The organism is Xenorhabdus griffiniae (genome assembly GCF_015163655.1).
GTDB lineage: Bacteria > Pseudomonadota > Gammaproteobacteria > Enterobacterales > Enterobacteriaceae > Xenorhabdus > Xenorhabdus griffiniae.
This window is the reverse complement of record NZ_JADEUF010000016.1, coordinates 1-47,444: the sequence shown is the minus strand read 5'-3', so window position 1 is coordinate 47,444 and position 47,444 is coordinate 1. Positions and strand designations below refer to the sequence as shown.

Here is a 47,444-nt window from a genome sequence, read left to right as displayed (position 1 = left end):
TTTTAGTATAGATACTAATCTAACTTCAAGATGCGTGTGATATCGTGTTGTAAATTGCAACTTGAAGTTTAATGCGTATAGTGATTTATACACGATTTTTTTTACAAAGCTGGCTGGATTTAGAGATGAATTAACACTTTTTTACCGTAATTAGTGAATATCAACCATAACGGGAAGTTATTATGGCAAATATGATTTATTTAACATTGCAGGGAAACAAACAGGGGCTGATCTCGCAAGGTTGTTCTTTTGCTGAGTCTATTGGTAATAAGTATCAGGCGGGTCATGAGAATGAAATTTTTGTATTAAAGCTACATCATTCAATAAATAGGGAACAAAATGTTAACCATAGTCCAATTGTATTTGTAAAACCGCAAGATAAATCATCACCACTATTAATGATGGCAATTTCAAATAATGAAACGCTAAACCTGAAATTCGATTTTTATCGTACAGCACAATCAGGGGCGCAGGAATTATATTATTCCATTGAATGCCGTGGTGCGACAATTATTGAGTTGTCGCCGAATTACCCGCATAGTCTCAACCATGCGGAAGCACAACCAGAAGAGATTGTCTCTATTAAATATAAAGATATTATTTGTCACCACCATATGGCGGGAACGTCAGGATATAGTGTTTGGGACGACAGGGTATATTAATAATTAAAAAAAAACGCCGATGCAATGATCGGCGTTTATGTAAACTTAATTAAACCAAAAATAGCGTTGCCAGTCCCAAAAAGATAAAGAAACCGCCTGTATCAGTAATGGCAGTAATCATGACACTGGAGCCGATGGCGGGATCTCTTCCCAATTTCATCATAATAAACGGAATCAAGACGCCCATCAGTGCGGCCATCAGTAGATTCAATATCATCGCCATTGTCATGACTCCCCCCATAGCAAGGTCACCATAGAGCAGATAAGTGATGACGCCCATGATCCCTCCCCAGATAATGCCGTTGATAAAGGCAACACCAAGTTCCCTTAATAGCAGATAAGAAAAACTCCCCGTCTGGATTTGATGCAGCGCGAGTGCACGGACTATCATGGTGATGGTCTGGTTACCGGTATTGCCGCCAATGCCTGCGACGATAGGCATTAAGGTTGCAAGAGCAACAAGCTGGGAAATCGTATGCTCAAAGAGCCCAATAACGCGTGATGCCACAAATGCGGTGCACAAATTGATGGCAAGCCATGTCCAGCGGGTTTTGACGGCCTGACCAACCGGTGCAAAAACATCTTCTTCGCGGCTTAAGCCCCCCATGCGGCGAATATTGGTATCCGTTTCTTCACTCAAGGTATCAACAATATCTTCAACAGTCAGACGTCCCATTAAACGTCCGTTATTGTCGACCACAGCGGCAGAAATCAGGTCATAACGTTCAAATGCACTGGCGGCATCTTCACCTTTTTGCTCCGGTGAGAAAGTCACGGTATCTGTATTCATAACTTCTGAAACTAATTTATCCGGTACGTTGGTCAGCAAAGTGGTGAGAGGCAACTCTCCCTGTAGGCGATTTTTGCGGTCAATAACAAAGATCTTATCTGTTGTTTCAGGAATGGTGTCTCGGGAACGTAAAAAGCGCTGAACGGTGCCAAGCGTAACGTTGCTTCGCACTGTCACGAACTCGAAATCCATCATCTGGCCGATACTGTCTTTGTGATACTGCAATACTTCTCGGATACGATTGCGTTGGCCCGGCTCTAAATAGGTCAACAAACGTCGAGTGGTATCACGGGGAAGATGTTCTGCGATATAGGCTTGTTCATCTACGTGCAGTTTACCGATAGCACGTAACAGTTCAACGTCGGTCATATCCTTGATCAGGTTATCCCAAACAGGAATAGAGGCTTCTACCAAAACCTCACCGCGCTGGCTATTGTCGATCAAGCGCCATAACGCGAGACGTTCATCATAAGGTAAGGCTTCCAGAATGTCGGCAATATCGGCGGTATGCAGTTTGGTCAGCAGCGCACTGACTTCTTCTATTTTCTCCAATAACTGTTCGTCACTGATTGCTGAATGTTCATCAGCCTGATCTAATAATGTATCAACAAATAGCTTATCGTGGTTAAACAGAGAAAGCAGGCGTTGACGAATATGTGCCAGTTTTTGGGAGTACTGGCTGGCAATAGTTGAATTATCAGGTGTAAAGGTCGGTTGGGACATAGTAAACCTTTAAGGCAGAAAATAGGGCTAACAATCGGCGATTGCAGTAATATCGCCATAAATTTGACAGCTATTGGGTATTATATTCTGTTTTCGAATCACTTAGGGGCATCACCAATTGCTGCTGGGTTTGCTGATGATGCGCCAATGCTGCCATAAATGAATAGATAAAGCGTCCAAAGAAAATAAAGAAGCTGATAAACAGTACCAATTTTATAATTTGAACAGTTTTCTTTTTCATAACGCGATATCGTTAAGTCGATTCCTCTTCAATGTGTAAGTGCCAGCCAGCTACGTCATTCCAGTAGCTTTGCTCTTGCTCCAAATCGAGCAACACAAGCGCATTTTGTTTTAGATAGTTTTTGGGTAAGTAGAGCATCCAATGGCTATGATCCGTTTTCAGCCTAAGTGTCTCCGGTGTCGTGGTAGCCTGGCGTTGGTTATTCAATAAGGTTGCCAAGCGCAATATCTTAAGCATAGGAAGATACTGTTTTTTCTTAAACAGATAGAAGCGAGGGTGTTCATGTACTTTAACCGCTTTACGGTGGTAGCGTACCAGTGTTGCCAGCAACAGTTGCTGCTCTTGAGTAAACCCGGGTAGATCGGTATTTTGCAGGATATAAGCTGAATGCCGTTGCAATCCACTCAGATTGATGCTTAAACCGACTTCATGCAGCATGGCCGCCCACAGTAGAATAGATTCCAGTTGAGGATGGACGCGTTTGGGATTTTGTTCTGACCATTGGTCATAAAGATTTTTGGCGGTGCTCCAAACGCGGGTTGCTTGTTCTCGATCGATATTATAGTGTTCGGCAAGGCTTTTGGCCGTGCGTTGACGAATATCTTGATGGCGGAAACGATCTTCCATTTCATACAGGACACCTTCCCGCAATGCGCCATGAGACAAGCGTAATTCCTGAATATGCAAAGCATCAAAAATACCGCACAAGATTGACAACCCAGGAACAAACGTTTGTTTACGGTCATTGGATAATCCCGGCAATTCCAGTGCATTGAAATTTTTGTATTTCAGGACACGTTTCACCAGCATGTTTAGACGCTCTGGGGTAATCAGGCCATCTTTCTCACCCAGTTCGACCAACAGTTCATGTATTGCCTTGATCGTCCCTGACGCACCTAAAGCAAAATCCCAGCCTTTTGTCCGAAATTGCCAGACGAGGTTTTCCAATTTTTGCGCTGCCTGGAGTTGTGCTTTGCGAAAATTATGCTCATTAATGATACCGTTGGGAAAGAACTGGCGGGAAAAACTGACACACCCCATACGACGACTTTCAATCAACAGGGGTTCAAAATCTTCACCAATGACCAATTCCGTCGAACCGCCACCAATATCAATCACCAGTTTCCTACCTTTTTCCGGCTGTGTATGCTCAACGCCCATGAAAATCAGGCGAGCTTCTTCGTGACCAGAAATAATTTCAATGGGATAGGGGATCACTTCTTTTGCTTGTTGCAGAAATTCTTGTACGTTGGTTGCTTCACGTAAACTATGTGTCCCCACCAAACAGACATTACCTGCGGGAAAACCTTGCAACCGTTCAGCAAACAGAGCCAGACATTTCAGGCCACGGTTGATGGCTTCTTCGCTTAACTCATTTTTACTGTTTAAACCATCGGCAAGATAAACCCGTTTCTTTAAACGCCCGATAACCTGCAATGCACCGTTTACAATACGGGCGATGACCATGTGAAAGCTATTGGAACCCAAATCAATCGTGGCAATTTCTTGCGGTTTGGGCATTGGGGTATCGTGTTTCAATGGCATAGATCAGGCTCTTGGTTCCGGTTGTTCAAGGTTTTTCAAATAATCATAAACAGCAAGCTGAGCGCGGATTTTACGCTTATTTCCTCGCGGAACATAGCGATTGCTCAGTTCCTTATCAATATATCGTGCTTTGACGGTATCACTGAATTGCAGTTCAAGGATATCCATAACTTGTTGTTTTAGCCTGGGATCGAGCAGACAAACTGCCACCTCAATGCGATAGTCAATGTTACGTGTCATCCAATCGGCTGAAGAAAGGAAAATTTTTTCGTTGCCTTTGTTGGTGAAAACATAAACACGATCATGTTCCAGAAAACGATCCACAATGCTGGTGACTTGAATGTTTTCACTAAATCCAGGTTGATTAGGAACCAAAGAGCACATGCCCCGAACCAGAATGCGGATCTTGACGCCCGCTTCAGAGGCATCATACAGACGGTTCACTAACTCCTTATCCACCAGGTTATTGATTTTCAGCGTGATGCCTGCCAGTTCACCGGCCTGTGCATTTTCGATTTCTTGGCTAATCAATTGATTAAGCATCGCCCGCGAATTTTGGGGCGATACCATTAAATTATCAAATGTGACGGGGCGATAAGGGTTTTCAATAAAGTTAAACACGCGGCGAACTTCATTGGTGACTTCAGGTTTGGCGGTCAGCAGAGAATAATCGGTATAGAGCCGCGCTGTTTTTTCGTTGAAATTTCCCGTACCAATATGGGCATAACGGATAATTTCTTCCCCTTCCAGACGCGAAATGATGAAGAGTTTTGCGTGAATTTTCAGGCCAGGTGCGGAGAAAATAACATGTACACCGGCTTCAGTGAGACGTTTTGCCCAGTGAATGTTAGCTGCTTCGTCAAAACGTGCCTGTAATTCTACTACGACAGTGACTTTCTTGCCGTTGTAGGCGGCGTGGATCATGGCATCAATAATGCGTGAGTCTTTTGCAACACGGTAGATATTAATCTTAATCGAAAGCACACTGGGATCGAAAGAAGCCTGACGTAGCAATTCCAGCACATGTTCGAATGTGTGATAAGGGTAATAAAGCAGAACATCTCTTTCACGGATCGCGTCGAACCCGTTGCGGAAATGGTCGAACCAGGTATGGCGCAGCCGCGGCACAGGCTTATTTTGCAGATTCCGATTGCCTTCATTGGGAAATTTGATGAAATCTTTAAAGTTATGATAACGGCCACCGGCAATCACTGAGTCATCATTGGATAATCCCAGCTTGCTCCGCAGTAGTTCCACCATTTCATCAGGCATATCACGCTGATAAACAAACCGTACAGGTTCCGCCGTTAATCGCTGTTTCAACGTGGAAGACATGAGTTCCAGCAAGCTGGATTCCATCTCTGTTGCCAGATCATATTCGGAATCACGGGTCATTTTCATCGAATAGACGTTTAAGGTATCGTAATCGAAGAACCCTTTGAAAATTTCATCCAGTGTGTAACGCAAAATATTATCAAGTAATATCATTGATTTGCGTTTTTTTGGCATCTCTGGAGGCAGGTTGACGAAACGCGGAACTTTGTCTGATGGAATTTCCAACAAAGCATATTGTGTTTCTTGCCCGTGGATAATTTCAACAGCCAGATAGGTGTAATCATCTTTGAGAAACTCAACTAAATTCGTTTCTGGATTGATGACGATTGGCGTGATATGTGGCCGCAAATGTTGGCGAAAATATTGCCGTAACCAGATCTGTTGATTCGGGGATATCTGGCGTTCATTGATCAAGAAAATCTGGTTACGTGCCATTTCCAGCAGCAAATCGTTATAGAGAGCATCGAATTCTTGATCGATTTTGGCAACCTTAGTCTGGATCTTTTTCAACAATTGGCGGGCAGCAGTGGCTGAACCTCGCTCTTCACTGATAAGAATACGCCGCTTTACATCAGCAAAGCGCACTTTATAAAACTCATCTAAGTTGTTGGAGTAGATCCCTAAAAACCTCATTCTTTCAATCAGCGGGTTACTTTTATCAGCCGCTTCCTGAAGTACACGTTCGTTGAAAGAGAGCCAACTGAGTTCTTTCTCGTTATAAAGACGATCGTGGGACATTACTACTCCTTTCTACTCCATTGGGTTTTCCCATTTAGTTTAATGGTTGGCGTTTAACGAGTCGATGTGCTGATTTGGGCTTCATGGGTTTTCCTGGCGAAATAGTGGTGCTGGAAAGTACACATCCTGATAGCGGTATGATAAGAGCCGTTGACGAAAAATTCATCGATTAATTCCCCTTCAGTATAGAATCCCAATTTACTGTATATATGAATTGCTTTCACATTCTCTTTATCAACAATCAGATACAGCTTGTAAAGATTTAAGACAGCAAAAGCGTATTCCATCACAAGTTTAACGGCTACTGCCGCGTAACCTTGTCCTTGATAAGCGGGAGCGATGATAATCTGGAATTCTGCGCGCCGGTGGACATAATCAATCTCGACCAGTTCCACCAAACCGACTTTGGAGTTCAGGCTTTCGATAATAAAACGGCGCTCGCTTTGGTCATGAATATGCTTGTCATAGAGGTCGCATAATTCGACAAAGGCCTCATAAGGCTCTTCAAACCAGTAGCGCATAACACTGGCGTTATTATCGATTTGATGAACAAAAGGAAGATCTTCCCGTTCAAGAGGACGTAAATTTACCGATGGATTTTCCGAACCACTGGACATTGGATACCTCAGTGTTTTGTAGTGAAATCGATAGGGTTTAACTTCAAGATGCGTGTGATTTATCTCCACGAAGCGGAGGAGAAATCACGTTTCATAGCGTGTGGTAAATTGCAACTTGAAGTTTAATGCGTATAAATATATTTGATATTGAATAATGTTCGAATAAATAATAATTGCAAGATAAATCAATCTAAAATAGCAACTTACAGCAAAGTGTTATTGGAATATAGCAGTTAAAAAAGATTATAACAAAATCTGTTAACACAGAGCTGTAAGTTGAAGTCAGCAGGTTAACTTATTCTGATGCGTAACCTTCTGGCGGCAGAGCCTTGCCATCCATCATTGCGTTATTACCTTCCATAATCAAACGTTGATCCAAAAACCAGCTGATAACCAAAGGATAAATATAGTGTTCCTGGGTTTGTACACGCCCGATAACGTCTTCTTCTTTATCTCCCGTAAAAATTGGCACCTTGGCCTGTAAAATAATCGGGCCACCATCTAATTCTTCAGTAACAAAATGGACGGAAGTGCCATGTTCTTTATCACCATTTTCAATGGCTTTTCGATGGGTATGCAGGCCCGGGTATTTAGGCAAGAGGGACGGGTGAATATTGAGCAGTCGCCCATAATAGTGTTGGACAAATTCGGGCGATAAGATCCTCATGTAACCCGCTAAGACCACTAAATCGGGTTCATATTGGTCAATGGCTTTGAATAGGGCGATATCATAACTTGTACGATCTGCATAAGCTTTTGGATTGATAAAATGGGCAGGAATATCTGCTTTTTCAGCACGTTGCAGGCCATAGGCATCGGCATTATTACTGAAAACCGCAGCAATATATCCATTAATTCGGTGTTGCTGGCAGGCGTCTATGATGGATTGAAGGTTGCTGCCATTGCCGGAGATTAAAACGACAATTTTTTTCATAACGGGTTTTCACTGAAGAAATTCATTGATTAATCTGTGCTTCATTTTTCAAGCTACAGCTTTATGGGCTGTAGCTTGAAAGCAATCAGACAAAATGTTTATTTTGTAATAACGACAGGTTGCTCATCGGCATTTAGTTCAGAAATTGTACCGATTTGCCATGCATTTTCACCTGAGGCGGTCAGATACGCAATGGCTTGTTCTGCCTGAGATTGAGGAAGAGCAATTATCATACCGACTCCACAGTTAAATGTGCGGTACATTTCATGCTCGCTGACATTGCCGGCTTGCTGTAACCAGGTAAAAATCGCCGGCCATTGCCAACTGTTAGCATTGATTCTGGCCTGCATGTTTTCTGGCAGAACACGCGGAATATTTTCCCAGAAGCCGCCACCAGTCAGATGTGCAATCGCATGAACATCAACTTTCTCAATCAGCTCCAGAATGGATTTGACGTAAATTTGGGTTGGGGCAAGTAAGTGATCGGCGAGTGGTTTTCCCTCAAGCTCGGTAGTCTCAGGATCTGCCTGACTGACCTCAAGAATTTTACGAATTAAAGAATAACCATTGGAATGTGGTCCGCTGGATGCAAGTGCAATCAGGGCATCACCGGTCTGAACCTGACTGCCGTCAATAATTTCCGATTTTTCAACAACTCCGACGCAAAAACCCGCGACATCATAATCTTCACCGTGATACATGCCGGGCATTTCTGCCGTTTCACCACCAACCAATGCACAGCCTGCTTGTTTGCAGCCTTCTGCTATACCGGTGATAACACTGGCGGCGGTGTCGACATCCAGTTTGCCGGTAGCATAGTAATCAAGGAAGAAAAGAGGTTCGGCGCCTTGTACAACCAGATCATTGACACACATAGCAACCAAATCAATGCCGATAGTGTCATGGCGCTTTAAGTCCATGGCCAGACGCAGTTTGGTTCCAACGCCATCTGTACCGGAAACCAGTACCGGTTCACGATATTTCTGTGGCAGGGCACATAAAGCACCGAAACCACCTAATCCTCCCATCACTTCGGGGCGACGGGTCTGTTTTACGACACCTTTGATACGATTGACTAAGGCATTACCGGCATCAATATCGACACCAGCATCTTTATAGCTAAGAGAGGTTTTGTTGGTCACTGCGTAGCTCCCAGGCGGTTGCATTTTTATAAATAAAACAGAACGGCGATAATTCTAACAGCCTAAGCAAACGTTTGCGATAGCTTTATATTGGTTTCCTGCTAGATCAGGATCGAAGAAAATAACTCGTTAGTGATAAAAATTGATAGATTGGTGATGGTTTGATGCTGAAAAGGAGTTATAATCCCGCGATTTTTTTATCTACCGGCTATTAGGAGAAACCCATGAAGATCGTTGAGGTTAAACACCCGTTAGTTAAACATAAACTTGGCCTGATGCGAGATCATGATATAAGCACCAAACGCTTCCGTGAACTGGCTTCAGAGGTGGGGAATCTTCTGACATATGAAGCAACTGCTGATTTGGAAGTCGAGAAAGTCACCATTGACGGATGGTGTGGTCCGGTAGAGATAGATCAGATTAAAGGGAAAAAGATTACAGTAGTACCGATCCTGCGTGCGGGCTTAGGCATGATGGATGGTGTACTGGAAAATATTCCTAGTGCACGAATCAGTGTTGTTGGCGTCTATCGTGATGAAGAAACACTTGAGCCAGTGCCTTATTTTCAGAAATTAGTCTCCGATATTAATGAACGCATGGCATTGGTTGTCGATCCCATGTTGGCAACCGGCGGCTCTATGATCGCGACCATTGACTTATTGAAAAAAGCGGGATGCCCTGTCATTAAGGTATTAGTTTTGGTTGCTGCGCCGGAAGGGATTGCTGCACTGGAGAAAGCTCACCCTGATGTTGAACTGTACACCGCTTCGATTGATAACTATCTCAATGAGCATGGGTATATCGTCCCTGGTTTAGGGGATGCCGGTGATAAAATATTTGGCACCAAATAACATTGATAGCCGGCTGAAAAGCCGGTTTTTTTTGGTTTCTAGCAAGATGATATAAGAGGATATCAATAATGACTCGTCGAACTATTGGAGTAGAAGAAAGACCTCCTTTGGCACAAACTATTCCTTTAAGTTTGCAACATCTATTTGCCATGTTTGGTGCAACCGTTTTGGTTCCCATTTTATTTAAAGTTAATCCGGCGACAATTTTGTTGTTCAATGGCATTGGTACATTACTGTATTTGGTCATTTGTAAAGGAAAGATCCCCGCTTATTTAGGCTCCAGCTTTGCTTTTATTTCGCCTGTATTGTTGTTACTGCCTTTGGGATATGAATTGGCATTAGGCGGATTTATTGTCTGTGGTTTGTTGTTTTGTTTGGTGGCCTTGCTTGTAAAAGTTGCAGGAAGGGGATGGATTAATGTGATGTTTCCTCCGGCAGCGATGGGCGCGATTGTTGCAGTGATCGGCCTAGAACTGGCAGGTGTTGCTGCTGATATGGCGGGGTTGCGTCCAGCGGCAGGTACTGAAATTAATATGACTAACCTGACCATATCCATGGTTACGCTGGGGGTGACTATCTTGGGATCGGTGATATTCCGTGGCTTTATGGCGATTATTCCGATTCTGATTGGTGTCTTGGCTGGATATGTGCTGTCATTTTTTATGGGAGTTGTAGATTTAACCCCAGTACGCGAAGCGCCGTGGTTTGCATTGCCGACGTTCTATACTCCGCGTTTTGAATGGTTTGCCATTATAACAATTTTACCTGCGGCGCTGGTGGTGATTGCAGAGCATGTTGGGCACTTAGTGGTAACAGCAAATATCGTGCAGAAAGATTTGTTAAAAAATCCAGGGCTGCATCGTTCAATGTTCGCCAATGGTTTTTCAACGATGATTTCGGGTTTCTTTGGTGCAACACCTAACACGACTTATGGCGAAAATATTGGTGTTATGGCGCTTACGCGTGTGTACAGCACATGGGTGATTGGTGGCGCTGCGGTAATGGCAATATTGCTTTCCTGCGTTGGTAAATTGGCGGCAGCGATCCAAATGATCCCAATTCCAGTGATGGGCGGTGTTTCCCTGTTACTGTATGGTGTGATTGGTGCATCAGGTATTCGAGTTTTGATTGATTCGAAAGTGGATTACAGTAAGGCACAGAACTTGATTCTGACTTCCATTATTCTGATTATTGGTGTCAGTGGAGCAAAAATTCAGATTGGTGCAGCAGAATTGAAAGGAATGGCGCTTGCAACTGTTGCGGGGATTGGCTTAAGCCTGTTTTTTAAACTTATCAGCTTTATCCGGCCAGAAGAACCGTATATTAACGCTTCTGTGGAATCAATCAGAAATGATAAAAAGAGTGAAGTGGCAGAATAAAAGACATTAATGAAATTTATTGGAAAGGGTTTTTTCTAAGGCCCTTTCTATGTTAAAAATTATTTTCCCTATCATTTTTACCAATCCAACTTTAATAAGATGCGTGTGATTTCTCCTCACGAAGTGAGGAGAAATCAAGTTTCATATCGTGTTGTAAATTGCAACTTAAAGTTTAAATACGTATATACCAATTGCCTTTCAAGATGCGTCTTATATCTCCCCGCGAAGCGGGGAGATATAAACAATCACATTGATTTACAAGCCGTAACTTGAAGTTGGATTGGTATATAATGATAATTTTTTCCTTTACAAATAATCTCTGTCATTAAACTTTATTGAAAATAAGTTGAGAGGGATAAGTTAACATCTTTAGCAATACAGCAATTTTTATTATTGGCAATATTGGGTTATTAATATACGCATTAAACTTCAAATCGCAATTTACAACACTCTATAAAACCTGATTTCTTCCCGCAAAGCGGGAAGAAATCACACGCATTTTGAAGTTAGATTGGTATAGTATGGAATTGTCAAATATAAGAATTTTTATTCTCGGTTATTTCTGGCTTGCGAAAGAAATGGTTTTGTTACTGGTCGTAAACTATCCATTTTATGGGGAAATATGCTTTGATGATAATCTCCTGTTTTAAACCAAGCATTCGTTTCATTTATAGCGGCTTTTTGTGGTAGACTTAGCACTGTTCGTTATCCATTCTGTTTGAGGTGCTTCTGAATACACCGTCGCAGCTTTCACTACCATTATATTTGCCCGATGATGAAACTTTTGCCAGTTTCTTTGCAGGTGAGAATACCTCCTTATTAGCTGCAATAAAATTGGCTATAAGTCAGTCACACGGCAGTTATATCTATTTCTGGTCCCGCGATGGCGGGGGTAAGAGCCATTTGCTTCACGCAGCCTGTGCCGAATTGTCCCAACAGGGAGAAGCTGTAGGGTATGTACCACTGGATAAGCGCGCCTATTTTGTCCCTGAAGTGCTTGATGGTATGGAACATTTATCATTAGTATGCATCGATAATATTGAATGTATTGCTGGTGATCAGGAATGGGAGATGGCGATTTTCAATCTTTACAACCGCATTGTAGAAATTGGCCGAACCTGTCTTTTAATCACAGGTGATCGTCCTCCACGGCAAATTAACCTGACACTGCCGGATTTGGCATCTCGTTTGGATTGGGGGCAAATTTACAAATTACAGCCTCTGTCGGATGATGAGAAAATTCAGGCATTGCAACTGCGGGCAAAATTACGGGGTTTTGAATTACCTGAGGATGTGGGGCGTTTTGTGTTAAAGCGGCTTGACAGGGAAATGCAAACATTGTTCAGGACCTTGGATGAGCTTGATCGGGCTTCCATTGTGGCACAACGCAAACTAACGATCCCGTTTGTTAAGGATATCCTTGAGCTTTGAGTGAATAAAACAGTAAGAAAATGAGATTAGAATAAAAAAGTGATAGAAAATATATACCTATCTAACGTCAAGATGCGTATATTCCTATCACTTTTTTATTAAGACATTGTTACAGCAGAATTTCTTTAACCTGCTCAGGAGGACGTCCCAAACGGGCTTTATCACCGACAACAACAATTGGGCGTTCTATCAATTTAGGATTTTCAGCCATCGCCTGGAGCAATGCATCTTGGGATAATGTGGCATCGTCCAGATTCAATGCCTTGTAGAGATCTTCTTTAGTACGCATTAATTGACGGGCATCTTTGAAACCGAGCTGTTGTAATAGTACAGCCAACTGTTTTGCTGTAGGTGGAGTATCAAGGTAGTGAATGATTTCCGGTGTAATACCGAGTTCTTCAATTAGCTTAAGGGCTTCACGGCTCTTTGAGCAGCGGGGATTGTGGTAAAAAGTCACTTTTCGTGAGTCAAGATTTTGCATGTAAAAATCCCTCATTATTTATATTGGTCATAACTTTGTTGCAGTTGGCGTAATTGATCAATACGGGCATCATATCGCTCTTGTTCATAACTACCCAATTTAGCCAACGCACTGGCTTTGCTAAGTTGCTCTATTGCGGAGGAAAAATTACCTTGCAATGCCATGATTTCCGCATAGGCGGCTAGTTCATCATTGTGTTTCCCTTGCGCTCCGGCAGTTTTTCTTAATAGTATCCAGCCATTAAGATCGTCAGGATGATTGAAAGTATAACGAAACAAAAGTTGTGATGCCTGAGAATACTTTTTATCCATAAAATAGGCATTTGCGAGGTTAATCTGTAATATTGGATTATTTTTCAGTCTTTTGAGTGCATCCTGCAAGCGAGCGATGGCGTTGGCAGACTGTTTTTGCCCGATATCAATATCAGTCATTGTATCAATAAACCAAATGTTATCCGGTTGCTTATCTAGCAATGGAGAGAGTATTGCTTTGGCTTCGGTATACTTCTTATCACCAGAAAGCAAAATAGCGCGTCCATAGGCAGCAGCCAGCTGTTCTTTGGCGGTACCCTGGCTATATTTCTTTAGCCATTGATCAATGTAGGGACGTTGATCAGTTGAATACATGGTGAGAATACGGACACGGGCGAACAGAAAATCCTGAGACTCTGAAACGGCTTTAGTGGAATATTGATTGGCCCGATTACGGGCGTCAGCCAGACGGCTGGCAGGTAATGGGTGAGTATATAGCATTTCCGGTAGCTTGGAGCTATAGCGCGATTGATCAACCAGCACTTGCATAAAATCAGGCATACCGTGTGGATCAAATCCCGCACGACTGAGCGTTTGCATTCCAATTCGATCAGCTTCTTGCTCATTGGATTGGGTAAAACTGATCATGCCTTGTTGGACGCCTGCCAGTGTGCCGCTGAGTGCGGCCATGCCAGCTTGTGGATTGGCTATCATAAGCAAAATAGAGCCTAGTGTACTGGTCCATGCCAGCGGGCTGGTACGTTTTTGTTCTTCTATCCATCGTGCTAAATGTCGTTGGGTAACATGGGAAATCTCATGAGCCATGACAGAGGCTAGTTCACTTTCATTATTGCTATAGCGAAACAGACCCGAATGAAGAACAACATTACCACCGAAAAATGCAAGGGCATTAATATTGGGGTTGTCTACCAGATAGAAATGAAAAGGCGTTTTGACTGAATCGGCATGGGTGACTAATTTTTGGCCTAACTGATTAATGTATTGAGTTAGCAGTGGATCATAAATCAGAGGAGCTTGGGCTCTTATCGAGCGCATATATAAATCACCCATAGCCATTTCCTGATTGATGCTAAGAGTTGCTCCCGCTGTAGTGCCGATATCAGGGAGTGAATCTTCAGCGGGTGCAGAGAATACAGGAGGACCCCCTAATAACAGTAGGCTGATAAAGATAGTTATCAAAGATTTTCTGGGTGTTTTTCTCATAAAGCGATTCTCATAAAATAGTGTGCTCCATTTTAGCTATCAATTTCATGAATACTTTTATGATAAAAGAGTACCTTAAAACGATTAATCATAATAAATTTTAGTGAAAAATGCTCATTAAGTATTATCGCAAAGGAGTTGTAATTATGTTGGATATGATCATGCAATGGTATCGTCGTCGTTTCGCAGATCCGCAAGTTGTTGCATTATCAATTATTTTATTAGTTGGTTTTGGGATCATCTACTTTTTTAATGGCATTCTGGCGCCTGCCCTGGCAGCTATTGTATTGGCTTATTTGTTGGAGTGGCCTACGACACAATTAGGCAAATTGGGATGTAGCCGGACATTTTCTGTTGCTATTGTATTAACCCTATTTATGGGAATCAGTGCGTTGATGATCTTGATTGTAGCCCCAACCGTCTGGCAGCAAGGTTTAAACTTATTTTCTGATCTTCCCAATATGATTAATCGATTTAATGAGTACGCGCTTACTTTTCCTTCCCGTTATCCGGCGCTGGTTGATGCCGGCATTATCGATATGGTTGCTGCTAATCTGCGTAGCAAACTCTCTTTGGCGGGTGAGTCCGTTTTTAAGTTTTCGGTTGCCTCGTTGATTGGATTATTGACTCTGGCGATTTATCTGATCCTTGTTCCTTTGATGGTGTTCTTTCTATTGAAAGATAAAGACAAAATAGTGGCCGCATTGCGGCGTGTATTGCCACGTAATCGTAGTTTGGCGGGGAAAGTATGGCGTGAAATGAACCAGCAGATTACCAATTATATCCGTGGTAAAGTGACCGAAATGGTTATACTGACTATCTGCACATATGCTGTATTTGCCTTCTTTGGATTACACTATTCGCTGTTGCTTGCGGTCTTGGTCGGTTTATCTGTACTCGCTCCTTATATCGGTACCGTACTTGTTACCCTTCCAGTTATTGTTGTGGCGCTGTTTCAATGGGGGATTGGGGCTGATTTCTGGGGGTTGTTTGTCGCGTATCTGGTGGTGCAGGGGTTAGATGGTAACCTGCTTGTGCCAATCTTATTTTCGGAAGCTGTCAATCTTCATCCACTTGTTATCATCCTTTCTGTCATTATTTTTGGTGGATTATGGGGGTTTTGGGGTGTTTTCTTTGCTATTCCACTTGCTACATTAATCAAAGCAGTGATTCATGCCTGGCCGGAAGAAAAAGAATGATAACAACCAATATTGTCAATAACAACACCCTATGAAACCTGATATCTCCCCGCTTCGCGGGGAGATATCACACGCATCTTGAAGTTAGATTGGTATATACCGATAATTAATGTTGGTTTAGGTAATCCAGTACAACTTGATGATGATCACTGGTTTTGAATTTATTAAAAACGTGTTCAATCTCACCTTGTGGGTTAATTAAAAAACTGATGCGGTGAATCCCGTCATAGATTTTTCCCATAAACTGCTTTTCTCCCCAAACACCAAACTGTTCGGCAACTTGGTGGTCAATATCAGAAAGCAGCGTGAAATTCAGCATCTCTTTTTCTACAAAGCGGGATAGCTTTTCAGGTGCATCTGTGCTGATACCCAAGACTTCAACATTGGCGTTTTTTAGCTCATCCATAACATCACGTAAGCCGCAGGCTTGGGTTGTGCAGCCTGGTGTCATTGCTTTGGGATAAAAATAAACTAAAACACGTTGACCTTTGAAGTCAGATAACTTAATGGGTTCGCCATCTTGGTCAGGAAGGCTGAATTGTGGGGCCTTGTCTCCGGCTTTCAATGGACTCATCACTTATTCTCCGTTTAATCGTTTTGATTTAAATGATCCTGTACAATAATACTGCCTTGTGCATTTAATTCTGTACATAGGTGATGAAAGTTTTCTTTAAATATCGTGCCATTATCATCAATTGGGTTGTGCCCAGTGATTTGGATTTGCAGACGAGCAGGGTGATTTCCTTCGGCGGGGCGAGTTTTTGATACCAGTTCCGCGATATTAAGATCTTGGGCTGTGAATAAACTGGTAAAACGCTCAACAATTCCCGGTGAATCAACTACGTCTACCTTAACGGTGATGGTAGAAGGAAATGTTTTCTGGACACCGCATCGGGTACGTTTCATCACTATGAGTAATTCAAGTTCTGCGCCTTTTTGTGGCAAAGTAGATTCGATCAGAGTCACGGCGTTCCAGCTACCAGATAGCAACATGATAAAAGTAAATTCTTCACCAAACATAGCTAAACGGCTGTCTTCAATATTGCAGCCGCATGTGCTGACGAGGCGAGTAATGGTATTGACGATGCCGGGACGATCGGTACCTAGGGCTGTGATCACTAAAAAATGCTGTTCTGATGTTGGCAAAGCGATTTTCCTTTAATTTTAGTTGGTGTTTGCTGTGTATGTTGTGTTTTAACATAAAAAATGATCAGGAGAAGGTCAATCGCCTTTGTTAAGGAAGCAAAATTATAATTTATGTTTAATCGGCTACACTTGATATTAACAAAATTCATTGAAATCGCGTGGTTAAAGAGTTTTCTTCTGTATAGCAAGAAAGTACCATGAACCTCTCATTTGCAGTTTTAAGTCTAATTAAGGGGAAATGGCAATGGTAAGTCATCATTCTGGTTTTACAGGCAGTATAGTTGCATTGATCACTCCGATGGACTCAGCTGGTCAGATTGATAAGGCCAGTTTGAAAAAATTGGTTGATTATCATATCGCCAGTGGCACATCTGCTATTGTGTCTGTTGGGACAACGGGGGAGTGTGCAACACTTAACCACGACGAGCACGTTGATGTTGTACTGACAACACTGGAAATAGCTGATGGGCGTATTCCGGTGATTGCAGGAACAGGAGCAAATGCGACAGCAGAAGCTATCTCTCTGACCAACCGTTTCGAAAATACGGGGGTTGTGGGTTGCCTGTCAGTCACACCTTATTATAATAGACCCTCACAGGAAGGTTTGTATTTGCACTATCAGGCAATCGCTGAGAATACTGACTTACCACAAATTCTGTATAATGTGCCATCTCGTACCGGATGTGATTTATTGCCACCGACTGTTGCCCGTTTAGCGAAACTGAAAAATATTGTTGCGCTTAAGGAAGCGACAGGGAACTTAAGTCGTGTTAGTCAGATCCAAGAATTGGTTAGTGATGAAGATTTCATTCTTCTGAGTGGTGATGATGCAAGTTTTGTCGATTTCATGCAGCTTGGTGGTAAAGGCGTTATTTCTGTCACGGCAAATGTTGCGGCAGCAGAAATGGCGCAAGTGTGTGAATTGGCTGAGCAAGGTGAATTTTTGCAAGCTCGTGAACTGAACAGCCGACTGATGGAATTGCATCATCAATTATTTGTTGAACCTAGCCCGACACCAGTTAAGTGGGCTTGCCGTCAATTGGGGTTGATTGCCGATGATACATTGCGTTTGCCAATGGTTCCGCTAACGCAGGAAGGGCAAATTCCAGTTGGTAGGGCCTTGAAAATAGCTGGATTACTGTAAAATTTTAGGGAATTTTAATGGCAACATTATTGCAAAAATCGAAGATCATGAAGATTGCTGGACTGTCATTGGTCGTTTTTTTAGCTGCCTGCTCCAGCGATCAGCGCTATAAACGTCAGGTAAGCGGGGATCAATCCTATCTTGATGCACCTCCACTGAAATTATTGAACGTCCCTGCGGGCATGACATTACCACTGCAAAATGGGGAGTATAATCTTCCGACAACGACGATAACGGAGGCTGTGGGTAAAGATTTGGATATCCGTCCTCCGTTGCAAGCTCTTGCATTGTTGACGGGTTCCCGCGTTGAAAATAGTGCTAACAGCAGTAAATTGTTGCTTGAAAATACTCCTGAATACAGTAACTTATGGTCTCAGATAAACAATCTGTTGGCAGAAAAAGGGTATAAGATCAGCCAGAAAGATGATGCTGCACAAACGTTGACGACAGATTGGATTACATGGCAAAGGGCGGATGAAAATGTTCCTTATCAGGGGCGTTACCGTATTTCAGTGACCAAACAGGATTACCAAATAGCATTATCTGTTGCGAACGAAGGTTTGAAACAGGGAGAAAAGGAAATTACCGATCCGATACAAATCCAGCGTTATAACATCGTGATGCTCAATAAATTGGCGAGTGACTTAAGCCAACAGCAAGAAGCAGCGAGCCTGAGCAGCACTAAAAATTCAGGCCCACTATCGGTACAAAGTGGCAGTGATAATACCGGATTACCGCAAATTATCGTGCGGGCACCATACAACATCGTCTGGAACAGATTGCCATACGTGTTGGAAAGCATCGGTATGCAAGTCACGGATCGTACTCGTTCTACCGGAGCGATAGCGGTGACTTATGAAGAACGTAGTTCTTCTGACTGGAAAGCGCTGGGAGTTGAAGCACCTTCCATCCACGGAGGAAATTATAAGTTACAGGTGGGTGATTTGGATAACCGAAGCAGCCTGCAATTTATCAGCGACAAAGGTAAACCGCTGACTCAATCTGAAAATGATCAAATGGTGGCTGCGCTGGAAGCTGCGTTTAGCCAATCCAAGGATAAGTAATATCTATAAAAGGGGCTTAGGCCCCTTTTATATTTTGGATGCGTTTTTTGTTTAATTAGTTACGTTTAAAGACGTTATATTTCTGGAGTGTAAAATGCAGAAAAAAGCTGAGTTGTATCGTGGAAAGGCAAAAACAGTGTATGCCACTGACAATCCTGACTTACTTGTGCTGGAATTCCGTAATGATACATCAGCATTGGATGGTGAACGCATTGAACAGTTCGATCGCAAGGGAATGGTGAATAATAAATTCAATCATTTCATCATGAGTAAACTGGAAGAAGCGGGCATTCCGACGCAAATGGAACAACTGTTGTCAGATAATGAATCCTTGGTGAAAAAACTGGATATGGTGCCTGTTGAATGTGTTATTCGTAACCGTGCCGCAGGCTCCCTTGTGAAGCGTTTGGGAGTGGAAGAGGGAATGGTGCTTAATCCGCCACTGTTTGACCTGTTTCTGAAAGATGATGCCAAACACGATCCCATGGTTAATGAGTCCTACTGTGAGACATTCGGTTGGGTGAGCAAAGCGCACTTAGCTGAGATGAAACGTCTGAGCTACAAGGCCAATGAAGTATTGAGTAAACTGTTTGATGATGCGGGCTTGATTCTGGTGGATTTTAAGTTGGAATTTGGTTTGTTCAAGGGCAAGGTCATCTTGGGGGATGAGTTTTCACCGGATGGTAGCCGTTTATGGGACAAACAGACGATGGATAAAATGGATAAAGATCGTTTTCGCCAAAGTCTCGGTGGCTTGATCGAAGCGTATGAGGAAGTTGCACGCCGTATTGGTGTTATTTTGGACTAGTGACGCAAACGATTACTTAAAAAATATAATATAAAATAGGCAGGATGCTCCAATAATCAAAAGGGCATCCTGTCACGGTCTTGCAGGTTGGATAAACTTTAAAGTAGGGATTTGGTTATTTGCTTCCAGCCTTTTTGGTGCATACAGCCGTAATAAAATTCGCTTCTGGAACCCTCGTTGACATCCGTCACATAGCTTTCGATCATGGGAACATTGTGACTGTAGTAACCGTTTTTTCCACATTGCTCTTTATTGAAACAAGGTTGCTGCACCATTTTCAGTGTTGATCTTTGGGCGACTTCATTTTTGATAGGAAATTGTTGTAATGCTGATAATCTGCATTCAACTTTTGCTTCACTGAAAGGAACAGGATTACTACTTGCAGGGACCCATTGAGTGGTGCAACCCGCTAAAGAGAGACAGATTATCATGGAAGAGGTTAATTTTTTCATATTCATATCGCTTATACGCACGCATATGAGCTGCAAGGCACTGCTTACAACCTTTCTGCATTTCCCTTGGTAAAAGGTGTTGGTGTTTAAAAGGTTAACTATCAAGAAACAGAGGTTGTATCTTGGTTTATTTGGCTAATTATTTATCAATGTGATTGTTTAAAGCAAGGATGTTAACAAACTACCCATTGTTGTGCTATTACCCAATTTTGGGATAGCCCTTTATGAATATTTTTGATTAAGTGCAAAAATTTTAAGTTATCATCTTTTTCATGCCAGAATTTATATTGCCTGGCCTAAAAACAATCAAACATTGTTCTATCGGAGTTTACAGGAAATAAAAACTCATGAGTCATATCGATCCTACTTTACTTATTTTGCTCGTGCTTGCCGGGCTTGGCATCATCAGCCATAACATGACAGTGACACTTGCCATGTTATTTCTATTGGTAATTCGTATTACGCCGTTGAATCCGTTTTTCCCTTGGGTGGAAAAGTACGGCTTGACGATAGGTATCCTGATTCTGACTGTAGGAGTCATGGCACCTATCGCAAGCGGGAAAATCTCCGCACAGGAAATTTTTAGCTCTTTCTTAAATTGGAAATCACTGCTGGCTATTGTTGTGGGTGTCCTGGTGTCATGGCTGGGAAGCCGTGGTGTGGCTCTGATGTCTGGTCAGCCTTCTACCGTGGCTGGGTTATTGGTCGGCACTGTATTGGGCGTGGCCCTATTTAAGGGAGTTCCGGTAGGCCCTCTGATTGCCGCTGGCATTTTATCACTTATGATTGGTAGATCATGACCATGCAGGTAGCCATTTTAACCACCAGATATCACTTTATGGATAGTTCGTATTATGTATAGCGTATGGGCCATGTTACAGGCACAGATGCAACAACAGGGACAGCGCCGTTTAGTTGTTTTGAGTGGTGATCCGCAATGGAGTGAATGGATTGTCAATCAGCTAACGAAACAGTTTCAAGGGGACTGGTTAACGGTTTCAGCCCATGTGTCGGGTGCTATTGAACCAACAAAAGCTGTCAGCTTACTTGGTCGAGAATTCTTGCATGGTGTTTTTGATGCGACTCAAGGCGTTAATGCTGAAGCATTGGCGATACTGGCTGGCACACTAAAAGCGGGAAGCTGGTTGGTCATGCGCGTACCAGCCTGGTCACAATGGCCCGAACAGCCTGATGAAGATAGTTTGCGCTGGAATGAATCGGCAGATGTTATTTCAACACCTCATTTTATTCGTCATATTCAGCAGCAAATCCTCGCCTTTCCTGAAGTATTATTATGGCGTCAGGAAATACCTTTGCAGCTATCTCAGATATCACCATTGCCTGCAACCGGAGCGTGGCAGATGCCTGATGGCAAGCCTACGGTAAGCCAGCAATCTATTCTTGACGAATTGTTACAGGCCACACGAGGCATTTGGGTGATTACCGCACCACGGGGACGGGGAAAATCGGCTCTGGCAGGAATGTTAGTGCGATATTGGCAGGGGAAATGCTGGTTATGTGCCCCTGCCAAAATAACCACAGAAGTTATTCGACGTTACTCCGCTATCACAGATTCTGGTGAACAGAAATCGTTGGAGCAAGAAACGCCTTTTTGGTCAGTTGACAATTTGTTGAAATATTGCCGAGCGAAAAAAGGCCAACCGGAAAATAAAAGCGATGCTGATTGGTTATTGATTGACGAAGCAGCCGCGATCCCAACGCCACAATTAGCCGAATTAGTTCGCCATTTTCCACGGGTATTGTTGACTTCAACCGTTCAGGGTTATGAGGGAACAGGACGTGGTTTTTTATTAAAACTTTGTGCTGAATTGCCTGACTGCCATATTCGTGAATTGAAAACCCCTATGCGCTGGGCTGAAAATGATCCATTGGAAGCGTGGCTGGATAGTGCGCTGTTATTCGATGATAAATCGTTCGTTTATGACACACGATTAAACGCAGAAGAATTACATTTTCACGCGATCTGTCAGCCTGAATGGCTACAACACTCCACATTACTGCGCCAATTTTATGGCTTATTAACCAGCGCACATTACCGAACCTCTCCCCTTGATCTGCGGCGATTAATGGATGGTAACGGAATGACATTTTTGGCAGCCCTTTCTGGTGCGCCAAAACATGATCAACGATTGATTGGTGCTTTGTGGATGGTGAACGAAGGCGGTTTGTCACAAACATTGGCACATGAAATCTGGGCAGGACGTCGGCGGCCAAGAGGTAATTTAGTGGCTCAATCCCTGGCGGCACATGGCGGTTTTCCGCAGGCAGCAACTTTACGATCACAGCGAATCAGCCGTATTGCTGTGCAGGCTCAATATCGCCGTCGTGGTATCGCACAACATTTGATAATTCAACAATGTCAGGAAGCCAGTAAACAAAAGCTGGATTTCCTCTCTATCAGTTTTGGTTATACCGCTGATTTGTGGGCTCTTTGGCAAAAGTGTGGTTTTCGCCTGGTGAGAATGGGAACTTACCGAGAAGCAAGCAGTGGTTGTTATACCGCAATGGCTGTTTTGCCTTTGAGTGAGCAGGGAGAACGATTTACCCAACTCGCACAACAGCGATTAGCCAGAGATGCCAAAGGGTTGGAATCGTTACTCGGCTTTGCCTTGCCGGTTGAGCATGATAGTGACGAACAACTCAATGACAGTGATTGGCAGGAGTTGGCTGGATTTGCATTTGCTCATCGTCCTTTGTCAGCGTCTTATTTTGCATTACAGAGATTGCTGTTGAAGAACAGCTTGAGCTTGCCTGCACTGAGAAAGCATCTTCAACAGCGGCTAAGTATCGAACAATGTGTTAGCGACTTATCGTTAAATGGCCGTAAGGCCTTATTAAAACAGTGGCGTGAAGAGGCTGCTGATGCATTGGCAAGCATCGATAAAATACTTGCCAAGCACTGGAAAGATTGGGTTATTTCTTACGATCCCGCTGCGGCCAATCATCCTCATCATCCCATTGAGCATTAAGATCTCGGTGCGGGGGCAATTCGGGTTTGTTATCTAAGAAAGATTTCTTATCGACGCGGCTTAGTGCTTTTACTGCATTAACAATAATGCCGACGAGTACTAACAGAACAATCCACCAATAATCTATCAACCATTGCATGGTATTTTCCTCAGAGTGTTTAGAACCTCTTCCATGAGGCTCAGGAGCCTAATGGATTATTTCTATACCTTAAGTTGCAGCTTGCAAATCAATGTGATTGTTTATATCTCCCCGCATAGCGGGGAGATATAAAGCGCATCTTGAAGTTAGATTGATATATCTGCTAATTATTTTCATAACCAGCCATTTTACTGTCCTGTTATTTTCCTGATTTATCGTTTTCTTAATCTATTATCCTGATGTATTTTTCAAATATATAGGACAGATTGGTTTTTAACCAGTTTATGCCGGCAATATCACGTTCTTCCCAGGCACTCAATAGAACGTATTCGTCGAATAAATTTTCGGCTTCATGGGATGATGGCCAGTAGCTGATATGCCACGGTTCATAAGCTACACCAGCATCGTGGCGTGTAAAAGGACGGTAGAAATCATATTGGGACATGTTTTCTGTCAGCCAATGGGTTAATGGCTCAAAGTATCCGCCATTTTCATACTCCCACGGTTCTAGCTGCAATTTTTTACTTTCTGGTAGCAGAAAGGGATCATAAATATCCAGCTCCGTACCCCAATGATGGCGGCTTGCTCCTGGCAAGGCTGACCAACGAAGAATGGCTTTACAACGTTCCCCTTCATCCATTTTCGAGATATCAAGGGGTTGGCTATTTTCATCTAATACTGGCCGCTGACCGCGGAATTTTTCATTCCAGATAGTTTGTTGGCGGGTGAAATCGCGGAACGAACTGGCAGGTTGCAGCTTAAAACCTGCTTTGGCAGCGGCTTTTTGCATGGCAAGAAACGCTTTGGTGGCATTAAACTGCAAACGGTGATTGCCGGTCAGCGTAACTAGGTGCTCCGTGGACAGGCCGGTCAAAGCTTCAGGTGTCATCATTGGATTAATTGCTCCATGATACGTTGATAAATCAGGCTCAATGTTTGTAAATCAGTTACTTTGACACATTCATTGGTTTTATGGATGGTGGCATTAATTGGTCCCAATTCCACAACCTGAGCTCCCATTCTGGCAATAAAACGCCCATCTGATGTACCGCCACTGGTTGATAGCTCGGGTTTATAACCACAATAGTGCTCAATGGATCCCACTACAGTATCAACAAGCTCCCCTTTGCAGGTCAGGAAAGGCTGTCCTGATAACCACCAATCAATCTCATATGTTAGATGATGCTTTTTCAGCATATCTTCAACCTGTTGGCGGATCTCGCTATCTGTCAGTTCAGTGCTGAAACGGAAATTAAATTGCACCCATAGTTTACCAGGAATAATGTTATTACTGCCGGTTCCTGCCTGAATATTGGCGATTTGCATACTTGTGGCAGGGAAAAATGCATTGCCGTTGTCCCACTGAGTATTGACGAGTTCTTGCAGAAAAGGCATTGAACGATGGATAGGATTATCTGCTAACTGTGGATAAGCAACATGCCCTTGGGTGCCAAAGATAGTTAAGCTGGCAGTGAGTGATCCCCGTCGTCCATTTTTGATCATATCTCCAAGGTATTTCTGGCTGGATGGTTCACCCACCAGGCAATAATCCAAACGTTCATGGCGGGACATTAACGCTTCAACCACCTTAACTGTACCATTGGTGGCTTTGGCCTCTTCGTCGGAGGTGATCAGAAAAGCCAGACGACCTTTATGCGCAGGATTTTCTGCGACAAAACGTTCAGCGGCAACCACCATTGCCGCCAGGGAGCCTTTCATATCTGCGGCGCCACGGCCATACAGCATTCCATCACGGATAGAAGGTTCGAAGGGCGGGGTTTGCCATTGTGAGATATCGCCAGCAGGGACAACATCGGTGTGTCCAGCAAGAGCAAAAGTCACTCCGGTGCCACGATAAGCCCAAAAGTTTTGGGTATCGCCAAAAGGCATTCGTTCTATTGTGAAACCGATGTCTTGCAGGCGCTGGATAAGCAGTTCCTGACAACCTTGATCATCTGGGCTGACAGACGAACGCTTGATTAACTGCTGAGCAAGGTCAATTACCGGACAAGTCATGATGCTCTCCTCATCTAGTCATGCGAGAAAAATTGTTGATATTGTTCTGCTTTGAAACCGAGTAAGTACTTTTCTGTTCCTGAAACCAATAGAGGGCGTTTTATGATTGAAGGGTGCTCCAGCATGAGTGCCTTGGCAGCATCAGCATTGTTAATCGTGGCTTTTTGCTCATCGGGCAATTTACGCCATGTTGTGCCACGGGTATTCAGGAGCGATTCCCAGCCAACTTGCTCAATAAATGATTGAAGTAATTCAGGGGATAGACCATCAACCCGATAATCATGGAATTGATAAGGTATTTTTTGATCGTCTAACCAACGACGCGCTTTTTTTATGGTATCGCAGTTTTTGATACCGTAGAGAATGGCTATTTTGTGAGAAAGGGTATCTGAATGAAAAGGGGTATTTGACATGGTGAGAGCCTTGATTTTGTCTTGTTCAACATATCCGACATAATGCGGGAAATTGGCTATTTTATCCAGATAACGCGTTTTTGCGCATACTTTCTGCCGGCTTTTTCCTGACATTGACGTTACGGGTGTTTAAATTATCGACAAAAGCGGGTTGCCTGTATTTCAAACAATAAATTTATAGATAATATCCTTATTTATTATATGCAAAATTAATTTGTTCCTAATTAATTTATAATTCTTGATAACTCACAATTTCCCCATCGGTAAAAATGAGGGAAATTGTGTTTCGTATTGGGGCGTTAAGCAACAAGCCAATGTTAAATGAACTCTGTTTTTCTGTGTTTTAGATAGATGATAGTGGCTTCGAGACGGGAACGTGATTTAAGTTTTTTCAATAAGTTACGGGTGTGAACTTTCACCGTTTCTTCTGAAATAAAAAGGAAATCAGCAATTTCTTTATTTGTCATCCCTTCTGCAATTTCTTTTAAAACATCTAATTCACGTTTGGTTAATTTTGATAACGGATCAACATAAAGATGGCGAGTGGATAAATATTGATGGACTTTTTCACTGAACACAGCATGACCATCAATGGCTTTTTTTATGTTGTTCAATAGAGAGGTAAGCTCGATATCTTTTAATAAATAACCATTCGCACCGGCATCAACGGCGTCGTAAATATCACTTCTGTGATCTGAATCGGAAAGTACCAAGATATAGGAATCAAGCCCTTTGCGGCGGAGAGATTTAATCGTATCAATCCCTGAAAGACCATTGATTTTCAAATCTATCAGAATAATGTCAGGCTTTATTTGGCAAGCGATATTAATTGCGTCTTCGCCATTGCCAGTTTCGGCAGTCACAATGAGTTCTCGTTCTAATTCAATCAACCCTTTTAAGCCGTGACGAATGATAGGATGATCATCAACTATCATGACTGAATGATTATGCATATTCTTTCTCCCATATAGAAATGCAGATTTATGTTTAATAAAACATAAAAGACAGATTTCTGCTTTATGTTAAATTGCTGTGTGATTTTTATGGAGTATATTGAATCATCATTAATGAGATTCTGGAAATATATCCTGATATAAAAATAGAAATGGCGCAAACAGGTTTAACCACTCAGATGAAATTTACTTTCATAAGAAAATGTGTTTCCTTAATTGCTAATAATTTTCCAAATAAATTTGGATGAATATTTTATAGATTAAGTTTTGTTTTTGTAAACTTATTTTAAATATTAATTTAAAAATTCATCTTTAATTAATTTATCAGGTTGCTAATTTGGGATGAAATACCTCTATGTGGGTATCATTAAGATAATATTTATACGCATTAAACTTCAAGTAGCAATTTACAACATGCTATGAAACCTGATTTCTCCTCGCGAAGTGAGGAAAAATCACACGCATCTTGAAGTTAGATTGGTATATAAATATTGATTAACGTAAAGTCATTATTTGTTTGTTTTTTGCGCCTTAATTTTAAGGATTATGAACAAAATGCTGCTGACATCATGATTTAACCTCCCGTAACTATTATACTGGAACGGTTTTCACTAAGACATGACGCGTAAAGGATCTGATGATGGATGAAAAATTAAAACAAAGCGCTCTTGATTTTCATGAGTTTCCACAACCGGGAAAAATTACGGTTACACCAACCAAGCCACTGGCAACACAACGTGATTTGGCATTGGCATACTCACCGGGTGTTGCTGCACCTTGCCTTGAAATAGCAGAAGATCCTTTGGCGGCTTATAAATATACTGCACGTGGCAATCTTGTTGCGGTTATCTCTAACGGCAGCGCTGTTTTAGGGTTGGGGAATATCGGTGCATTAGCCGGTAAACCTGTTATGGAAGGGAAGGGCGTTTTATTTAAGAAATTCTCTGGTATTGATGTTTTTGACATCGAAGTGGATGAATCCAATCCTGATAAATTGATTGATATCATCGCAGCGCTGGAACCCACTTTTGGTGGAATCAACCTCGAAGATATTAAAGCACCGGAGTGTTTCTATATTGAGCAGAAACTCCGTGAGCGCATGAAAATTCCGGTGTTCCACGATGATCAACATGGTACAGCCATTATCTGTACCGCCGCCGTGCTGAATGGATTGCGGGTAGTTAATAAAGATATTGGCAAAGTGCGCATGGTGGTATCGGGGGCTGGCGCCGCCTCAATTGCCTGTATGAACCTGCTGGTAGCATTAGGTTTGAAACGTGAAAATATTGTCGTCTGTGACTCAAAAGGGGTTATTTATCGTGGCCGCGAAGAGAACATGGAGAAGACCAAGGCGGATTATGCTATTGAGGATAATGGCAGCCGCACATTGGCAGATGTGATCCCTGATGCTGATATTTTCCTGGGGTGTTCCGGGCCAGGCGTATTGACACAAGACATGGTGAAAACCATGGCAAAAGATCCGCTTATTATGGCATTAGCCAATCCAGAGCCAGAAATTTTGCCGCCATTGGCAAAAGCAGTACGCCCTGATGCAATTATTTGTACTGGCCGTTCTGATTTCCCTAATCAGGTGAATAACGTTCTTTGCTTCCCGTTCATTTTCCGTGGCGCATTGGATGTTGGGGCCACCACCATCAATGAAGAGATGAAACTTGCCTGTGTGCATGCCATTGCTGATCTTGCACTGGCGGAACAAAGTCAGGAAGTTGCTTCCGCTTATGGCGATCAAGACCTGTTCTTTGGCCCCGATTACATCATTCCAAAACCATTTGATCCTCGCTTGATTGTAAAAATTGCACCAGCGGTAGCGAAAGCGGCGATGGAATCAGGTGTGGCAACCCGACCTATTACCGATTTCGGGGCATATATTGAGAAACTCAATGAGTTTGTCTATAAGACTAACTTATTTATGAAACCAATCTTTTCCCAAGCCAAAAAAGAGAAAAAACGAATTGTATTGGCAGAAGGGGAAGATGTTCGCGTACTGCATGCAACCCAAGAGCTTGTCTCCCTTGGTCTGGCATTCCCTGTCCTGATTGGTCGACCTGGCGTTATTGAAATGCGGATTAAAAAGCAGGGGCTGCATATTGAAGTGGGTAAAGATTTTGAAGTGGTGAATAATGAAAATGATCCACGTTTCAAAGAATATTGGCAAGAATATTATCATATGATGAAACGCCGTGGTGTTTCGCAAGAGCAAGCACGTCGGGCAGTGATTGGTAATCCAACCCTGATAGGTGCAATCATGGTACACCGTGGTGAAGCAGATGGCCTGATTTGTGGCACTGTTGGTAGCTACAGTGAGCATTATCAGGTTGTGAAAGATGTCTTTGGTTTCCGCCAGGGAGTGCATACCGCAGGTGCCATGAACGCTTTGATGTTACCGATGGGAAATACGTTCATTGCCGATACTTATGTTAATGAAGATCCAAGCCCAGAAGAGTTGGCAGAAATCACGCTGATGGCGGCTGACACGGTTCGTCGTTTTGGTATTGAACCTAAAGTCGCTTTATTATCACGCTCAAGTTTTGGCTCTTCTGATTGTGATTCTGCACAAAAAATGCGTAAGACACTGGCATTGGTTCAGCAAATAGCACCATCGCTTGAAATTGATGGTGAAATGCACGGTGATGCAGCGCTGGTGGAAAGTATCCGCCGCGATATCATGCCGGACAGCCCGTTGAAAGGCTCAGCAAACCTGTTAATTATGCCGAATATGGAAGCGGCTCGTATCAGTTATAACTTGCTGCGTGTCACCAGTTCAGAGGGGGTAACAGTTGGCCCTGTTTTGATGGGAGTTGCGAAGCCTGTTCATATCCTGACGCCGATTGCGTCTGTTCGTCGTATCGTGAATATGGTGGCGTTGGCGGCGGTTGAAGCACAAACAGATCCACTCTAAAAATAACTCCCTATTCTAACCGTGAATTTGGGATAAATCGGTGAACTACCCTGTCAGGCTTATGTCTGACAGGGTTTTTAATTTGTAAATAATTCTCATTATCTATAATATGCGGGCAATTTTTCTTTTAATGACTAATAGTTATGCAAACATCTACCCGTATAAAATCGACTTTTTTAACGGCTTCTCTCCTGCTTGGTGGTTGTTTTCTTGCTGGTTGTACTGCCACTCTAAACAACGCGCAAAATAGCTCTCAGACAACGCAACAAACTCTCTCTGACGAGTTGATGCAAGCGGGGGCGGTGCTTGATATGAAAACAGGCAAAGCAATCACGCCAGATCAATTGCTGGAGCAATTGGCAAGTTACCCTCGTGTCATTGTTGGTGAAAAACATGACAATCCTTACCATCACCAAATCGAGTTATGGTTAGTTCAACAACTTGGGCAAAAGCGTCCTCAGGGTTCTGTATTACTGGAAATGATTAACCCAAACCAGCAAGAAAAAGTGAATAAGGTGAAAAGCTGGTTGCAGGGTAATCCGATCGTCAGGGAAGAGCGGGTTCAGAATTTATTGGCATGGCAACAGGGCTGGCCGTGGAAATGGTATGGTGATTTAGTTATGGAACTGATGAGAGCACCTTATCCTCTGTTGGCCGCAAATTTGGATCGCAGCGAAATTGAACAAGCGTATAAAAATCATAATGCAGAAGATAAAAATTCCTTGGTTTCTGATGAAGTTAAAAAGCTGATTGAGGCCACAATTAAAAATTCCCACGGCGGAAATATAGAGCCACAACTTCTTTCTGGTATGACCAAGATTCAGCAAATGCGGGATCAACGGATGGCAGAACAATTGATGAAGGCTCCATCACCTGCCTTACTGGTTGCCGGAGGATATCATGCGGTAAAAGCCATGGGGGTGCCTCAGCATGTCAAAAAAATAGCGCCAAATGAAAAAATAGCTGTCTTTGTCATCGCGGAAGAAGGGGTTTCCTTAGACAGTGAATATGCTGATTTTGTCTGGTTTACCCCCAAAGTCAGTGAAAATATAACCAAATAAGAGTAAGTATCACAAGGAAGTGACTCATTAACAAATAAAAATAGTTTTCATTTATATATTGAATTGATTATCATTCATTTCCATTTATTATTGACATAATGTGCTATAAGAGATGTTGACGTACACCACGTATCAAAATGCTCACTCTGGTCATGTGGCGAAATCCTTTCTCGCTGCGATCACACTTCATGCCTTGTTCGTAGGATGGCTGGTCTACAAACCAAAGGATGTGGATCTTGAGGAGCTTCTTCCTCCGCCGGCGGTGATGGTGGAACTGTCAACGCAGACAGAAGCGCTACAAAGAACTCAAAAACAACCCATTGGCATTGAGCAGCAGCTCTCTGTTGCCAGTAAGCAGCAGGAGAGCAAAGTTGACGAAATTAACATGCCAAAATTGGATGTAAATGAAAATGCCCTGTTGTTGGTGGATAAGCAGAAGAAAAAGAAGAAAGAACAAGATGCACCGAAGAAAACTCAGCCTGTTAAGCGAGTGAAAGCAAAAGAGCAAGAAAGTGAAAAATCCCAAAGTAGTGCCGCGCCAACAACCAGTAATGCGACGGCCGATAATGTGACTGCACGTACTGCTGCATCCTATGAAAGCAATTCTGATGCTATTGCCGATGCCAAAGCCGTTTGGCAGGCAGAGGTCGCCGGACACTTAAACCGCTATAAAAAATATCCAGAAGATGCCCAGAGAAGAAGACGAACAGGGCGGCCGATGGTGAAGTTTACGGTTAACCCATTGGGTGTTGTGATTAATAGTGAACTTACTCGACGTTCAGGAACTAACTCACTGGACAGGGAAGCAAGGATGGTGTTGGAAAGGGCACAGCCTTTACCTAAGCCACCTGAAGTCGTTTTAACTAATGGCAGTGTTACGGTTGAACTGCCGATAGATTTTTATTTATCTCAATAAAAATACAGGGTTAATGGCATGTCACAACATAAGGCGGCGTTTTCACCAGATATGAAAAGGTCGAATAAGAAAAAGAGAGTTTGCAGTAATACGATGTGCAGTAGAGGCGTGCGCGGTAAAAGAGTCATGCTTGGTTTGTTATTCAGTGGTAGTTTGTTGAGCTATAGTTTTGCTACTACTGCAATGGAGGAAAATATGATGCCGCCTATGGCCGCAAAACAGCCGCACAAAATGGAACGCCATGGGGATGTGCGTGTTGATAACTATTATTGGCTACGTGATGACAACCGTCAGGATAAAAACGTCATTGAGTACTTAACGGCTGAGAATCAATATGCCGAAGAGAGGCTGAAATCAGGCCAGGAATTGCGCGAAATCCTCTATAAAGAAATGGCTGATAGAATGAGCAAAGAGGATCAGTCCGTTCCTTATACCTATAATGGGTATATTTATCGTACTGTTTATGAGGCAGGAAAAGATTTTCCAATCTATCAGCGCAAGCCAGTCGATAATTCAACTGATTGGCAGGTCATGGTTGATGGTAATGAGCGGGCAAAAGGCCATAAGTTTTATCAACTTGGTGGCTTTGCAGTTTCATTGGATAATAAGCGTATCGCGGTGGCAGAAGATACCCAAGGGCGCCGTAACTACAAAATTTCATTTAAAAATTTCAGTGATACCGATTGGCAGAATCACGTCATAGAAAATACTTCTGGCAATATTGTGTGGGCAAATGATGGCGAGACGCTGTTTTATGTGCGCAGAGATCCACAAACATTGCTGCCTTATCAGTTATTCCGTCACCAATATGGCACTGACAGCCAACAAGATAAAAAGATCTATCAAGAGGAAGATGAACGCTTCTATCTGTCGATTGCGGAAAGCACTTCACTTGATTATATTTTGATTTCGAGTACCAGTTACACGAGTTCAGAATATCGACTGATTGATGCTAACCACCCACAATCAGAGCCGCAGGTTTTTTCTGCTCGTCAAGCTGAACGTGAATATGATCTAGACCATTTTCGTGGGCAGTTCTATATCCGCTCTAATCACGAAAACCCATTGTTTGGCTTGTATCGGACAGATAGCATTAATTCCCCTTGGGAAACCGTGATTGCCCCACAGGAAAATACCGATCTGGAAAATTTTGCCCTGTTCAACGATTGGTTGGTTGTGCAGGAACGCACTAAAGGATTGTCGTCGATTCGCCAGATTGACTGGAAAACCCATCAGGAAAAACGGGTTCAATTCGATGATCCGGCCTATATGGCATCATTGGGTTATAACCCAGAACCCGATACCCCTGTTTTACGCTATAGCTATTCATCGATGACAACACCAAGTTCAGTATTCCAATGGAATATGCAAACGGATGAGCGTGAATTGTTGAAGCAGCAGACAGTAAAAGGATTCAACAAAGAAAACTATCAAAGCCAGCGTATCTGGGTGAAAGCTCGTGATGGCGTGGAAGTTCCTGTTTCTCTGGTATACCGCAAATCTTTGTTTAAAAAAGGTGAGAATCCGATCCTGATTTATGGTTATGGTTCTTACGGTATCAGCATGGATCCTTATTTTAGTTCTGCCTTGCTGAGTTTGCTGGATCGAGGCTTTGTCTATGCCTTGGTGCATGTCCGCGGCGGTGGTGATTTGGGCAAAAATTGGTACTTGCAGGGGAAACTCAAAAATAAGCTAAACAGTTTTCACGATTTTATAGATGCGACCAAGACCTTGATTGCTGATGGATATGGTAATAGCAAGCGCGTTTATGCTGAAGGTGGCAGCGCGGGGGGGTTATTAATGGGGACGGTCATTAATCAGGCGCCAGAATTATACCGTGGTGTGATTGCAAAAGTGCCTTTTGTGGATGTTTTGACAACCATGCTTGATCCCTCTATTCCATTAACAACGGGTGAATATGAAGAGTGGGGTAATCCAAATAATAAAGAAGATTATTTCCGTATGAAATTCTATAGCCCTTATGACAATATTCAACATCAACGCTATCCTCATTTATTAGTGACGACAGGTTTGCATGATTCCCAAGTGCAATATTGGGAGCCGGCAAAATGGGTAGCGAAATTAAGGGAAATGAAACAGGGCGACAGTCTGTTATTGTTAGAGACTAATATGGATACGGGGCATGGTGGAAAACCAGGACGTTTTAATCGTCTGAATGATATTGCCTTTTATTATAGTTTCTTATTAATGTTAGATAACGCTAAAACTTATTTTCCAGAATTAAACGATTAATAAAAAATAATTTCAAGTTGCAATCCGCAAAACGAAGTGATGCCTTATATTTCCCCCCTCTGTGCGGGGAAATATAACACGCATTTTGAAGTTGGATTGGCATAGCTAATTATTACTCAGGATGCTGATAATTTTATCAGCGTCTTGGGTGTTTTATTACACAAATTTGTGAAGCAATGTGAGCGGTAATAAATATTCTTCAATATTAGGATAATATATTAATGAAAACTGTGGCAAAAATAGCGGGAGCCAGCGCAATGCTGATTGGGCTTCAGGGTATCGCTTATGCTGAAAATGGCAATGATGATAAAAAAGAGAAGGTCATACGATTCAGTAGCCTGAAAGTTTCAGGCTCTCAGGATAATCATAATTCTCCTCAGATTGAGGCCATGGAAAAACCCGGGGCTTATAGCTCTGTGGGGGAAGATAATAAACTAGAATCCGTAGATAGCATATTGCGTAGCTTGCCAGGCACTTATACTCAGATGGATGCAAGCCAAGGGCAAGGGGTTGTGAGTGTTAATATCCGTGGCTTAAGTGGCTTTGGCCGCGTTAATATGATGGTGGATGGTGTTAGTCAGACCTTTTATGGTTCTTCCCCCAGTGAATTTGCACATGGTGCACAGCCGTATAGCCAGTTTGGTGCCTTGATTGATCCCAATTTTATTGTTCGGGTTGATATTTCACGAGGGCAAGCGGATGACGCTGACTCTATTAATGCCTTAGTTGGAAGTGCTAACTTCCGTACTATCGGTGTTGATGATGTCATATTCGAAGGTAATAACTTGGGCGTTCGTACTAAATGGTCATATGGTAATAATGGTATCGGTCGAAGTGGTATGATGGCTTTTGCAGGAAAAACACAGGCGTTCAGCCCAGAAGGTTCTTTAGGCGCACTATTTGCTGTTAGTGGGCATAATATTGAAGCTCATTATCGAAATGCGGATGGTATCAGCAGTGAAGAGTTTGGTACCAACAAAACATTTAAACAAAAACCAAATTCTCAATTGATAAAACTCAATATTAAACCGAATGATTTTCATGATCTGGAATTAAGCGGTCGTCTTTACCATAATAAATTTAACAAGCGTCATATTGATAATAATGATTATTATTTGAAATATCACTATACGCCATTTACTGAATTGGTTGATACCAAAGTTATGCTGAGTACCAGCAATGGTAAACAAAGTCTTCAAGGCCATTCAGTGGGGGTATTGGGTAAGAGTGAAGCAAAAAGTCAATCCGATTCTATTAATATCAGAAATACCAGCCGATTCAATTATGGCGGCACTGATTTTGCATTCACGCTGGGTAGCAAATGGATGAGAACTGAATATCGTAAAAAAATAGATACAAGTTCGGATGACAAAAAAAGTGATAGTGAAATACGGATAAACAATGGGTTTGCTCCAAGTGGTAAGCAAGATATTACCAGCATTTATAGTAGGTTGAAAATTGAACGTGGTATTTATACTGCTGATCTGGGGTTAAATTATCTGGATTATAGTGTCAAAGGATTCAAGCCAGCTTGTGAAGAACGCGTAGAGTGTTTCCCACAAGGGGAAGCGCAATTAAACCTGAAAGAGCGTGGATTTAATCCAAATATCTTATTATCGGCAGAAATTATTCCTGAGTTTCAACCGTTTGTAAGCTATACCCGTTCAATGCGAGCCCCTAATGCTCAGGAAATTTTTCATTCCAATGACGGTGGTACTTCTATTAATCCATTCCTGAAGGGGGAGAAAGCGGAGACCTATCAAATTGGATTTAATAGCTACCGTCCGAATTTAATTGTAGATGGAGATACATTTCGTTTAAAAGCAACATTATTCCATACCAAAATAAAAAATTACATTAGTAGTGATCAGTATATGCTTTGTACTGGAAAGAAATTGTGTAAGCTTGATGGAAAATTGACCGCCGAAGAAGAGGATTCACTTAACCCGAATGTTAGCGCTTATATCTATACCAATAGCCTGAAACCAGTAACTATGAAAGGATATGAGATCTCTGCTAACTATGATGCGGGTATGTTCTATAGTTCATTGGCATATAGTCAACAGAAAACACAGCAACCGACATCATTAGCGACTCATTATATGGGAGCAAGCCCTGAATCCCAATTACCAGAACGCTATTTGACATTGGATACAGGTATTCGTTTACTGGATGAAAAACTTCGGATAGGAACTATTATAAAATATACAGGGCAATCTTATCATCAGAGCCCTGAAGATGAACGGGATGATGATAATAAAATCGTAATGGAAAAATCAGATAAAATTCCAACAATAATTGATCTGTATAGCGATTATCAGATTAATAAAAATTTATTGCTTAAATTTTCTGTGCAGAATTTAACTAATCGAAACTACTCTGACGCATTGAACCGTATGAATACGTCACCGATGATGGCGGACCAAGATACTAAAACCCAAACCGCTCGTGGCAGAACCTACGTCATGGGAGCCGAAATTCGTTTCTAATTTCGCTAGCGGAAAATAGCTATCTAAATAGCCATATAACGATAGCGGTGAAGAACCACCGCTATCTATACACATGCATCTTGACGTTAGATTGGTATATAAATCTATTTTAATTTCTTTCTCTTATTGGCTTTTGTAACCTGCGTTACCTGGCTATCAATCCAGCCATCCTGCAACCGTGTTTTCAGCATATCACCTGCTTTGACTTGCTTAACCTGTCTTAGTAACTTTCCATCAGGAGCTTCGCTAATACTATAACCACGACTTAACGTTGCCAGTGGGCTAACAGCCTCCATGCGCGAACAGGAAATGGCAAACTTTTCCCGATAACGCCCTAACTGTCGTTCGATGGACTGTTTTAAACGAAAATCAAATTGTTGGATGGATTGGCTGTAGCGCTGAATTTCCCGCTCAGGATGGATTTGTAACAATCGTTGATTCAGCTTCTCATATGAAACTGATCGCTGTTTCAGGCAACGTAAAAAACGATCAATCAACTTTTGCCGTAACTCAGCTAAATGATTCTGTTGACGTGCCAGTTGCAAATCAGGACGTTGCTGCAGGAGGCGATGCTGCAATACATTAACTCTCTGTTGTTTTTGAGCAAAGAAATAATCCATTGCCATTTCCAGACGTTGTTGCAGGGATTGTATTTGTCGCAATAACTCTATTTGATTGCGGCTAACTAACTCTGCTGCCGCAGAAGGTGTCGGTGCGCGTAAATCAGCGACAAAATCCGCAATAGTGACATCGGTTTCATGACCGACAGCACTAACAATGGGAATATGGCTTTGGAATATTGCCCGTGCTACTTGTTCATCATTGAAACACCACAAGTCTTCCAAGGATCCGCCGCCGCGGCCGACAATCAAAACATCACACTCTTGTCGTGCATTTGCCAGTTCGATTGCCCGAATAATCTGTAATGGTGCTTCGGCTCCCTGAACAGCTGTAGGATAAATGACGATTGGCAAGGAAGGATCACGGCGTTTCAGGATATGCAGAATATCATGCAGTGCTGCGCCACTACTGGAAGTGATGACACCAAGTCGTTTGGCCGGAGAGGGCAATGATTTTTTATGAATTTGATCGAACAAGCCTTCGGTGGAAAGCTTTTGTTTTAACATCTCAAACTGTTGTTGCAGCAAACCATCTCCGGCAGGCTGGATACTTTCTACAATCAGTTGATAGTCACCCCTTGGCTCATACAATGTGATTTGTGCCCGCACCAATACCTGCTGACCATTTTGTGGACGAAAGGTTGCCCTCAAATTGTGGCTGCGAAACATGGCCGCACGAACCTGTGCTCGCTCATCTTTTAATGTGAAGTACCAATGCCCTGACGATGGCTGAGAAAAATTGGATATTTCGGCGGATAACCAAATTCTGCCCATTTCCAGCTCAAGCAACTGACGAACAGTCTGGTTTAAACGGCTAACGGAAAAAATTCCGGTATTGATTGGTAGTGACATGTGAGCTAGATCAAATTTTAAAACAATGACTTAATCGACTGATATTAATCCCATCATATTACTAATCAAGAATTTTTTTCAAAAAATGCTGGAGGCAACCGATTTCGGCCTGTATAATGCCGCGGCAATATTTTATCCCTCTTATTGCTCCATAGCCTGGTGAGATATTGCCCATGTTACGAATTAAAAAAGAAGCATTAACGTTTGACGATGTATTGTTGGTTCCTGCCCACTCAACAGTCTTGCCTAACACAGCAGATTTGTCCACTCAATTAACTTCCGCTATTCGCCTGAACATACCTATGCTTTCCGCAGCCATGGATACTGTGACGGAATCTTCACTGGCAATCGCACTGGCACAAGAAGGGGGCATTGGCTTCATTCATAAAAATATGTCAATTGAACGCCAAGCTGAAGAAGTCAGCCGCGTGAAGAAACATGAAAGCGGTGTGGTGACTGATCCTGTCACTGTCACGCCACAGACGACTCTGCGCGAAGTCCATGAACTGGCCAAACGTAATGGTTTTGCGGGTTACCCAGTGGTAACAGGAAAAAACGAACTGGTAGGTATCATTACGGGTCGTGATGTGCGCTTTGTGACTGATCTGGAACAACCTGTGACTGCGGTGATGACGCCTAAAGAACGTTTGGTGACGGTAAAAGAAGGTGAAGCCCGTGAAGTGGTTTTGCAAAAAATGCACGAACAACGTGTTGAAAAAGCGCTGGTTGTTGATGATAACTTCCACTTGCTTGGCTTGATTACCGTGAAAGATTTCCAGAAAGCAGAGCGTAAGCCAAACGCATGTAAAGACGAACAAGGTCGCTTACGTGTTGGCGCTGCGGTAGGCGCAGGTTCTGGCAACGAAGAACGTATTGACGCATTGGTTGCTGCGGGAGTAGATGTTCTGCTTATTGACTCTTCCCATGGCCATTCTGAAGGTGTATTGCAGCGTATTCGTGAAACTCGCGCTAAGTATCCTGATCTGCCCATCATCGGCGGTAACGTAGCGACAGGTGAAGGCGCCAAGGCACTGGTAGACGCAGGTGTGAACGCCGTTAAAGTAGGTATCGGTCCTGGTTCCATTTGTACAACCCGTATCGTTACTGGTGTTGGCGTTCCTCAAATCACGGCTATTGCAGATGCAGTTGAAGCACTCAATGGCACAGGCATTCCTGTTATTGCAGACGGTGGTATCCGTTTCTCTGGTGACATTGCTAAAGCAATTGCGGCGGGTGCATCGTGTGTGATGGTTGGCTCCATGCTGGCAGGAACAGAAGAATCTCCAGGTGAAATCGAACTTTACCAAGGCCGTTCGTTCAAATCTTATCGCGGCATGGGTTCTTTGGGCGCGATGTCCAAAGGTTCTTCAGATCGTTACTTCCAATCTGATAATGCGGCTGACAAACTGGTTCCTGAAGGCATCGAGGGTCGCGTAGCTTACAAGGGCCTGCTGAAAACCATCGTTCACCAGCAAATGGGCGGTTTACGTTCCTGTATGGGGCTGACGGGTTGTGCAACCATTGATGAACTGAGAACTAAAGCCGAATTCGTTCGTATCAGTGGTGCAGGTATTCAGGAAAGCCACGTTCATGACGTGACGATCACCAAAGAATCACCAAACTATCGTTTAGGTCTGTAATTTTATTCAGAGTGGCCCATCATTGGGCCACTGACTTTTTTATTTTTTAATCGCCACTTGTTTTTGGAATTCACCTCAAATGACAACTAATATCCATCAGCATCGCATTCTGATCCTTGATTTTGGCTCGCAGTATACCCAGCTTATTGCTCGCCGCATTCGTGAAATCGGTGTTTATTGTGAACTTTGGACATGGAATGTCACTGAAGAACAAATTCGTGCATTTAATCCGAATGGTATTATTCTTTCTGGTGGACCAGAAAGTACGACTGAGCATAATAGCCCACGTGCGCCGGAGTATGTTTTCAATGCAGGTGTACCTGTGTTGGGTATTTGCTACGGTATGCAAACCATGTCTATGCAATTGGGCGGTCAAGTTTCCAACTCTGATGAGCGTGAATTTGGTTATGCGCAGGTTGAAATCAAGAATAATTGTGAACTATTCCGCGATATTCAAGATGCCCTGAGTGAAGCAGGCAAACCGCTGCTGGATGTATGGATGAGCCATGGTGATAAAGTAACGGCAATCCCTGCTGACTTTACAACCATTGCCAGCACAGATACTTGCCCGTTTGCTATCATGGCTAACGATGAAAAACGTTTTTATGGCGTACAGTTCCATCCTGAAGTCACCCATACTCACCAAGGCCTGAATATCCTGCAACGTTTTGTGCTGGATATTTGTCAATGTGAAGCTTTGTGGACGCCTGCTTCTATCATCGATGATATCGTAGAACGTCTGCGTACACAGATTGGTGATGACCATGTTATTTTGGCTCTGTCTGGCGGCGTGGATTCTTCTGTGACTGCACTGCTGTTGAACCGTGCGATTGGTCAGCGCCTGACTTGCGTTTTCGTCGATAATGGCTTGCTGCGTTTGAACGAAGCGGATCAAGTGATGGAGATGTTTGCAGGTAAATTTGACCTGAACATCGTCCATGTTAAAGCAGAAGACCGCTTCCTGTCTGCATTGGCAGGCATTGATGAGCCGGAAGCTAAACGCAAAACCATCGGTCACGTATTTATTGATGTGTTTGATGAAGAAGCATCGAAACAAACTCAGGTGAAATGGTTGGCACAGGGCACGATTTATCCAGATGTTATCGAGTCAGCCGCATCTGCTACTGGCAACGCCCATGTGATTAAATCTCACCACAATGTTGGTGGCCTGCCAGAAGATATGAAGCTGGGGCTGGTTGAACCGCTGAAAGAGTTGTTTAAAGACGAAGTACGTCGTATCGGTCTGGAATTGGGCTTGCCATATGACATGCTGTATCGTCATCCATTCCCAGGTCCAGGCCTTGGTGTTCGCGTATTGGGTGAAGTGAAGAAAGAATATTGTGACTTGCTGCGCCGTGCTGATGCTATCTTTATCGAAGAACTGCATAAAGCGGATCTGTACCATAAAGTCAGCCAGGCATTTACCGTATTCCTGCCAGTTCGTTCTGTTGGTGTTATGGGAGATGGCCGTAAATACGACTGGGTTGTATCCTTGCGTGCGGTAGAAACCATTGACTTTATGACCGCTCATTGGGCGCATCTGCCATATGACTTCTTGGGACGTGTTTCGAACAGAATCATCAATGAAATTGATGGTATTTCGCGGGTAGTTTATGACATCAGTGGTAAACCACCAGCGACAATTGAGTGGGAATGATTTAGAACCTCCCCAAATCATCATGATTTTCTAATTAAGGCCCTGATTTCAGGGCTTTTTTGTCTTTATATCTCACCAAATCACACCATATCAGTATGCAACTTTTGACGGTAAACCATGCATCCAGTAAAAATCATTTTGCCGTAGATGAAATAATGCACAATGCAATACAAATTTGAGTAAAGAGTGTGATTTCTTTCACGCTTTATGCTCGAACAGGATAAAACTAGGAAATATTCCTAGTCCAACTAAGACCATAGCTCAAGCCAATCTTCCTTTAGTTTTCTAAACTGACCAGATAATAACTATATCTGCAAAATTATATTTACGAAAACTATAACTACGAAAACTTTTGCTTTCTTGCGATTTGCCTTTTTTATCTTCACCTGCTTCAAAAAGGCGCTTTTTCTCGTAGTTATCTAAGGATTTCAAATGCTTAAGATTCTAGAACAAATTCGTAAGCCAACACTGGATCTACCAGTGGAAGTACGCCGCAAAATGTGGTTCAAACCCTTTATGCAGTCGTATTTGGTGGTTTTTATTGGCTATATGGCTATGTATTTGGTACGTAAAAACTTTAACATAGCCCAAAACGATATGATCTCAACTTATGGTCTGTCGATGACGCAGCTTGGGTTGATAGGATTAGGTTTTTCTATTACTTATGGTATTGGTAAAACCGCTGTTGCTTATTATGCCGATGGCAAAAATACCAAACAATTCCTGCCATTTATGCTGATCCTGTCTGGCATTGCCATGTTAGGGTTTAGCATGAGTATGGGAAATTCCGGCGTCAGTATTTTCCTGATGGTGGCATTTTATGCGTTGAGTGGCTTTTTCCAAAGTATAGGTGGGCCGGCCAGCTATTCCACCATTACAAAATGGACTCCCCGCAACAAGCGTGGAACCTATCTGGGTTTGTGGAATATGTCACATAATGTCGGGGGGGCTGCTGCGGCTGGGGTGGCACTCTTTGGGGCCAATTATTTCTTTGATGGTCATGTGATAGGGATGTTTATTTTCCCTTCAATTATTGCCCTGATTATTGGTTTCATTGGATTGCGTTATGGTAGCGACTCTCCAGAAAGTTACGGCTTGGGTAAGGTAGAAGAGTTATTTGATGAACCTGTCAGTGAAGAAGATATCGCGGCAGAAGAAAACCAGATGACTAAACGTGAGATCTTTGTTGAATATGTATTAAAAAACAAAGTCATTTGGCTACTCTGTTTTGCCAATATCTTCCTTTACATCGTGCGTATTGGTATCGACCAATGGTCAACTGTGTATGCGTATCAGGAACTGGGACAATCAAAAGAAACCGCCATCACGGGTTTTACCATGTTCGAAATAGGTGCGCTGGTAGGGACATTAATGTGGGGGTATTTGTCAGACTTGGCAAATGGTCGTCGTGCTCTGGTTGCCTGTGTCTCGTTAGGGTTGATTATTGTTTGCCTTGAATTCTATCAACATGCAACCAGTGAATATATGTATCTGGGTTCCCTGTTTGTGCTTGGTTTCCTGGTATTTGGTCCACAGTTGTTGATTGGTGTGGCGGCTGTTGGATTTGTACCGAAAAAAGCAATCAGTGTGGCTGATGGTGTTAAAGGAACATTTGCTTATTTAATCGGTGACAGCTTTGCCAAGCTTGGCTTGGGAATGATTGCTGATGGTGTGCCTGTCTTTGGTTTAACAGGTTGGAAAGGGACATTTGTTGCCCTGGATACTTCAGCATTCGTATGTCTTACTTTGCTTGCTTTCGTGGCTATTGCGGAAGAGAAAAAGATCCGAAAAGCGAAGAAAGCACATTAAGCCAGATTAAAAGTTTACTGATGCTACTGTATATCCGCAGTAGCATCTTTTCATCATTTTTTGCCCTAATATTCCCTAATTTTTTATCTATACTCGATAAACTTCAAGTTGCAATCCGCAAGACGAGGCGAGTCCTTATATTTCCCCGCTGCGCGGGGAAATATAACACGCATCTTGAAGTTGGATTGGTATATTACGTACTATTGCGAAGCCATATCAATAAGAGTAGCTTAATTCGATAATAAGTGATGATGATTAAAGTAGCATTAGTGGATGATCATGTTGTTGTACGCTCAGGATTCGCGCAGTTGCTGAATTTAGAGCCTGATATTGAAGTCGTGGGAGAGTTCAGTTCATGTGCTGAAGCCAGACAAGGCTTACCGGGATCGGGTGCAACGGTTTGTATTCTTGATATTTCAATGAAAGATGAAAGCGGGCTTTCACTACTGAAAGATCTTCCCTCAGGTATTACCTGTATTATGCTGAGTGTTCATGATTCTGCCACAATGGTGGAAAATGCCTTGAAGGCAGGTGCGCGCGGTTATCTCAGTAAACGTTGCAGCCCGGATGAACTGATTCAAGCGGTGCGGACGACCGCCAATAATGGTTGTTATCTTACACCGGATATTGTACTTAATTTAACATCATCAAAGAGCAATCCGTCTTCATTGGAATACCTGACCAGACGAGAACGACAAGTTGGAGAGATGTTGGCGAGTGGTATGGATGTTAAAGCCATCGCGGCTGAATTAGGATTAAGCCATAAAACCGTACATGTCCATCGAGCCAATGCGATGAGTAAATTAGGGGTAACGAATAACGTTGGTTTGGCAAATTATTTTGCTACTAGTGATCTTTAATGCGTCAATATCTGATTAATTCATTTTGCGGCTGGTTACTGTTTTCTTGTTGGTGGTTCTGCTTATGGGTTATCGCCTACTATTTTGTCAATGACTCTGAACTGGCGATCCTGTTTTTTCCTTTTGCTTTGCGCCTCGGTATTGTTCTCCATACCCCCAAGCGCTATTGGACGACTATTTACAGTGCAGAATGGGGGCTTACCATTTGTTTGACGCTCCTCATGGGGCAACTACAATGGTTGACGGTGTTAACAGCTAGCGTGGCCAGTTTTCCTCTTGTTTGGTTTGCCAGTCGCTATTATTGTGGCAACCAATGGCAGCGATTTGTAGTCATGGCTGGTATCATTCTGACAACATCTATGATTAATGTGGCGGCGATCAGTAATCATAATTCTGCTTTGAGTATTGCATTTTTGGTGAGTTTAACCGGTGGTGTCATGTTAGTTCCTTTATGCTATTTAATATGGCACTACTTGTTCCAAAATATTTGGTTGCCGCTGACTGCTAATCTTGTATCACATCGTATTCAGTTTCACCTGAAGCACATTATTCTTTATAGTTCGTTGTTTATACTGAATATTTTTCTTCAGGTTGGTCTGCCGAATGAGTTGCGTTATTTTGCCCCGTTTTGTCTGGCCATTCCCATTATCTTGCTGGCTTTTCGTTACGGCTGGCAAGGGGCGGTGGTTGGCACTTTGCTAAACAGTATTGCCTTGATTGCCGCGCGCAATGGTGTCTCGAATAATGGTGTTTCGAATATAGAGATCACGGATCTCTTGTTATCGCTATTGGCTCAAACGCTAACGGGGATCATGCTGGGAATGGCGGTGCAGCGTCAGCGTGATCTTAATGCACAATTAAAGCGTCAACTTCATTGCAATCACAGCTTGTCCCGTCAATTGGTGAAAGCAGAAGAGTCGGTAAGGCGAGAAATTGCACGTGAACTGCATGATGAAATTGGTCAGAATATTACCGCTATTCGTACTCAGGCCAATATTATCCAGCGAGTAGAAGTTGCACCGATTAGCGCTAATTGTGCGAAAACGATCGAATCGTTATCCCTCAACGTTTATGATACAACTAAAGGGTTACTTAGTCGGCTGCGGCCTAAAATTCTTGATGACCTCGGTTTGAAAGAGGCTATTGAACAATTATTGCGGGATATGGAATTTGCATCCCATGGCATATTGGTAGATGTTTATTGGGAAACGGATTCAGCTATGGCAATTGCGCAACTAAGTGACACCACCCAAATTACGTTATACCGCCTTTGTCAGGAAGCGCTGAATAATGCCATGAAATATTCTCAAGCGGATCGTATTGAATTACATTTTTCCATCAACGGGATGATCCATGTATTAATCAGAGATAATGGTATTGGCTGTAAGTCTGAGGATCATATGAAAGGGTTTGGCTTACGTGGTATGCGGGAACGTGTGCAGGCGCTGGGTGGAACGTTCTCAATTCACAGTGAAAAACGGCAAGCTGATTCGACATCTTCGGGGACGGACTTGTCTATCACTTTGCCTAAACTTTAAAATACGCTCATGACAGCTTCTTATCAATCCAGGCCGATACATGACGAGCCGCTATCTGCTGAAGAAATCCGGCAACAGTATCGCTACTGGCGCTTGCATATCATGCTGAGTCTTTATGTGGGATATGCGCTGTTTTACTTTACCCGTAAAAGTTTCAACTATGCGATGCCTGCCATGATAACCGATCTCGGCCTTGATAAAGGCGAGATTGGCCTGATTGGAACCTTGTTTTATATCACTTATGGTTGTTCCAAATTTCTTTCCGGCATTATCTCTGATCGCTCCAACCCGCGTTATTTCATGGGAATCGGGTTAATTGCGACAGGGATCATTAATATCTTTTTTGGTCTGTCCAGCTCGATTGTGATGTTTACCTTTTTGTGGATATTAAATGCGTGGTTTCAGGGCTGGGGTTCGCCACCCTGCGCCAAATTGCTCACCAGTTGGTATTCTCGCTCAGAGCGTGGTTTTTGGTGGTCTTTATGGAATACATCACACCATATAGGCAGCGCTTTGGTTGCGTTGTTTATCAGTTTCTTAACATTACATTTTAGCTGGCGAGAAGGGTTTATTGTGCCGGGCTGTTTAGGTATTTTGGCCGGAATATTTTTATGTTGGCGGTTACGTGACAAGCCTGCAACTATGGGGTTACCGACCATTGGCCAATTTCGTAATGATCATTTAGAAAAAGTACAGGAAAATCAAGGGAAAGGGCTAACGACCAGAGAAATACTGCAAACCTATGTTTTTGGCAATAAATATATTTGGTTGCTTTCATTGAGTTACGTTTTGGTTTATCTCGTCCGTACGGTTATTAACGATTGGGGAAACCTCTATCTGACAGAATATCACCATTATGATTTAGTGAGTGCGAACGCTGTATTATCACTTTTTGAAGTGGGGGGATTTATGGGTTCGCTGGTGGCAGGCTGGGGATCGGATCGCGTGTTTGGCGGTAACCGTGGGCCGATGAATTTGATATTTGCGATGGGTATTTTCTTATCGGTGGCTGCCTTATGGCTGATGCCTATGACTGATTTGATTTTTCAATCCATTGGCTTTTTCGCCATTGGTTTTTTTGTTTTTGGTCCACAATTGTTAATTGGTATGGCTGCGGCGGAATGTTCCCATAAAGATTCAGCGGGGGCGGCGACGGGGTTTGTCGGCCTTTTTGCGTATACGGGAGCTGCACTTGCTGGCTATCCTTTTGCCATTATTTTAAAATATTATCATTGGAAGGGGTTATTTATCACTATTTCTGTTTGTGCTGTATTGATAGGTTTATTATTACTGCCATTCCTGCAAGCCCAGTTTCCCAGGCAGAAAATGCAGGATTAATGGGTAGTTAAAATTTATTAAGAAGGCGCATGTCGATTACACCATTCTTCCCTGGTTATTTCCCAGAACTCACAAGCATATTTTCCTGAAACATACTCTTTTTCTTCCACTTTTATCAACCTTTCACCTTGTGCTAATGAGATTTTTTTCGAACCGTGGTTAATACTGGCTTTTTGTGTTCTCAGAACGGATTTCCCCAGTACGTGAAACCAATAATCAGTCACTTTCTCACAGGCTTCGCGCATCAATCCTTGGCCTTGATGCTCCAGTGAAAGCCAGAACCCTCGGTTATTATCTTGCCGGTCATGTAACCCGATCACTCCGATGAGTTCATCGGGATGTTTTTTTATCCGAATAGACCATAGCCAGGCTTTTCCTGATTGTATGGCGGGAAAAGCCACATTTTTAACAAAATATTCTGCACCATCATTGGGATAAGGCCAGGGGACTGCACTGCTATCTAAATATTTGACAACATCCCAATGAGGAAATTTTTGCTGAATTTGAATAGCGTCGTCATAAGCAAGTTTTTTTAATAGAAGCCGTTTGGTCTCTAGATTATCGTATGGCATATCACTCTCCATTTGTAATAAAAATGTTATTTAATGGTAAAAAATAAATAGGGTGTTGAGAATAGTCAATATAATTTCTTTAACGCAGTCAGACAGTGGAGTGTCACGTTTAAATTTCAAAAGCATGGAGTTTAAAAACGTATATACCAATCTCACTTCAAGATGATGGTTTTAAAATCTGGAAATTATCAGTCAGTCGAGTCGTCAATTCTTTTGCTTTTTCTGGCAAAGTGACATGAAAAAAGTGACGA

The 47,444-nt window shown here is 42.7% G+C and carries 40 protein-coding genes; 21 read left to right on the top strand and 19 right to left on the bottom strand.

Annotation, left to right across the window (positions count from 1 at the left end; genetic code table 11):
- Positions 1-182: 182 nt before the first annotated feature.
- A complete protein-coding gene (locus IQ211_RS04645) occupies positions 183-662 on the top strand; it encodes an Hcp family type VI secretion system effector (protein WP_189759180.1) in 480 nt (159 codons plus the stop codon).
- 49 nt (positions 663-711) lie between these two features.
- Here the strand turns inward: IQ211_RS04645 and mgtE are convergent, their stop codons facing one another.
- The 7 genes from mgtE to purM all read right to left on the bottom strand — a co-directional run bounded on the left by mgtE (position 712) and on the right by purM (position 8,727).
- On the bottom strand, positions 712-2,175 hold the full coding sequence (gene mgtE, locus IQ211_RS04640) for a magnesium transporter (RefSeq protein ID WP_189759179.1): 1,464 nt from the start codon (positions 2,173-2,175) through the stop codon (positions 712-714).
- Between the two features lie 70 nt (positions 2,176-2,245).
- Positions 2,246-2,416, bottom strand: coding sequence for a YfgG family protein (locus IQ211_RS04635; RefSeq protein ID WP_189759178.1), 171 nt, complete (start codon positions 2,414-2,416; stop codon positions 2,246-2,248).
- A 12-nt stretch (positions 2,417-2,428) separates the two neighbouring features.
- Entirely contained in the window at positions 2,429-3,961 is a 1,533-nt protein-coding gene (gene ppx / locus IQ211_RS04630; RefSeq protein ID WP_189759177.1) for an exopolyphosphatase, read from the bottom strand.
- Positions 3,962-3,964: 3 nt separating this feature from the next.
- On the bottom strand, positions 3,965-6,034 hold the full coding sequence (ppk1, locus tag IQ211_RS04625) for a polyphosphate kinase 1 (protein ID WP_189759176.1): 2,070 nt from the start codon (positions 6,032-6,034) through the stop codon (positions 3,965-3,967).
- Positions 6,035-6,087: 53 nt separating this feature from the next.
- Entirely contained in the window at positions 6,088-6,651 is a 564-nt protein-coding gene (gene speG, locus IQ211_RS04620) for a spermidine N1-acetyltransferase (protein ID WP_189759175.1), read from the bottom strand.
- Positions 6,652-6,946: 295 nt separating this feature from the next.
- Complete coding sequence (gene purN / locus IQ211_RS04615) at positions 6,947-7,585, bottom strand: phosphoribosylglycinamide formyltransferase (RefSeq protein WP_189759174.1); 639 nt, start codon at positions 7,583-7,585, stop codon at positions 6,947-6,949.
- Between the two features lie 98 nt (positions 7,586-7,683).
- Positions 7,684-8,727 carry a phosphoribosylformylglycinamidine cyclo-ligase gene (purM, locus tag IQ211_RS04610; protein WP_189759173.1) on the bottom strand — a complete coding sequence of 348 codons (1,044 nt, stop codon included), beginning with the start codon at positions 8,725-8,727 and terminating at the stop codon, positions 7,684-7,686.
- Positions 8,728-8,951: 224 nt separating this feature from the next.
- Here purM and upp point away from each other — a divergent pair, with 224 nt between their 5' ends.
- The 3 genes from upp to hda all read left to right on the top strand — a co-directional run bounded on the left by upp (position 8,952) and on the right by hda (position 12,388).
- On the top strand, positions 8,952-9,578 hold the full coding sequence (upp, locus tag IQ211_RS04605; RefSeq protein ID WP_189759172.1) for a uracil phosphoribosyltransferase: 627 nt from the start codon (positions 8,952-8,954) through the stop codon (positions 9,576-9,578).
- A 68-nt stretch (positions 9,579-9,646) separates the two neighbouring features.
- A complete protein-coding gene (gene uraA, locus IQ211_RS04600; protein ID WP_189759171.1) occupies positions 9,647-10,957 on the top strand; it encodes a uracil permease in 1,311 nt (436 codons plus the stop codon).
- A gap of 723 nt (positions 10,958-11,680) precedes the next feature.
- Complete coding sequence (hda, locus tag IQ211_RS04595) at positions 11,681-12,388, top strand: DnaA inactivator Hda (protein ID WP_074019532.1); 708 nt, start codon at positions 11,681-11,683, stop codon at positions 12,386-12,388.
- Between the two features lie 109 nt (positions 12,389-12,497).
- Here the strand turns inward: hda and arsC are convergent, their stop codons facing one another.
- Both arsC and bepA read right to left on the bottom strand, forming a co-directional pair.
- Entirely contained in the window at positions 12,498-12,869 is a 372-nt protein-coding gene (arsC, locus tag IQ211_RS04590) for an arsenate reductase (glutaredoxin) (protein ID WP_189759170.1), read from the bottom strand.
- A 14-nt stretch (positions 12,870-12,883) separates the two neighbouring features.
- The gene (gene bepA / locus IQ211_RS04585; protein ID WP_189759169.1) at positions 12,884-14,344 is read right to left on the bottom strand and encodes a beta-barrel assembly-enhancing protease; all 1,461 of its coding nucleotides are present in this window, start codon (positions 14,342-14,344) and stop codon (positions 12,884-12,886) included.
- Between the two features lie 146 nt (positions 14,345-14,490).
- Here bepA and IQ211_RS04580 point away from each other — a divergent pair, with 146 nt between their 5' ends.
- A complete protein-coding gene (locus IQ211_RS04580; protein ID WP_189759168.1) occupies positions 14,491-15,543 on the top strand; it encodes an AI-2E family transporter in 1,053 nt (350 codons plus the stop codon).
- A 106-nt stretch (positions 15,544-15,649) separates the two neighbouring features.
- Here IQ211_RS04580 and bcp read toward each other — a convergent pair whose 3' ends face one another.
- Both bcp and IQ211_RS04570 read right to left on the bottom strand, forming a co-directional pair.
- Positions 15,650-16,117: a thioredoxin-dependent thiol peroxidase gene (gene bcp / locus IQ211_RS04575; protein WP_189759167.1), complete on the bottom strand. Its 468-nt coding sequence runs from the start codon at positions 16,115-16,117 to the stop codon at positions 15,650-15,652.
- 14 nt (positions 16,118-16,131) lie between these two features.
- Positions 16,132-16,689 carry a glycine cleavage system transcriptional repressor gene (locus IQ211_RS04570; protein ID WP_189759166.1) on the bottom strand — a complete coding sequence of 186 codons (558 nt, stop codon included), beginning with the start codon at positions 16,687-16,689 and terminating at the stop codon, positions 16,132-16,134.
- Between the two features lie 244 nt (positions 16,690-16,933).
- Between IQ211_RS04570 and dapA the strand changes: the two genes are divergently transcribed.
- The 3 genes from dapA to purC all read left to right on the top strand — a co-directional run bounded on the left by dapA (position 16,934) and on the right by purC (position 19,705).
- The gene (gene dapA, locus IQ211_RS04565; RefSeq protein ID WP_189759165.1) at positions 16,934-17,833 is read left to right on the top strand and encodes a 4-hydroxy-tetrahydrodipicolinate synthase; all 900 of its coding nucleotides are present in this window, start codon (positions 16,934-16,936) and stop codon (positions 17,831-17,833) included.
- Between the two features lie 17 nt (positions 17,834-17,850).
- Positions 17,851-18,897 carry an outer membrane protein assembly factor BamC gene (gene bamC / locus IQ211_RS04560; RefSeq protein WP_189759164.1) on the top strand — a complete coding sequence of 349 codons (1,047 nt, stop codon included), beginning with the start codon at positions 17,851-17,853 and terminating at the stop codon, positions 18,895-18,897.
- Positions 18,898-18,991: 94 nt separating this feature from the next.
- Positions 18,992-19,705, top strand: a complete 714-nt coding sequence (gene purC, locus IQ211_RS04555; RefSeq protein WP_189759163.1) for a phosphoribosylaminoimidazolesuccinocarboxamide synthase — start codon at positions 18,992-18,994, stop codon at positions 19,703-19,705.
- Positions 19,706-19,803: 98 nt separating this feature from the next.
- Here the strand turns inward: purC and IQ211_RS04550 are convergent, their stop codons facing one another.
- A complete protein-coding gene (locus IQ211_RS04550; protein WP_189759162.1) occupies positions 19,804-20,157 on the bottom strand; it encodes a hypothetical protein in 354 nt (117 codons plus the stop codon).
- Between the two features lie 347 nt (positions 20,158-20,504).
- Between IQ211_RS04550 and IQ211_RS04545 the strand changes: the two genes are divergently transcribed.
- Positions 20,505-20,957 carry a DUF441 domain-containing protein gene (locus IQ211_RS04545; protein ID WP_189759161.1) on the top strand — a complete coding sequence of 151 codons (453 nt, stop codon included), beginning with the start codon at positions 20,505-20,507 and terminating at the stop codon, positions 20,955-20,957.
- Positions 20,958-21,011: 54 nt separating this feature from the next.
- Positions 21,012-23,147, top strand: a complete 2,136-nt coding sequence (locus tag IQ211_RS04540) for a tRNA(Met) cytidine acetyltransferase TmcA (RefSeq protein WP_189759160.1) — start codon at positions 21,012-21,014, stop codon at positions 23,145-23,147.
- On the opposite strand, the gene IQ211_RS04535 is transcribed toward IQ211_RS04540, so the two are convergent.
- The 5 genes from IQ211_RS04535 to IQ211_RS04515 all read right to left on the bottom strand — a co-directional run bounded on the left by IQ211_RS04535 (position 23,092) and on the right by IQ211_RS04515 (position 26,668).
- On the bottom strand, positions 23,092-23,286 hold the full coding sequence (locus IQ211_RS04535; protein WP_189759159.1) for a YpfN family protein: 195 nt from the start codon (positions 23,284-23,286) through the stop codon (positions 23,092-23,094). The genes IQ211_RS04540 and IQ211_RS04535 overlap by 56 nt on opposite strands.
- A 223-nt stretch (positions 23,287-23,509) precedes the next feature.
- Complete coding sequence (locus IQ211_RS04530) at positions 23,510-24,178, bottom strand: M15 family metallopeptidase (RefSeq protein ID WP_189759158.1); 669 nt, start codon at positions 24,176-24,178, stop codon at positions 23,510-23,512.
- Positions 24,175-25,302 (bottom strand): succinyl-diaminopimelate desuccinylase, encoded by a 1,128-nt coding sequence (dapE, locus tag IQ211_RS04525; protein WP_189759157.1) that lies wholly within the window; start codon positions 25,300-25,302, stop codon positions 24,175-24,177. Before dapE ends, IQ211_RS04530 begins: the two co-directional genes overlap by 4 nt.
- A gap of 14 nt (positions 25,303-25,316) precedes the next feature.
- The gene (locus tag IQ211_RS04520; protein WP_189759182.1) at positions 25,317-25,715 is read right to left on the bottom strand and encodes an ArsC family reductase; all 399 of its coding nucleotides are present in this window, start codon (positions 25,713-25,715) and stop codon (positions 25,317-25,319) included.
- A 317-nt stretch (positions 25,716-26,032) separates the two neighbouring features.
- Complete coding sequence (locus IQ211_RS04515) at positions 26,033-26,668, bottom strand: response regulator (protein WP_189759156.1); 636 nt, start codon at positions 26,666-26,668, stop codon at positions 26,033-26,035.
- A 640-nt stretch (positions 26,669-27,308) separates the two neighbouring features.
- Here IQ211_RS04515 and maeB point away from each other — a divergent pair.
- The 5 genes from maeB (at position 27,309) to IQ211_RS04490 (ending at position 36,307) form a co-directional block, all read left to right on the top strand.
- On the top strand, positions 27,309-29,588 hold the full coding sequence (gene maeB, locus IQ211_RS04510; protein WP_189759155.1) for an NADP-dependent oxaloacetate-decarboxylating malate dehydrogenase: 2,280 nt from the start codon (positions 27,309-27,311) through the stop codon (positions 29,586-29,588).
- Between the two features lie 143 nt (positions 29,589-29,731).
- Positions 29,732-30,649 (top strand): ChaN family lipoprotein, encoded by a 918-nt coding sequence (locus IQ211_RS04505; protein ID WP_189759154.1) that lies wholly within the window; start codon positions 29,732-29,734, stop codon positions 30,647-30,649.
- 112 nt (positions 30,650-30,761) lie between these two features.
- Positions 30,762-31,565, top strand: a complete 804-nt coding sequence (locus IQ211_RS04500; protein ID WP_189759153.1) for an energy transducer TonB family protein — start codon at positions 30,762-30,764, stop codon at positions 31,563-31,565.
- 198 nt (positions 31,566-31,763) lie between these two features.
- A complete protein-coding gene (locus IQ211_RS04495) occupies positions 31,764-33,818 on the top strand; it encodes a S9 family peptidase (RefSeq protein WP_223281658.1) in 2,055 nt (684 codons plus the stop codon).
- 221 nt (positions 33,819-34,039) lie between these two features.
- A complete protein-coding gene (locus IQ211_RS04490; RefSeq protein ID WP_189759151.1) occupies positions 34,040-36,307 on the top strand; it encodes a TonB-dependent receptor domain-containing protein in 2,268 nt (755 codons plus the stop codon).
- 104 nt (positions 36,308-36,411) lie between these two features.
- Here the strand turns inward: IQ211_RS04490 and xseA are convergent, their stop codons facing one another.
- A complete protein-coding gene (gene xseA, locus IQ211_RS04485) occupies positions 36,412-37,779 on the bottom strand; it encodes an exodeoxyribonuclease VII large subunit (RefSeq protein WP_189759150.1) in 1,368 nt (455 codons plus the stop codon).
- Between the two features lie 173 nt (positions 37,780-37,952).
- On the opposite strand from xseA, the gene guaB reads away from it, so the two are divergent.
- The 6 genes from guaB (at position 37,953) to uhpC (ending at position 46,621) form a co-directional block, all read left to right on the top strand.
- A complete protein-coding gene (guaB, locus tag IQ211_RS04480) occupies positions 37,953-39,419 on the top strand; it encodes an IMP dehydrogenase (RefSeq protein ID WP_189759149.1) in 1,467 nt (488 codons plus the stop codon).
- A gap of 79 nt (positions 39,420-39,498) precedes the next feature.
- The gene (guaA, locus tag IQ211_RS04475) at positions 39,499-41,076 is read left to right on the top strand and encodes a glutamine-hydrolyzing GMP synthase (RefSeq protein ID WP_189759148.1); all 1,578 of its coding nucleotides are present in this window, start codon (positions 39,499-39,501) and stop codon (positions 41,074-41,076) included.
- Between the two features lie 432 nt (positions 41,077-41,508).
- Positions 41,509-42,885 carry a hexose-6-phosphate:phosphate antiporter gene (gene uhpT / locus IQ211_RS04470; RefSeq protein ID WP_189759147.1) on the top strand — a complete coding sequence of 459 codons (1,377 nt, stop codon included), beginning with the start codon at positions 41,509-41,511 and terminating at the stop codon, positions 42,883-42,885.
- A gap of 251 nt (positions 42,886-43,136) precedes the next feature.
- On the top strand, positions 43,137-43,745 hold the full coding sequence (gene uhpA / locus IQ211_RS04465) for a response regulator transcription factor UhpA (protein WP_189759181.1): 609 nt from the start codon (positions 43,137-43,139) through the stop codon (positions 43,743-43,745).
- Positions 43,745-45,283, top strand: a complete 1,539-nt coding sequence (gene uhpB / locus IQ211_RS04460; RefSeq protein ID WP_189759146.1) for a signal transduction histidine-protein kinase/phosphatase UhpB — start codon at positions 43,745-43,747, stop codon at positions 45,281-45,283. Before uhpA ends, uhpB begins: the two co-directional genes overlap by 1 nt.
- A 9-nt stretch (positions 45,284-45,292) precedes the next feature.
- Positions 45,293-46,621: an MFS transporter gene (gene uhpC, locus IQ211_RS04455; RefSeq protein WP_189759145.1), complete on the top strand. Its 1,329-nt coding sequence runs from the start codon at positions 45,293-45,295 to the stop codon at positions 46,619-46,621.
- 17 nt (positions 46,622-46,638) lie between these two features.
- On the opposite strand, the gene IQ211_RS04450 is transcribed toward uhpC, so the two are convergent.
- Positions 46,639-47,193, bottom strand: a complete 555-nt coding sequence (locus IQ211_RS04450) for a GNAT family N-acetyltransferase (RefSeq protein WP_189759144.1) — start codon at positions 47,191-47,193, stop codon at positions 46,639-46,641.
- Positions 47,194-47,444: the final 251 nt, after the last annotated feature.

Excerpts from the sequence above, each read along its gene's own strand:
- IQ211_RS04645 (WP_189759180.1), top strand. The coding sequence starts at position 183 with ATGGCAAATATGATTTATTTAACATTGCAGGGAAACAAACAGGGGCTG.
- mgtE (WP_189759179.1), bottom strand. The coding sequence starts at position 2,175 with ATGTCCCAACCGACCTTTACACCTGATAATTCAACTATTGCCAGCCAG.
- IQ211_RS04635 (WP_189759178.1), bottom strand. The coding sequence starts at position 2,416 with ATGAAAAAGAAAACTGTTCAAATTATAAAATTGGTACTGTTTATCAGC.
- ppx (WP_189759177.1), bottom strand. The coding sequence starts at position 3,961 with ATGCCATTGAAACACGATACCCCAATGCCCAAACCGCAAGAAATTGCC.
- ppk1 (WP_189759176.1), bottom strand. The coding sequence starts at position 6,034 with ATGTCCCACGATCGTCTTTATAACGAGAAAGAACTCAGTTGGCTCTCT.
- speG (WP_189759175.1), bottom strand. The coding sequence starts at position 6,651 with ATGTCCAGTGGTTCGGAAAATCCATCGGTAAATTTACGTCCTCTTGAA.
- purN (WP_189759174.1), bottom strand. The coding sequence starts at position 7,585 with ATGAAAAAAATTGTCGTTTTAATCTCCGGCAATGGCAGCAACCTTCAA.
- upp (WP_189759172.1), top strand. The coding sequence starts at position 8,952 with ATGAAGATCGTTGAGGTTAAACACCCGTTAGTTAAACATAAACTTGGC.
- uraA (WP_189759171.1), top strand. The coding sequence starts at position 9,647 with ATGACTCGTCGAACTATTGGAGTAGAAGAAAGACCTCCTTTGGCACAA.
- arsC (WP_189759170.1), bottom strand. The coding sequence starts at position 12,869 with ATGCAAAATCTTGACTCACGAAAAGTGACTTTTTACCACAATCCCCGC.
- bepA (WP_189759169.1), bottom strand. The coding sequence starts at position 14,344 with ATGAGAAAAACACCCAGAAAATCTTTGATAACTATCTTTATCAGCCTA.
- IQ211_RS04580 (WP_189759168.1), top strand. The coding sequence starts at position 14,491 with ATGTTGGATATGATCATGCAATGGTATCGTCGTCGTTTCGCAGATCCG.
- bcp (WP_189759167.1), bottom strand. The coding sequence starts at position 16,117 with ATGAGTCCATTGAAAGCCGGAGACAAGGCCCCACAATTCAGCCTTCCT.
- dapA (WP_189759165.1), top strand. The coding sequence starts at position 16,934 with ATGGTAAGTCATCATTCTGGTTTTACAGGCAGTATAGTTGCATTGATC.
- bamC (WP_189759164.1), top strand. The coding sequence starts at position 17,851 with ATGGCAACATTATTGCAAAAATCGAAGATCATGAAGATTGCTGGACTG.
- purC (WP_189759163.1), top strand. The coding sequence starts at position 18,992 with ATGCAGAAAAAAGCTGAGTTGTATCGTGGAAAGGCAAAAACAGTGTAT.
- IQ211_RS04550 (WP_189759162.1), bottom strand. The coding sequence starts at position 20,157 with ATGAAAAAATTAACCTCTTCCATGATAATCTGTCTCTCTTTAGCGGGT.
- IQ211_RS04545 (WP_189759161.1), top strand. The coding sequence starts at position 20,505 with ATGAGTCATATCGATCCTACTTTACTTATTTTGCTCGTGCTTGCCGGG.
- IQ211_RS04540 (WP_189759160.1), top strand. The coding sequence starts at position 21,012 with ATGTATAGCGTATGGGCCATGTTACAGGCACAGATGCAACAACAGGGA.
- IQ211_RS04535 (WP_189759159.1), bottom strand. The coding sequence starts at position 23,286 with ATGCAATGGTTGATAGATTATTGGTGGATTGTTCTGTTAGTACTCGTC.
- IQ211_RS04530 (WP_189759158.1), bottom strand. The coding sequence starts at position 24,178 with ATGATGACACCTGAAGCTTTGACCGGCCTGTCCACGGAGCACCTAGTT.
- dapE (WP_189759157.1), bottom strand. The coding sequence starts at position 25,302 with ATGACTTGTCCGGTAATTGACCTTGCTCAGCAGTTAATCAAGCGTTCG.
- IQ211_RS04520 (WP_189759182.1), bottom strand. The coding sequence starts at position 25,715 with ATGTCAAATACCCCTTTTCATTCAGATACCCTTTCTCACAAAATAGCC.
- IQ211_RS04515 (WP_189759156.1), bottom strand. The coding sequence starts at position 26,668 with ATGCATAATCATTCAGTCATGATAGTTGATGATCATCCTATCATTCGT.
- maeB (WP_189759155.1), top strand. The coding sequence starts at position 27,309 with ATGGATGAAAAATTAAAACAAAGCGCTCTTGATTTTCATGAGTTTCCA.
- IQ211_RS04505 (WP_189759154.1), top strand. The coding sequence starts at position 29,732 with ATGCAAACATCTACCCGTATAAAATCGACTTTTTTAACGGCTTCTCTC.
- IQ211_RS04500 (WP_189759153.1), top strand. The coding sequence starts at position 30,762 with ATGTTGACGTACACCACGTATCAAAATGCTCACTCTGGTCATGTGGCG.
- IQ211_RS04495 (WP_223281658.1), top strand. The coding sequence starts at position 31,764 with ATGCCGCCTATGGCCGCAAAACAGCCGCACAAAATGGAACGCCATGGG.
- IQ211_RS04490 (WP_189759151.1), top strand. The coding sequence starts at position 34,040 with ATGAAAACTGTGGCAAAAATAGCGGGAGCCAGCGCAATGCTGATTGGG.
- xseA (WP_189759150.1), bottom strand. The coding sequence starts at position 37,779 with ATGTCACTACCAATCAATACCGGAATTTTTTCCGTTAGCCGTTTAAAC.
- guaB (WP_189759149.1), top strand. The coding sequence starts at position 37,953 with ATGTTACGAATTAAAAAAGAAGCATTAACGTTTGACGATGTATTGTTG.
- guaA (WP_189759148.1), top strand. The coding sequence starts at position 39,499 with ATGACAACTAATATCCATCAGCATCGCATTCTGATCCTTGATTTTGGC.
- uhpT (WP_189759147.1), top strand. The coding sequence starts at position 41,509 with ATGCTTAAGATTCTAGAACAAATTCGTAAGCCAACACTGGATCTACCA.
- uhpA (WP_189759181.1), top strand. The coding sequence starts at position 43,137 with ATGATTAAAGTAGCATTAGTGGATGATCATGTTGTTGTACGCTCAGGA.
- uhpB (WP_189759146.1), top strand. The coding sequence starts at position 43,745 with ATGCGTCAATATCTGATTAATTCATTTTGCGGCTGGTTACTGTTTTCT.
- uhpC (WP_189759145.1), top strand. The coding sequence starts at position 45,293 with ATGACAGCTTCTTATCAATCCAGGCCGATACATGACGAGCCGCTATCT.
- IQ211_RS04450 (WP_189759144.1), bottom strand. The coding sequence starts at position 47,193 with ATGCCATACGATAATCTAGAGACCAAACGGCTTCTATTAAAAAAACTT.